The sequence below is a fragment of the Bacteroides intestinalis genome (genome assembly GCF_003464595.1).
Taxonomy (GTDB): Bacteria; Bacteroidota; Bacteroidia; order Bacteroidales; family Bacteroidaceae; genus Bacteroides; species Bacteroides intestinalis_A.
Genome location: NZ_QRZF01000015.1, coordinates 81821 through 139491 on the forward strand (window position 1 = coordinate 81821; position 57671 = coordinate 139491).

The 57671-nt window shown below is 41.9% G+C and carries 45 protein-coding genes and 2 tRNA genes (1 of these 47 cut by a window edge); 6 read left to right on the forward strand and 41 right to left on the reverse strand.

From position 1 onward, the window contains the following. The first annotated feature begins 102 nt into the window (after positions 1–102). Positions 103–1548 (forward strand): retropepsin-like aspartic protease, encoded by a 1446-nt coding sequence (locus tag DWW10_RS18430; RefSeq protein WP_022392324.1) that lies wholly within the window; start codon positions 103–105, stop codon positions 1546–1548. Between the two features lie 68 nt (positions 1549–1616). Here DWW10_RS18430 and porV read toward each other — a convergent pair whose 3' ends face one another. From porV to DWW10_RS18455, 5 genes are all read right to left on the reverse strand, one after another. Then, positions 1617–2792, reverse strand: coding sequence for a type IX secretion system outer membrane channel protein PorV (gene porV, locus DWW10_RS18435; RefSeq protein ID WP_022392325.1), 1176 nt, complete (start codon positions 2790–2792; stop codon positions 1617–1619). Between the two features lie 148 nt (positions 2793–2940). Beyond that, on the reverse strand, positions 2941–6777 hold the full coding sequence (porU, locus tag DWW10_RS18440; RefSeq protein ID WP_022392326.1) for a type IX secretion system sortase PorU: 3837 nt from the start codon (positions 6775–6777) through the stop codon (positions 2941–2943). Between the two features lie 16 nt (positions 6778–6793). Further along, entirely contained in the window at positions 6794–7411 is a 618-nt protein-coding gene (locus DWW10_RS18445; RefSeq protein WP_022392327.1) for a fumarylacetoacetate hydrolase family protein, read from the reverse strand. Further along, on the reverse strand, positions 7411–8073 hold the full coding sequence (locus tag DWW10_RS18450; RefSeq protein ID WP_022392328.1) for a redox-sensing transcriptional repressor Rex: 663 nt from the start codon (positions 8071–8073) through the stop codon (positions 7411–7413). Before DWW10_RS18450 ends, DWW10_RS18445 begins: the two co-directional genes overlap by 1 nt. A gap of 97 nt (positions 8074–8170) precedes the next feature. After that, positions 8171–10660, reverse strand: coding sequence for a DUF5686 family protein (locus DWW10_RS18455; protein WP_118422040.1), 2490 nt, complete (start codon positions 10658–10660; stop codon positions 8171–8173). A 109-nt stretch (positions 10661–10769) separates the two neighbouring features. Between DWW10_RS18455 and DWW10_RS18460 the strand changes: the two genes are divergently transcribed. Then, positions 10770–11117: a translation initiation factor gene (locus DWW10_RS18460; RefSeq protein ID WP_022392330.1), complete on the forward strand. Its 348-nt coding sequence runs from the start codon at positions 10770–10772 to the stop codon at positions 11115–11117. Positions 11118–11247: 130 nt separating this feature from the next. Here the strand turns inward: DWW10_RS18460 and tsf are convergent, their stop codons facing one another. From tsf to DWW10_RS18570, 21 genes are all read right to left on the reverse strand, one after another. After that, the gene (tsf, locus tag DWW10_RS18465) at positions 11248–12240 is read right to left on the reverse strand and encodes a translation elongation factor Ts (protein WP_022392331.1); all 993 of its coding nucleotides are present in this window, start codon (positions 12238–12240) and stop codon (positions 11248–11250) included. A gap of 111 nt (positions 12241–12351) precedes the next feature. Then, complete coding sequence (rpsB, locus tag DWW10_RS18470; protein WP_022392332.1) at positions 12352–13188, reverse strand: 30S ribosomal protein S2; 837 nt, start codon at positions 13186–13188, stop codon at positions 12352–12354. A gap of 174 nt (positions 13189–13362) precedes the next feature. Next, positions 13363–13749: a 30S ribosomal protein S9 gene (gene rpsI, locus DWW10_RS18475; RefSeq protein WP_007210470.1), complete on the reverse strand. Its 387-nt coding sequence runs from the start codon at positions 13747–13749 to the stop codon at positions 13363–13365. Between the two features lie 5 nt (positions 13750–13754). Then, complete coding sequence (gene rplM, locus DWW10_RS18480; RefSeq protein ID WP_007659593.1) at positions 13755–14216, reverse strand: 50S ribosomal protein L13; 462 nt, start codon at positions 14214–14216, stop codon at positions 13755–13757. A gap of 290 nt (positions 14217–14506) precedes the next feature. Further along, complete coding sequence (locus tag DWW10_RS18485; protein WP_118422041.1) at positions 14507–14998, reverse strand: DUF4488 domain-containing protein; 492 nt, start codon at positions 14996–14998, stop codon at positions 14507–14509. 141 nt (positions 14999–15139) lie between these two features. Further along, complete coding sequence (gene asnS / locus DWW10_RS18490; protein ID WP_022392334.1) at positions 15140–16543, reverse strand: asparagine--tRNA ligase; 1404 nt, start codon at positions 16541–16543, stop codon at positions 15140–15142. Positions 16544–16571: 28 nt separating this feature from the next. Continuing rightward, complete coding sequence (locus DWW10_RS18495; protein WP_022392335.1) at positions 16572–18044, reverse strand: pseudouridine synthase; 1473 nt, start codon at positions 18042–18044, stop codon at positions 16572–16574. Between the two features lie 144 nt (positions 18045–18188). Continuing rightward, positions 18189–19535, reverse strand: coding sequence for an adenylosuccinate lyase (purB, locus tag DWW10_RS18500; RefSeq protein ID WP_022392336.1), 1347 nt, complete (start codon positions 19533–19535; stop codon positions 18189–18191). A 151-nt stretch (positions 19536–19686) separates the two neighbouring features. Next, positions 19687–19761 (reverse strand) — tRNA-Val (locus DWW10_RS18505). Between the two features lie 27 nt (positions 19762–19788). After that, positions 19789–19863, reverse strand: a tRNA-Val gene (locus DWW10_RS18510). Positions 19864–20048: 185 nt separating this feature from the next. Next, complete coding sequence (locus tag DWW10_RS18515; RefSeq protein ID WP_022392337.1) at positions 20049–22250, reverse strand: alpha-L-rhamnosidase-related protein; 2202 nt, start codon at positions 22248–22250, stop codon at positions 20049–20051. Between the two features lie 130 nt (positions 22251–22380). After that, positions 22381–25599 carry a carbamoyl-phosphate synthase (glutamine-hydrolyzing) large subunit gene (carB, locus tag DWW10_RS18520; RefSeq protein ID WP_022392338.1) on the reverse strand — a complete coding sequence of 1073 codons (3219 nt, stop codon included), beginning with the start codon at positions 25597–25599 and terminating at the stop codon, positions 22381–22383. A 485-nt stretch (positions 25600–26084) separates the two neighbouring features. Beyond that, on the reverse strand, positions 26085–26519 hold the full coding sequence (locus DWW10_RS18530) for a DUF6078 family protein (protein WP_022392339.1): 435 nt from the start codon (positions 26517–26519) through the stop codon (positions 26085–26087). Positions 26520–26563: 44 nt separating this feature from the next. Next, on the reverse strand, positions 26564–28231 hold the full coding sequence (locus tag DWW10_RS18535) for an O-antigen ligase family protein (protein WP_022392340.1): 1668 nt from the start codon (positions 28229–28231) through the stop codon (positions 26564–26566). Positions 28232–28432: 201 nt separating this feature from the next. Continuing rightward, positions 28433–29014 (reverse strand): hypothetical protein, encoded by a 582-nt coding sequence (locus tag DWW10_RS18540; RefSeq protein WP_022392341.1) that lies wholly within the window; start codon positions 29012–29014, stop codon positions 28433–28435. A gap of 284 nt (positions 29015–29298) precedes the next feature. Beyond that, entirely contained in the window at positions 29299–29889 is a 591-nt protein-coding gene (locus DWW10_RS18545) for a DUF6705 family protein (protein WP_310592502.1), read from the reverse strand. Positions 29890–30161: 272 nt separating this feature from the next. Then, positions 30162–30728: a hypothetical protein gene (locus DWW10_RS18550; protein WP_022392344.1), complete on the reverse strand. Its 567-nt coding sequence runs from the start codon at positions 30726–30728 to the stop codon at positions 30162–30164. Between the two features lie 12 nt (positions 30729–30740). Then, positions 30741–32276, reverse strand: a complete 1536-nt coding sequence (locus DWW10_RS18555) for a hypothetical protein (protein WP_118422043.1) — start codon at positions 32274–32276, stop codon at positions 30741–30743. A 57-nt stretch (positions 32277–32333) separates the two neighbouring features. Then, the gene (locus DWW10_RS18560; protein WP_022392345.1) at positions 32334–32804 is read right to left on the reverse strand and encodes a hypothetical protein; all 471 of its coding nucleotides are present in this window, start codon (positions 32802–32804) and stop codon (positions 32334–32336) included. Between the two features lie 58 nt (positions 32805–32862). Continuing rightward, positions 32863–34194, reverse strand: a complete 1332-nt coding sequence (locus DWW10_RS18565) for a hypothetical protein (RefSeq protein ID WP_147350477.1) — start codon at positions 34192–34194, stop codon at positions 32863–32865. Positions 34195–34440: 246 nt separating this feature from the next. After that, positions 34441–34893 (reverse strand): hypothetical protein, encoded by a 453-nt coding sequence (locus tag DWW10_RS18570; protein ID WP_118487237.1) that lies wholly within the window; start codon positions 34891–34893, stop codon positions 34441–34443. A 347-nt stretch (positions 34894–35240) separates the two neighbouring features. Between DWW10_RS18570 and trpS the strand changes: the two genes are divergently transcribed. Continuing rightward, the gene (gene trpS / locus DWW10_RS18580) at positions 35241–36335 is read left to right on the forward strand and encodes a tryptophan--tRNA ligase (RefSeq protein ID WP_118422045.1); all 1095 of its coding nucleotides are present in this window, start codon (positions 35241–35243) and stop codon (positions 36333–36335) included. 87 nt (positions 36336–36422) lie between these two features. Here trpS and DWW10_RS18585 read toward each other — a convergent pair whose 3' ends face one another. The 12 genes from DWW10_RS18585 to tig all read right to left on the reverse strand — a co-directional run bounded on the left by DWW10_RS18585 (position 36423) and on the right by tig (position 53115). Further along, on the reverse strand, positions 36423–37616 hold the full coding sequence (locus tag DWW10_RS18585) for an OmpA family protein (RefSeq protein ID WP_022392350.1): 1194 nt from the start codon (positions 37614–37616) through the stop codon (positions 36423–36425). Between the two features lie 113 nt (positions 37617–37729). After that, complete coding sequence (mutL, locus tag DWW10_RS18590; protein ID WP_022392351.1) at positions 37730–39658, reverse strand: DNA mismatch repair endonuclease MutL; 1929 nt, start codon at positions 39656–39658, stop codon at positions 37730–37732. Positions 39659–39712: 54 nt separating this feature from the next. Continuing rightward, positions 39713–40003 carry a hypothetical protein gene (locus DWW10_RS18595; RefSeq protein ID WP_118223486.1) on the reverse strand — a complete coding sequence of 97 codons (291 nt, stop codon included), beginning with the start codon at positions 40001–40003 and terminating at the stop codon, positions 39713–39715. Between the two features lie 5 nt (positions 40004–40008). Next, the gene (locus tag DWW10_RS18600; protein WP_022392353.1) at positions 40009–41670 is read right to left on the reverse strand and encodes an OstA-like protein; all 1662 of its coding nucleotides are present in this window, start codon (positions 41668–41670) and stop codon (positions 40009–40011) included. A gap of 28 nt (positions 41671–41698) precedes the next feature. Next, positions 41699–43063: a peptidylprolyl isomerase gene (locus DWW10_RS18605; protein WP_118223484.1), complete on the reverse strand. Its 1365-nt coding sequence runs from the start codon at positions 43061–43063 to the stop codon at positions 41699–41701. 14 nt (positions 43064–43077) lie between these two features. Then, the gene (locus DWW10_RS18610; RefSeq protein WP_022392355.1) at positions 43078–43920 is read right to left on the reverse strand and encodes a peptidylprolyl isomerase; all 843 of its coding nucleotides are present in this window, start codon (positions 43918–43920) and stop codon (positions 43078–43080) included. Positions 43921–43977: 57 nt separating this feature from the next. Further along, the gene (locus DWW10_RS18615) at positions 43978–45519 is read right to left on the reverse strand and encodes a peptidylprolyl isomerase (protein ID WP_022392356.1); all 1542 of its coding nucleotides are present in this window, start codon (positions 45517–45519) and stop codon (positions 43978–43980) included. A gap of 251 nt (positions 45520–45770) precedes the next feature. After that, positions 45771–47246, reverse strand: coding sequence for an IMP dehydrogenase (guaB, locus tag DWW10_RS18620; protein ID WP_022392357.1), 1476 nt, complete (start codon positions 47244–47246; stop codon positions 45771–45773). Positions 47247–47351: 105 nt separating this feature from the next. Beyond that, on the reverse strand, positions 47352–49535 hold the full coding sequence (gene recQ, locus DWW10_RS18625) for a DNA helicase RecQ (protein WP_022392358.1): 2184 nt from the start codon (positions 49533–49535) through the stop codon (positions 47352–47354). Between the two features lie 171 nt (positions 49536–49706). Next, entirely contained in the window at positions 49707–50954 is a 1248-nt protein-coding gene (gene clpX / locus DWW10_RS18630; RefSeq protein ID WP_022392359.1) for an ATP-dependent Clp protease ATP-binding subunit ClpX, read from the reverse strand. A 2-nt stretch (positions 50955–50956) separates the two neighbouring features. Then, positions 50957–51619: an ATP-dependent Clp endopeptidase proteolytic subunit ClpP gene (gene clpP / locus DWW10_RS18635; RefSeq protein ID WP_007659551.1), complete on the reverse strand. Its 663-nt coding sequence runs from the start codon at positions 51617–51619 to the stop codon at positions 50957–50959. Between the two features lie 140 nt (positions 51620–51759). Continuing rightward, complete coding sequence (gene tig / locus DWW10_RS18640; protein WP_022392360.1) at positions 51760–53115, reverse strand: trigger factor; 1356 nt, start codon at positions 53113–53115, stop codon at positions 51760–51762. 443 nt (positions 53116–53558) lie between these two features. Between tig and DWW10_RS18645 the strand changes: the two genes are divergently transcribed. Then, positions 53559–53807 carry an RNA recognition motif domain-containing protein gene (locus tag DWW10_RS18645; RefSeq protein ID WP_007210212.1) on the forward strand — a complete coding sequence of 83 codons (249 nt, stop codon included), beginning with the start codon at positions 53559–53561 and terminating at the stop codon, positions 53805–53807. Positions 53808–53884: 77 nt separating this feature from the next. Here DWW10_RS18645 and lptB read toward each other — a convergent pair whose 3' ends face one another. Then, positions 53885–54640 carry an LPS export ABC transporter ATP-binding protein gene (gene lptB, locus DWW10_RS18650; protein ID WP_007218708.1) on the reverse strand — a complete coding sequence of 252 codons (756 nt, stop codon included), beginning with the start codon at positions 54638–54640 and terminating at the stop codon, positions 53885–53887. Positions 54641–54718: 78 nt separating this feature from the next. On the opposite strand from lptB, the gene DWW10_RS18655 reads away from it, so the two are divergent. After that, complete coding sequence (locus tag DWW10_RS18655) at positions 54719–55462, forward strand: MlaE family ABC transporter permease (protein WP_007659548.1); 744 nt, start codon at positions 54719–54721, stop codon at positions 55460–55462. Then, the gene (locus tag DWW10_RS18660; protein WP_022392361.1) at positions 55459–56229 is read left to right on the forward strand and encodes an ABC transporter ATP-binding protein; all 771 of its coding nucleotides are present in this window, start codon (positions 55459–55461) and stop codon (positions 56227–56229) included. The genes DWW10_RS18655 and DWW10_RS18660 overlap by 4 nt, the downstream gene beginning before the upstream one ends. 233 nt (positions 56230–56462) lie before the next feature. Here the strand turns inward: DWW10_RS18660 and DWW10_RS18665 are convergent, their stop codons facing one another. Both DWW10_RS18665 and DWW10_RS18670 read right to left on the reverse strand, forming a co-directional pair. Beyond that, positions 56463–57116, reverse strand: coding sequence for a response regulator (locus DWW10_RS18665; protein WP_022392362.1), 654 nt, complete (start codon positions 57114–57116; stop codon positions 56463–56465). A gap of 7 nt (positions 57117–57123) precedes the next feature. Next, positions 57124–57671: the 3' end of a tetratricopeptide repeat-containing sensor histidine kinase gene (locus DWW10_RS18670; protein ID WP_022392363.1), read on the reverse strand. Its footprint extends 1654 nt past the window's final position; only the last 548 of its 2202 coding nucleotides appear in the window; the start codon falls outside the window, past its right edge; the stop codon is at positions 57124–57126.

Consider the following 57671-nt stretch of genomic DNA (forward strand, 5'->3'; position numbering starts at 1 on the left):
CACGAGCTAATTTATTGTTTTTTAGACAGAAGAACAATAAATTTCGTATATTTGAAGAATGAATCATCAAGAAGATTGGCTAACTCTAAACAATCTGTAGTTATGAAGACAATATTACTATTTTTATTTCTCTGTATGAGCCTCAGCACATCTGCACAAACAGCTGATGAACGAGCCGGAACTTATATGAATCAGGAAAACTGGTTCAGTCTGCAACGCGAATTCGCCGTCAACAAAGACTCTTTACATCCTTTCCTGCAAGAATTCGGTCAAGCACTACTGGATAATTTCTTCAACCGTCCCCAAGCTGCCTACGAATCTATAGGCAAATTGCTGAACGAGCAACAAAGTAATATGGGCTTTGAGAATACTGCTTCCATGATTTACCTATTATCCGAAAACCTGAGCAAGCTGGGTGCTAACGACCAAGCTGCCGAAACACTGAAAAATTTCTGTGACCAGTTGGAAGGCCAGGTGGACAGTACTTTCCTTGCCGGATACCGGAGAAAAGAAAAAGAATATCGCGCTTTGTCCCAATATGCCCTATACCAATGGGAGAAGCCAGATACGGATTTAGCGCTTCCCATTCGCATAGACAGTGTAGGTCCAAAAGGTTCGGGAGCCACTGCCATAGCTATGGAAGGCAGTGTCAATGGAAAAGAACGGAACTTCATATTGGATACAGGTGCAAGTGTCAATGTTGTCACCCCCGAAGTAGCAAAAGCCTGCGGCATGAAAATACTGGACGTAGAAATCACAGCAAATGGGATAGGTACGGGAAGTGGACAATTTGCCATTGCCGAAGAGATAAAAACAGGTCCGCTCGTGATGCGAAACGTACCTTTCTACGTGTTGGATATGAAAACCGGAGAAGAAAAGGCTGACCGCTACATGAAATATCTGGAAGTCATCATCGGACTGCCTTTCCTCAATCAACTTCAGGAAATACAACTGGATTTACGCAACAACCGGATGATTATTCCCAAAGAACTGACTCCCACGCCCGGCTTTGCCCCGAACATTTGTTTTACGGGAAAGAACCTCCTGAACCTGGAAATCGTATACGACCATGAACTATTGCAAATGAACTTCGACAGCGGTTCCTGTCTCAGCCATCTCAATTATGATTACTTTGAGCAGCATAAAGACCGTATTGAACGAATAGCGGAAAGGGACTCGATGGGACTTGGCGGTTTCGGTGGCACAGCATGGGTATGCATTTACAAACTACCGGGCGCATGCTTCCAGATAGGTGAGTATACGGGCTGTACAGACAGTCTTAACGTAGTGGCAACACCCGAACAAGATGCTCTTCATTTTGCCGGAGATGGAATAGTAGGAATGGACATGTTCCGGAGTTTCAGCACAATTACAATTAATCTGAAGGATATGTTTGTGAAAACCACCCCGAAGATGCAAGGAAAAAATGCAATGATCTACGATAGCAAAAAGCTACGCTTAAAACTACCGGAAGACCAATTGAATATAACAGATATATTATTGGGGATAGCAGATATATATCTGAACTACTGGAACGATCATCGCTGAATGCTCTACACATAGCTCTCTCCGCTCTTCTGCCGAAAGGCACTTGTAGCCCGCAACTCGTAGCTATTTCATCTTCTGCGACGTCCGAACAAGTCCTTTATTCCGTCAAGGTCGAAACCTAACGTGAAGCGAAGTGTCTGGTCGAGCGGGTTGCTCTGTGCCGTAGATACCAGGTAAGCAGCATCCAGTGAGAACACGCTCATCTTGAAGCCTGCTCCGAAAGAGAAATACTTGCGGTTTCCTTTGTTCTCATGTTCCCAATGATAACCACCACGAATGGAAAACTGTTCGTGATAGGTATATTCCAATCCCAACGACCATTGTATCTCCTGCAGTTCTTCCTTGAAACCACCGGGAGCATCACTGAAAGATTTGAAAATACCCTTAATGGGTGAAATGTCATTATAATCACGGTCCAGACGTTCTTCATATTCTTCCTGTGACTCGTCTTCTCCACGGATAGGGCGGGTGGGAACCATATATTTATTGGCGTCGAAACTAACTCCAATTGTATTGTAATCATCTATCGGGAACAATAAAGAAGCACCCAAACGCAAGTTAGTAGGCAGGAACTGACTGGTATTACCGCTATCATAAGAAATCTTCGTACCGATATTAGAAGCATTCAGTCCGAAAGAAAGCATGCACTCACGCTGGGCAAGTATGACGTAATTTGTATAATAGAAGGCAATGTCGGCAGCAAAAGCAGAACCGGCAGAAACTTCTTCGTCTTCCCTGTATGCCAGGTCGGAGTAAATATATCGTAATGCAACCGCTGCAGAGAAACGTTCGGAAAGCATACGTGAGTAAGCTATATCCACTGCCATCTCATAAGGTTTAATCGTATATCCCGGAGAATTCTCATCACCGGTATATCCCACGGGTACTTCCCCTAAAGAGAAATAGCGCAAAGAACCGCTGACTGCCTGATAATCTCCGATGCGATAGTACCCTGCCAGATATGCCAAGTCAATATCATTCACCAGTTTACGCAACCAGGGAGTATATGAAACCGCTACTCCGGCACGGCTGATAGTAAACGGATACTTTGCCGGGTTCCAGAATTGGGAGTTCACGTCCGGATCTGTAGCCGCACCCACATCTCCCATACCACCACCACGGGAGTCAGGGGCAATACCCAGAGAGTTAACACCGGTATTAACAGGGTTAAACTGATTCTTGTCTTGAGCAAGAAGGTGTACGGACAAGAAAGCTATGATTAACAGTAAGATGTATTTCTTCATACGATATTATTTATAATACGATCTCAAATATAAAAAACAAAATCTAACTTAATTCCCCTCCTCTTGGGAGGAGAATTAAGTTACTCCTTTCAATTGAGATACTTATGATTTCTAATAACAATACTAATAAAACAGAGAATCCCCCTGTTTATTGTGACAAGATAATGATTTTCTGTGATTTCGTACTTTCACGACTGCCATCAGAGACAATAGACGCACGATACAGATAAACACCCGGTGCCAGGCGTTGCCCGCCATTACTACACAAATCCCATTCTACATAGTAGGTTTGTCCTTCAGATATTCCTTTCTCTATATGTGTCCACATTTCCCGCCCGGCAAAATCGTATACGGACATACGGACCGCAAGTGTGGAACCGGGGCGATTGTGAGAAAGAATAAATGTAGTACTTTCACGGGCAGGGCTCTGTGTACAAGTTACCGAGAAGAGACCGGGACGCAGCCCTCGAACCACCTCAAACTCTAAAGTCTTTGTAGAAGAATTATTCAGTAAATCCCAGGCACGGAATGCCAGCGTATGTCTGCCCTCCGTAAGTTCGGGCACTGAAAAATGCACTGTACCCCGGGTATAATCTCCCGCTACCGGAGTATAATAATCATTCAGATTGTAAGTCGACACCGCACTGCCGTCTATACTAAGCGAAAGGTCATGCCCGATACCATTGCCAACCGTATTGATACCATCAGCATCTTCCAACTCAGCTACGAACAAGGGAGTAGTATTGGTCTGTCCACCGGAACTGAAGTCCGGCGTATTCAGATAAATGGTTATCTTAGGGCCTAACGTATCTGCCAAAGAAACATCATCATCCGTACCGCCTACCAGGAAACGGTCGAAAGCTCCGCCCGCTTCATTAGAGTGAACAGCATCCAGAGCGTAAAGGCTCAATAAACCTTCTTCATCAGAGTAATTGATATCCAACGGTACAGGGAAAGTAAACTCAAACCGTCCCTGACGAACCGAATCACTGCCTGAGAAGAGAGTTTTATTGCGCTCCGTATAAGTATAAGCACCCTCACCACGATTATCAAGAGTGGTTACTTCTTCCTTACTATCCAGTACTGTAGGATGCACTGTACCGGTAAAGTCTTCTGCTAAAGTACCTTCGGGAGTCAGGATACGTCCTTTTACGGTAATCTTGCTACCGGCTTTCACCTGCGGATAGGTATTTGTTTCTTCTGCTACATTCACTCCGGCAAATTCATCTACCTGTATTTGATAATCAGGATATGCCAAGGTCAAGGCAGGATCGCCGATCAGAGAGAAATTCAACTTATTCTTGTCAGCAGCCAAAGATGCATCGCACTTTGAAAGCCGCATGACATCTCCCAGTCGCAAGCGTTTACCTTCAGGGCGGGAAAAGATATGACGAAGGAAAGCCTGGTTTAAAGTAGAATTCTGCGCAGCATATACCACCCGGGAAGTAGTGAGCAAAGCAATAGCCCCGCCTTTGGCATTCAGGAATGCCTGCTCGCCGGCGGAAGTCTGGATATCATCAAAACGGGTAAAGTCACAAGTAGCTGTTATCCATAGAGGGAGACGTGGGGAGGTCATTTGGGTAATATCTCCCATGTTCAGCAGATTCTCCTCTGCCCAGGCGGAAGTACTTCCGTGCCCTGTATAGTTGACTACCAACATGCCTTTGTCGAATAATTGCAATAGGCGTTTTGTTGCATCGGGATAAGTTTCGCCGGTAGCAGAAGATTCGCGGCGGAAAGCATCGGCATAGATTCTTTCAACAAGGAAGGAAGGATAATTCCGTTCTGTATAACTTGCCAGGATTTCAGATTGGGACATGTGCAGACTGCCATCCCCGTCATCGCCCACATAGCAGACGGTATGTTTCCACGGTCCTGCATGCTTATTTTCCATATAAGCGATGGTCTTATCGACAGTAGCTTTTGCCTCAGCAGCCGTGCGCACCGGGAAACGTCCAATACCTATATCCAGCATGGCATCCGACAGATTTTCGCCTTCTCCATCATCGAGAAAGCCGAAATAATCGTCCGTTACATAGGAAGAGGTTTCCTCGAGAGAGGTTTCCGATTGATAAGATAGCAAAAAGTTTTCAGGCCGGTAATTCTTCCAAGAGGAAGTCAGCATACGATTATCATAACTGCAATCTCCGAAGAATAACAAATATTTAGGGCTTTCAGCCTTATTCGGAAAACGATCATACAACATCTTCATCAAACGACGGTAAGCTGTTCCATCCGGTGTACCGGAAGAGAATTCATTGTAGATTTGTGGAGCAGCAAGAACAAGAACAGACAGGCCATCTTTTTCACGATGTGCTTGTGCCAACCGTTCGGCCTGTGTCATCAGGTCTTTCCGGTCGGGAGAAATGATAATCATATCCGTAGCTCCCAGAGAGTGCAGATTTTGATTTGCAATATTCCCTACCGTTTCTACCGTATCAAAGCCGGAAGCTTCCGGAGTGATGGCTACGAACTCACGCAATTTTCCTGCAGGAATGGTAAACGTATATGTGCCGCCTGCAAAGCTGCCTTCCATCCTGCAAATATTTGCGGGATCGGTGACATCCCACACAACAGTAGAAGCTGTGGCACCGGAAAGTACAAATGTCGTCTCTTTATTGATGGAGGCCAAAGAACGGAAAGTAAGGTAAGGAGCATTCAGCGTAAGCGAGCGGATATAGTTCAAAGCAATATAATCCAGACGCCCCGATGTCCCGGAAGGGCGGGTATGGGTAACGGTCACTACAGTATTCTCCGACTCTGTGCCCAGCCAGGAAGTACTTATGGAGGCAGAAGTAGCTCTTGTGTAATATTGATTGTCGGAAGAGATGGATGCCAGTGTAGCATTTCCTCTCGCCTTACCATTCACTGCAACCGAGTAATGGGTAGATGCTCCAATGGAACGGGCGGCAAAAACAGTGGTCAACCCTACAGCACTTTCCGGAACGATACCCGGTAAGTTCAACGTATAACTCTTGGTGTTACCCGCTGCATAATCATAATCTTCATAAAGTTGTCTGCCGGTACTTGCCCAACTATATACTTCTTTCTCATGCAGAGCATAAGAATTAAAGGTTGTCAACCTGTTGGCAGAAGGTTCTTTCAAAGAAGAAAGAACTTCGGCTTCCATTTCCGGAATATCCTCCCGGTCAGTCAGGAAATAATAGCCTTCATCGGAATAGAAGTTACGTTCGCGAACAAAGTAAGTGTTATCGGAGCTCAGTTTCCAGGATACAGTGCCACGACCATAAAACAATACACCATCTGACAAACGCAGCAAGGGGACTTCGGGCAAATCTGCTGCCGGATGTTCATTGAAACGCTGGGATAACAAATAACCACCATAACCAAATACGCGGACTTTCTCGGGTCTTGAGAATCCCATCTTCTTTAATTCGGCATTCGTGATTTTAAAGACTCCGGTATTTCTCACACCTATCTTGGTCCAACGTCCTGAAGCGAGAAGCGAAGTTGTGCAATCTTTTAAAGAAACTCCGGTTAAAGTTGTCCCCGAGCCTCGAGTAGCTGTTCCCTCCCCTATTCCATCTTTCTTTGAATAGGATTTCACGGATAGTTTGAACGAATTCAGCCGTTGGTAGCTTCCTTCACGAAAAATGACAGGGACAAAACTTATGGAGAGAAAGCCATGATGTGCGGAGATTTTAGTGAAGGAGTTTATCTGTGGAGATGCCGGTAAGCCCTTCCGGAAAGCAACATCTTCATTGGGTAACTGACGCAAACTGTCGAGTCGCATCTCTAATGCTGCCACCTCACTCCGGCTTAGTTTCTGGTATTCCGGAAATTCAATTTCTACCTGATAAGTAAAGGAACGGAAATCGTTCCCTAATGGAAGTTCGCGCGTCACTACGGGAAGCGTCTGTGCAGAAGACAATTCCTGCCAGTTCAGCGTAATGAATTCCTGCGCTGAAACCGGAAGAAGAAGAGCAATAAAACAACAAAGCAACCAGCAACGTTTGATAAACATATCGTAATAAATTGACTCAACGAATATAAAAGTCGAGCAACTTATCTTCTCCGAGGTATCCTTGTAAATGCTGTCCTATCTGTACCGGACCTACGCCTGCGGGAGTTCCCGTAAACAACAGGTCGCCTATTTTCAGCGTCATAAAGCGGCTGACGTATGCAATAATCTCATCCACTTTGAAAAGCATATCCGAGGTATTGCCGTGCTGCACTTCCTTTCCGTCTATTTCCAGGCGGAAATCAAGCTGCTGCAAATCGCCTCCTGCCTGCTCCAAAGGAACAAAAGTTCCGATAGCTGCCGAATGATCGAACCCTTTGCAAAGTTCCCAGGGATTACCCGCTTCACGGAACTTACGTTGTAAGTCGCGTGCCGTAAAGTCGATGCCTACAGTCACTGCGTCATAATAACGGTTGGCAAAGCGCGGCGCAATGTTTTTTCCCAAACGGCAGATACGTACCACCACCTCAGTTTCGTAATGAACCTCATCCGAAAAATCGGGAATAAAGAAAGGCTTTCCGTCTTTCAATATAGCCGAGTCGGGCTTCATGAAGATAACCGGCTCTTTATTAACTAACGTATGCCCCAGCTCTTTATTGTGCAGTGCATAGTTCATTCCGACAGCAATAATCTTCATTATTTGATTTCGTTAAAATTCAGGCGGTTAAACATCACCGCCAAATGAGCATATAGAGAAGTATTCTGAACAACGATATTTTCCGGCACACGGATACGGAACGGCGTAAAGTTCCACACTGCTTTGATGCCACCGGCTATCATGGTGTCCGTAATGCATTGGGCTATCTCGATAGGTACAGTCAGCACACCGATGTTCACATCATATTCGCGCATCTTCTGCTCGAATTCACTGGAATGGAAGATTGGAATTCCGTTCAATGTAGTGCCTACTAATTCCGGGTTCACATCAAATGCGGCTACAATTTCCAGCCCGAAGTGCTTCAAACCGGAGTCGCGCAACAATGCACCACCCAAGCTACCTACTCCAAACAGAAATGCTTTATGCATATCGGTAAATCCGAGGAAGTCTTCCAGTACGGCTATCAGAGTATCGACTTCGTAGCCCACACGCGTACGCCCGGAGATGTTGACATAGGACAAGTCCTTGGCTATCTGGGAAGCATCTATATTGATTTCTTTGGATATCTGTGTAGAAGAGACGTACCGTTCGCCCCGCTGCTTGAGCAGCTTAACATTCGACAAGTACCACGGCAACCTGCGCAAAGTAGGCTCCGGCACTTTCATGCTATCCTTATATTGAATTGCCTGGTTCGTGGTCATTTTCTTCATTTCTTTAGGTTACGGGTGGACAAAAATACGTTTTTTTCTGAAAAGAATAGTCCTATAGAAGAAAGTTAACATAATTTCTACAAAAGTTTTACTTATCACCAAAGAGGGATAACGGCAAACTAAGAGAAACTCCCACCGAATGGAACTTCAGGCAATCGAATCCGGCAAAGACACCTATCCGTGCCATATCGGAAAACCCGATAGAATATCCAATCTCCGTATAGGGGCGCCGACCATATATCACGATGGAACGGAGATGCAAGGCTTCATCAAATGCTTTTCTTGACAGAAAAGGAAGATGTTTCAAAAGCAGATACGGAGTATACCAGGAGACATTAGCCTGTGCCCAGCGGGTATGGGTGGACAAAGCATAGTTATCCAGTAAACTAAATCCGGTATCGAAAGAACGTTCCGTAACCAGTATGCGGGTAGAAGCAAAATGCTTGAAGTCAGGGAACTGGAGGTTCTTTGCATCAAAGAATGAGCCTGCATTCACTGACCAATACAGACGATTGAACATACCGAACTCGATTTTCTGTTTAGCAGAGAATTGCATCAGGTGGTACGAGGTAAGATAACGGCTTCCGCTCATAGGGAAAGCTCTGTCATATTTCAGGGCAAATGTAGGATAACGGGAAGCTTCATACACTTTCTTACCTTGCGACATGTGATAGTAGTGAGCCGGAGTATACTCCAATTCAAAAGAAGCTTTCAGGATATCATTCTCCGGCATCGGTCGGAAAGCAGTGTTTTCCGGAATATTCGGCTCGGCATCCCTCTTGAACCAACTTTTACGGATATGATTATCCAGCATCTTCCTGCGTTGCCAGGAAAGTGAGGAAGAAAAAAGTAATCCGTTAGCTGGCTCTATCGCATGGTCAACTGTGAAGAAGGTATTCTCATAAAGCTTCAGATGGTTATGGCCGAACAACGAGCTGGACATACTATTAATCAAACGGGATTCTCCGCTTTCCGAATTATAATCGGCAGACAGAAGACCTCCGGAAAGGGATAAATAGCCACGGTTCCGTGGAGCATAATCCAACGTCAATTCTCCTTGTCCAATCCAGTTTTTGCGGGCTGTGGTATAATAGAAAGAAGGTACAAAACGAAGTGTAGAAGATTCTGATAACTTCACTCCTGTCTTTAGTTTAACTCCTAACCAGAAACCATCCACAAAATTATATTCGGGAATATAAGCGGAAAGACCGGGTAAAGTCAGCCAGGCATTTTTATTGGAAGTTCTGAAAGTCTTTCCCCACATAATGGTATTCAGTACTTGCCCGAAAGCTGTTTTCTTCTCGGACTTTTCTCCGGGTGACAAATCTTTCAAAGCTATCTTTTCTTCTTTATATTGATAACTCTGCACCTCTTCCAATCGCAACGGCACGCTACGGATAGTGGTCCAATAAAGAGAATCCCGTTTATCGGCAAGCGAATCAACCTGAGTATCTTTGCGTCCGATCCGTGCCGGACGTTCAAATTTATGTTTCTTTGGCTGCACTACTGCAGTGGCAGTTACAGGTTTTACCGTTTTATCCGTATTGGTCTCCGGCTGGATATCCGTTTTTACCTCTCTATAGTGTATTGCCGCCAGATAGGAAGCTTCTGCCTTGAAACCCATTATGTCGATGGTAGAAGAGGTGGTGATAGAAACCGGCAGAAAGACAGAAGACTGCACCTCCTTACAAGTGATCTTAATCTTTGCTTTCAGTCCGGTACCACGAACATTGACATCAGCAGCCGAAATGCACCACAAATCTTCTACAATGAACAGGTCTCCTTCCAGCAAACGGTTATCGTCTTTCTTGGGAATCACACGGATCTTATTTATCATTTGTCCTTCTTCCACAAAGCAAGCGTCAAGTCTGAAACGATAGTATGAAAAGGCACTTTTATTTAAAGGAGAGACTTTGCCGAAAAGCTCAGGAGTATAGAGATTAATCGTTGTTATTCCCATATCCACCTGTATTTCCTCGGGAAAAGAGTTCTTGTTGGCCAATACCTTATTATTCCAGATATTGGGGGCAGTAAAATTCACGATCTGCTGTTGCTCCAGCACAAACAGCTTTCCAAGCCATTCTTTTGCATCTTTCCGCACCTCTTTGGATAGTTTCAGGACAGCAGGAATAGAGGTTCCTTTACCGGTTCCCTTCAGATACGTACCGGCAGTGTAGCTTTTTATCTGAGTGCGATAATAAGGAGCACGCGCTATCGCTTTGCGCATCACTGCATAGGCGGGATCTTCATTTCCCTTGGTGATGCTTACTTCCGGCAGGCTATAAGTACGTTCGGCAAGCACTATATCCTTCTCATAATCACGATTCAGCATTTGAAAAGTAAAGGTTTGGGATATGAATCCTAAAGAAGAGACCTCACAGGTATATTGTCCGGCAGATAATTTCGTTTGAAACCGCCCGTGCTCATCAGTAGTTAAACCTGATTTCATTTCTCTTAGATAGAGGGCGGCATAAGGAACCGGCTTTCCGTCAGTATCCGTAACAGTACCCTTGAAAGATTGCGAAAAAGATAGTATAGTAACCAAAGACAATAGAAATAGCCAGATGATTCTTTTCATATTTTGTATATTTGAAGCTTAATAGCGTTTTCTATTAGACGACAAAAGTCTCAAAAGATTGCAAAGTTCCACGCAAAATATTACTTTTGATTCTTAAAACAGAACGAATATGAAGAATAATGATTGGAAAGAACGGTTGAATGTGGTTTATTCTACCAATCCGGACTATAGTTATGAAAAGGAAGATGAAGAAGCGCAAATCACTCCGGCAGCTTCCCAACAGAAGTTGCGTGTTCAGTTGGATCGCAAGAATCGGGGAGGAAAAGTAGTCACACTTGTCACGGGTTTCGTCGGTACGGAGAATGACTTGAAGGAGTTAGGTAAATTGCTGAAGTCTAAATGTGGCGTAGGCGGAAGTGCCAAAGACGGAGAAATCATCGTACAGGGAGATTTCAAGCAGAAAGTACTGGAACTACTTAAAAAAGAGGGATATACGCAGACTAAGCCGGTCGGATAATCCGGTTCACCAAAACAGACTATCTGTTTTCAGTAAGTACATCACTTCTTCCAAAAGAGGCAAATATGCATAAAAAAACGACCGCTACGGAAACTCCGTGCGGTCGTTTTTTTATATATATTGAGTTGAATTATTCAGCTTTCAAAGTGAAACGCTTGAAGTCTACAATCTTCAATTCAGGGTCAGCTGCTGCCAACACTTCTCTTACGGTCTTCTTAGAGTCCATGATATTTTCTTGGTTCAGCAAGCAAACTTCTTTCAAGAACTTAGCCAGACGACCTTTAGCGATGTTCTGGATCATTTGTTCAGGCAGGTGTGCAGCCTTTTCAACAGAAACAGTAGCAATGATTTCTTTTGCTTTTGCAATATCTTCAGCCGTAATCCAACCTTTAGCCATATTACTTTCCATGTGGTCTTCGCTGTCTACGTGAGCCGGATTGATACCTGCTTTCTTCAAAGCAGCCTCAACAGCTTTTTGTACCTGTTCTGCTTTGGTCTTCTCGATAGCAACTTCAATTTCTTTCTGCTTCACTTCTTCAGAAACACCATCCTCATCAATTGCAATCGGGTTCATGGCAGCAATCTGCATAGCCACTTCCTTAGCCAACTGCTCGTCAACTTCTTTATTGAAAGCAACGATAGTGCAGAGACCATTTCTATTCATATGATTGTAAACAACAGTACTTGCACCCTCTACAGTCAGGTAGCCATCAAGCTCCATCTTCTCACCTGTAATACCGCTACGGTCAGTCACTGCATCCTGTACAGTACCGTTACCCATCGGCAATGCTTTCACTTCGTCCAAAGTCTTGCAGTTGTTAGCTACAGCAAGATCCAGAATATCTTGAGTCAATTTTATAAAGTCAGCATTTTGAGCTACGAAGTCAGTTTCGCACTTCAAAGCAATGATAACAGCAAAGTTACCGGTAGTCTTAGCCAGAACACAACCTTCAGAAGCTTCGCGGTCTGAACGCTTAGCGGCAACAGCCTGTCCCTTCTTACGGATTATTTCCATTGCCTTGTCGAAATCGCCTTCAGCTTCCGTCAACGCATTCTTGCAGTCCATCATACCTGCTCCGGTCATTTTACGGAGTTTGGTAATATCAGCCATTGTTACAGCCATAATATATTTTCTTTTTATAATTAATATTCAAAATGATAAAATGGTAAGATGATAGGATGGTAAGACGACATTATCATCTTATCATTTTACCATCTTACCATTCAAGTATGATTAAGCCTCTTCGTCTTCCTTCAGGAAAGCAGCAGCTTTAGCTGCATTGATTGCTTCCTCGTCAGATTTGTCGAGTCTTGCTTTTGTAGCTTTCTTCTTGCCTTTATTGGCAGGAGCTTCACCAGCTGCTTCCATGTCTACTTTTTCAGCTTTTCTTTCTTCCAAACCTTCCTGCATAGCAGCGCAGCAAGCATCCAGAATTACTTCTATTGATTTAGTAGCATCATCATTAGCCGGGATAACGAAATCAATGTTAGAAGGATCAGAGTTCGTATCAACGATACCGAATACGGGGATACCCAAACGGTTAGCTTCGCGAACTGCGATGTTTTCTTTCATAACATCGATAACGAACAGTGCAGACGGCAGACGAGTCAGGTCAGCAATAGAACCCAAAGTCTTGTCCAGCTTAGCACGTTGACGTGAAATCTGCAGGATTTCTCTCTTAGACAGATTAGAGTACGTACCGTCATTTGTCAATTTGTCGATGGTAGCCATCTTCTTAACAGCCTTGCGGATAGTGGGGAAGTTAGTCAACATACCGCCCGGCCAACGCTCGATTACATAAGGCATATTTACAGCGGCAGCTTTATCAGCAACCACTTGTTTAGCTTGTTTTTTAGTAGCAACGAACAGGACTTTCTTTCCTGATTTAGCAATTTGCTTCAAAGCTTCAGCAGCTTCATCTACTTTAGCAACTGTCTTGTGGAGGTCAATGATATGGATACCATTGCGTTCCATGAAAATATAAGGAGCCATTGCAGGATTCCACTTTCTTTTGAGGTGACCAAAGTGGCAACCGGCTTCCAATAATGTATCAAAATTTGTTCTTGACATCTTGTTTTTTCTTTAAATCGTTTACTTTCTTTTTTGTTTTTCCTAAACCAACCGCCGGGTAGTCTATCAATCCAGAGTCCCGGTAGTTTAGATACTAAACGCTCTTTCAGTTGAGAGTTGAGAGATAAAAGTTGAGAATTAAGCAACTTGTCCGCCCCAACGTTTCTGCAACTCTTAACGTTTACTGAACTGGAATCTTCTACGAGCTTTCGGTTGTCCCGGTTTCTTACGTTCAACAGAACGCGGGTCACGAGTCATGAAGCCTTCAGCACGAAGAGCAGCTTTGTCTTCAGCATTCATCTTCACCAATGCGCGGGCAATAGCCAAACGCAAAGCCTGAGACTGACCGGTGAAACCACCACCGCAAAGATTTACTTTAATATCATATTTTTCAGCAACACCCAGCTTGCTCAGCGGTTGTTTTACTACATACTGAAGAATAGTTGATGGAAAGTACTCTGCAAGGTCTCTCTTGTTAATAGTAATCTTTCCTGTACCTTCGGTTACGAAAATGCGTGCAATTGCACTTTTACGTCTGCCTAATGCATTTACTACTTCCATATCTATTATTTAAGTAAGTTTATATCAATTGATTTCGGGTTCTGAGCGTCATGTTTGTGCTCGCTGCCGGCATATACGTACATATTGCTCAGCAATTTAGCGCCCAATTTGTTCTTAGGCAACATACCCTTTACTACTTTTCTCAACAGTCTGTCATCACCGTTCGGTTTAGCCTGCAGACGAGCAGGAGTCATTTCTCTCTGACCACCGGGATAACCTGTGTATGACAAATACACTTTGTCAGTCCACTTATTACCTGTCATTTTAACTTTGTCGGCATTGATAATGATTACATTATCACCGCAATCTACGTGAGGAGTAAAGTTTGGTTTATACTTTCCTCTCAACAGTTTCGCAACTTTTGCGCCCAGACGACCCAATACTTGGTCTGTAGCGTCAACAATAACCCATTCTTTGGTTACCGTAGCTTTGTTTGCAGAAATGGTCTTGTAACTTAAAGTATCCACTCTTGATTTGTTTTTTAAATGTTACTACTAAAAAAATTCTTCATTACGGATTAGCTACCCCGGACAAAGGTAGATTAACTCGCTCTGAATTAATTGCTTATCCTTATTAGATAATAATCGGCTTGCAAAGGTACGGATTTTCCCAAAACTGGCAAACGTTTTCTTCTTTTTTTTAAAGAGGCTAACTATCAATCACAAGCAATGTTATGGTATAAAACAAGCAATGTTACGATGCATAAGATTACTTGTTCTGCATCGTAACATTGCTTGTTATATCAGGATAGTCTGCTTTAACGGACAATATCTTCGGGGAATGCAGGTGGCATCATTACCCGTTTCCAGGTTTCATGATACCAGCAGTTCAGTTCATTGCCGTTCAAATCTTTAGAAATAAAATACTTCAGATGCATAAGTCCGCCCTCTCCCATCTCAAACTCCAGAATATTATCTTTATTATCCAGCATGGGCAGGTGAATGTTTTTCTCAATACTTTCCCGATAACTATTATCCGTCAGTTGGGTATAGGTACCATATCCGGTGATTATGGCATCTTTACCGGGAATAAGAGTAAAATTGACGATACGCCCGTCGTCACTCAACACCTTAAACGTGTTACTGGGCTTCAAAGCCCCGGGAACATCCGGAATTTCGGATACATAGTGGCACAGCTGCCAGATACCTTTCAAATCCGCAGGTTTGAAACTCGCCTTTTTTTGTGCCATCGCTCCTGTTACCGCCAGCAGCACCGCTGCCAACATGGTAATGAAATACTTCTTCTTCATGTTCGTATATATTTGGTTAACGTATAGGCATCTGACTGTCACAAATATAAGTATTTATTTTGATATTATAACAAATTATCAGTAAAAAAAGAGCCCGCACAACCAAGATTGTGCGGGCTACTTCATCTATGTATTTACAAGTTAAAACTCTGCATTACGCGGTGTACGCGGGAAAGGTATCACATCACGAATATTCGCCATACCCGTCACGAACAGAAGCAAGCGCTCAAAGCCCAGACCGAAACCTGAGTGAGGGCACGTACCGAACTTACGAGTATCGAGATACCACCACATATCCTTCATCGGAATATGCATTTCGTCAATACGCGTCATCAACTTGTTGTAATCCGCTTCACGCTCGGAACCACCGATAATCTCACCAATCTTCGGGAACAATACATCCATTGCACGTACCGTTTTACCATCTTCGTTCTGCTTCATGTAGAACGCTTTGATTTCCTTCGGATAGTCAGTCAGGATAACCGGACGCTTGAAGTGTTCTTCCACGAGATAACGTTCGTGCTCAGAAGCCAGGTCCACACCCCAGTATACCGGGAATTCGAACTTATGGCCTTTAGCAACAGCCTCTTCCAGTATCTTGATACCGTCCGTATAAGGCAAACGTACGAAAGATTCTTTCAATACACTTTGCAGGCGTTCAATCAAACCTTTGTCGAACATATCATTGAGGAACTTCACATCATCAGCGCAGTGATCCAAAGCCCACTTCACGCAGAATTTGATAAACTCTTCTGCCAGATCCATGTTGTCCGTAATATCATTGAACGCAACTTCCGGTTCTACCATCCAGAACTCAGCCAAATGGCGCGGAGTATTGGAGTTTTCTGCACGGAATGTAGGACCAAACGTATAGATAGCTCCCAATGCCGTAGCAGCAAGTTCACCTTCCAACTGTCCGGAAACCGTCAGACTGGCCTGCTTACCAAAGAAGTCGTCATCATAAATGATAGAACCGGCTTCATCCTTCTTCAAATCATAGAGGTTCTTCGTTGTTACCTGGAACATTTGTCCGGCACCTTCACAGTCGGAAGCCGTGATGATAGGTGTATGGAAATAAACGAAACCTTTCTGATGGAAGAAAGTATGGATAGCTATCGCCATGTTATGACGAATGCGGAACACTGCACCAAAAGTATTCGTGCGGGGACGCAAGTGAGCAATCTCGCGCAGAAACTCCAGTGTATGGCCTTTCTTTTGCAAAGGATATGTGTTATCACAAGTTCCCAGAACTTCAATCTCACGAGCTTGAATCTCAGCTTTCTGACCGGAACCTACAGATTCCGTCAGTTCACCGTTCACACTCAGACAAGCACCGGTGGTAATATCTTTCAGCATCTCTTCATCGAAGCTTGCCAAATCTACTACAACCTGCACATTATTTATTGTAGAACCGTCATTCAGGGCGATAAAATTAACTTGTTTACTACCTCTGCGGGTACGAACCCAGCCTTTCACGTTGACCATAGCGCCAAAATCTTCGCGCTTCAATACGTCAACAATCTTTGTTCTACTAATCTTTTCCATAAATTTGTGTTAAACCTATATTATATAATTACTCAAAAGAGCCCATGCGCAGGTAGTTTACTTCCTGTTCGCTCAAATAGCGCCATTCGCCACGACGCAAGCCTTTCTTAGTCAGTCCGGCAAAGAATACGCGGTCGAGTTTCACTACCTTGTAGCCCAGTGACTCAAATATACGACGAACAATACGGTTCTTACCTGAGTGGATTTCAATGCCCACTTCATCCCGTCTAACATCATCCGTATAATTGATAGCATCTGCATGGATTTCACCGTCATCCAATTGGATACCGGCTGCAATCTGATCCATATCAGCTTTTGTCACATTCTTATCTGTATGTACGTGATAAATCTTCTTCTTCAGGAACTTCGGGTGAGTCAACTTAGAAGCCAAGTCACCGTCATTCGTCAACAGCAATACACCTGTAGTGTTGCGGTCCAGACGACCTACCGGATAAATACGCTCATCACAAGCACCTTTCACCAAATCCATTACCGTGCGTCGTGCCTGCGGATCATCCGAAGTAGTCACAGTATCTTTCGGCTTATTCAGCAAGATGTAAATCTTACGTTCGATGCTTACCGTCTGATCGTGGAATTTCACTTCGTCACCGCGTTTAATCTTGGTTCCGAGTTCTGTAACCACTGCTCCGTTTACTGAAACCACACCTGCTGTGATGAATTCATCTGCCTCACGACGAGAGCAAACGCCTGCATTAGCCAGGAACTTATTCAAGCGAATCGGTTCATTAGGATCAGTAAACTGCTCCTTATATTCTATCTGCTTCTTACGGCTGTACTTTGCATTCGGATCATAATCCGGCGTACGGCGTTGTTGCGGACGGCCATATCCACCCGGTCTTCCACCACCATTGGGGTTAAAACGCGGACGTTGAGGACGATCGCCATAAGAAGAGCCACCATAAGAAGAACCACCATAAGAGGAACTTCCATAAGGACGCTGAGGACGGTCGCCACCATCACCACTATTGTAGCGTGGACGGTAAGGACGATCATTGTTATAGGAACGCTGTCCACCATCACCACTGTTAAAACGGGGGCGTTGAGGACGGTCACCATAAGAAGGGCGCTGAGGACGGTCACCACCTTCACCACTATTGTAGCGCGGACGGTAAGGACGGTCACCACCACTGTTATTTCCATAGGATGGGCGTTGCGGACGATCGCCACCTTCGCTGTTATAGCGCGGACGATAAGGACGGTCTCCACCTTCACGGTTGTAAGACGGACGGTCACCATATGAACGTTGTGGACGTTCACCACCTTCGGCATTAGGATTAAAGCGCGGGCGATACGGGCGATCACTGCTGTAAGCACGCTGTGGACGATCACCACTCTCGCTGTTAAAACGCGGACGATAAGGTCGGTCACCACCTTCACGGTTGTAAGACGGACGGCTGTAATTGTTTTCTCTGTCAAATCTGTTGCCTGAATTCTCCTCATTGGAAGAATCGTCACGCCAAGTTTCGTTTTCTGTACTCATTGTTTTATTCGAATAAAATTAAACGTTGGCCTCACGGCCATTCTATTATCACTCTTATACCTTATATTATATATGTATACTATATTAACAATCACCGGATTTAAAATGTTGGCTTCATTATCCGGCTATTTTTTCCTACTCTTTTTAAATACCTGTATATGTATGGGGAGTAATGACGCGCAATTCTTTCTTAATTTCTTCGCTTACATTCAACCCCTCGATAAATTCTTTTATGGAAGCTTCCGTAATAGCCTGGTTGGTACGGGTCAATGCTTTTAATGCCTCATACGGATGCGGATATGCTTCACGACGCAGAATAGTCTGAATAGCCTCAGCTACCACGCTCCAGCAATTATCCAAATCACGATAAATAGCAGTTTCATTCAGCAACAACTTACGCAAACCCTTCAACGAACTTTGAATGGCAATTACAATATGTCCGAACGGAACACCTACATTACGCAATACAGTAGAATCTGTCAGGTCGCGTTGCAAACGAGATACCGGCAGTTTCACAGCCAGATGTTCCAGAATTGCAGTAGCTATACCCAAGTTGCCTTCCGCATTTTCAAAGTCAATCGGATTCACCTTGTGCGGCATAGCACTGGAACCCACTTCACCGGCTTTGATCTTCTGCTTGAAATATTCCATGGAAATATATTGCCAGAAGTCACGGTTCATATCGATCATCACTGTATTAATGCGTTTCATTGCATCAAAGATAGCGGAAAGATTATCATAATTGGAGATCTGCGTAGTATACTCTTCGCGTTCCAACCCCAGCTTTTCAGCTACGAATTTGTTACCGAATGCTTTCCAGTCAAACTCCGGATAAGCAACATGATGTGCGTTGTAATTTCCGGTAGCACCACCAAACTTAGCAGTAATGGGGCAAGCCTTTAATGTAGTCAATTGGCGTTCAAGACGATAGACGAACACCATTACTTCCTTCCCTAAACGGGTAGGAGAAGCCGGCTGACCATGTGTTTTAGCAAGCATAGGGATAGCAGCCCAGTCTTCCGCATACGTGCGAAGCTGTGCTATCAATTCCTCTATCTGCGGATAGTATACCTGCTCCAGAGCTTCCTTGATAGACAGAGGCACAGAAGTATTATTGATATCCTGTGAAGTCAGTCCGAAATGAATAAACTCTTTATAGTCATCCATTCCACCCATCTTATCAAACTCTTCTTTTAGGAAATACTCCACGGCTTTCACATCGTGGTTTGTCACACTCTCAATATCCTTGATACGCTGTGCATCAGCTTCTGAGAAGTTACGATAGATATTTCTTAAAGTTTCGAATACACTTTTGTCTACGCCTTTCAACTGCGGCAAAGGCAGCTCGCACAAGGTGATGAAGTATTCCACTTCCACTTGCACGCGGTATTTCACTAAGGCAAACTCCGAGAAATAAGCCGCCAAGGCATCCGTTTTTCCTCTATATCGACCATCAATCGGAGAGATAGCTGTAAGTAAATCAAGTTCCATACGTCGTATTTTGATAATTATCGAGCCGCAAAATTAGCGTTTTTTTCTGAGTAACAAGCCATAAAGGGATAAGAAAGTTAAGAAAGGACGTTAACAGATAAAAAAATAGCCCTGCAAAAACTTGCAAGGCTATTTAATAATTTTACATCTGTGGGCGTTGACGGATTCGAACCGCCGACCCTCTGCTTGTAAGGCAGATGCTCTGAACCAGCTGAGCTAAACGCCCTTTTGGACCGAAAGTGCTTTTTTTTAGTGGGCGTTGACGGATTCGAACCGCCGACCCTCTGCTTGTAAGGCAGATGCTCTGAACCAGCTGAGCTAAACGCCCGTACACTTTCGTTTCAAAAGCGATGCAAAGGTACAGCTTATTTTGATATTACCAAAACAATTGCGAACTATTTTCTAAGAAATTTATACAGAAAGATATATACTTATTGAATTTCAGCATTTTAAATAAGCAACTTTTTTCAGAGGCATTTCACCAACATAATCGCTATAAACCAATTCTTCGCCTTACGGAAGAATATGAGTACCCGGTGAAAGCACTTTTTCTTTACTGCCAGGCAATGCCACTACTGCCGTGGTACCTTGCGGAACAACCACTTGAATACCGAGTTTATGATCTTGCTGCCTTATATCAACCCTGATGTCACCATAAAGAGTAGGCACCACTGCCGAAGCTTTATTCAACGAACCAAGTTGCGGAGCAACACGGAATTGCTTAAATCCGGGAGCAAGCGGCTCTATTCCACACAGTTTTTGGCTCAATATAGTCAGCGGACCACCACTCCATGCATGATTTATAGTGCCTCCACCAAAACCTTCGGCACCTATCCCCCACCCTTCAAATAAGGTGGTATAAGGATATGACATCATTTTAGCATAACGGTCGCGCATACGTTTCAATGCAAACTCCGGTTCGCCCATCATAAACAAGGCTTCCATTACATACTTTTCCATATAAGGACTGGCATGATATTCCTTCTTGAAAACCTTTAGCAAAGCTTTATATCTACCGGCCGGCGCCAATCCACTCACTACAGCCATTGCCTGCGCACGGTCATCCGTCTCCCCATTATGCAATTTGGAACGATAAGCCTTACCATTCCAATAGCGGGCGTCAAAAGCCGCAGAGATACGTTTCATCATTTCACCGATCTGATTGGCATCATACAGTTTACGCAGATGAAGGGCAAACTCTTTTTCAGCCTTAAGAGCCAGATAATACCAACAAGTAGTAAGAACCTCCATATCGACATCCGTTCCCCAATCGCCCCAATTCCAATCACCCGGACGAACCACAGGCATACCTTGGTCATCAACCTGCCAGACTTCATGCAAATATTTCTTCAGGCCATCGTAAATATGCGGAACAAAAGAATAATCGTCACTATAGAACGCTTGCGTATAGAATCCATACCAACCTACAGACGCAAGCATCTGCAAAGGAAGTTCCTTACACCAGTTCAACGACGGAACAGGAGAAGCAATAACGCCGTCCGGACGTTGCCAGTTCATCAGTTCATAGATACCTTTTGTGGCCAACTGCCAGCCGCGCGGATCAAGTACATAGAAAGCTTCACCCAACTCATTTACTTCATCTCCCCACCATTGCGCACGCTCACGGTCAGGACAGTCCATGTAATTATCGCGCATGGTAATATATAAAGTACGTGCACTTCGCTTCCACAATTCATTATAGAAATCATCATCGCATGCGAAAGAACCTTTCATATCCGCATTATAACCCGTTTCCCGGTATTTAACGCCCAGCACTTCCACGCCGGCAGGAACAACATAAAGCACCTCATGACCATTCATCCAGCCGAAACTTTCATATTCCTGCTCACCCTCACGAGTAATATATTCAGCTCTCACATTATTAGCACTTCCTCCTGTATAGTTATCGGTCAGCATGCCAACCGCCAATCCGGCCGAAGCCTTTACATGCAAATAAGGAGTTATCTGACAATTATAGGGCAAACGGCACCGAATAGTATCCCCTTTTTCATTTTTGACTACTTCCGGATAATCCGTTAGACCACCATCCTTCCACATCGGGATGGGACGGGCCACCAATTTCCCGAACGGCATTTCGTTCGGAGCCACAATTTCGATAGATGCTCCCAGCTTTCCACTGAAATCCGGCATGTTCCAACCTGCCAATTCCTTGCGGGCATCAAAGCGGATATTACTTTCGGATAAACGATAATTGGGAAATGGGGCTTCTGTATTCTGATAAGCCCGATACACACTACATTGCCAGCTCTTATCACTGACAATGGATAAATTTGCCCCTTGGGCACAAAACAACAAAGCCGCCGTTCCACTATTCACATGGCTGAATCCGTTTTTCCCGAAATGCCACACCAGCAGAGCAATGGTATTCTCACCTTTCTCCAGATAAGGGGCAATATCCACCTGATCGTAATAAGTCGCTCCGGGAGCAGGTCCCCGCTTCAATCCACCTTCAAACACCACCATCTTGCCGTTAATCCATAGCCAATACTTGGAATCTACAGCGATATTTGCAATCATCTCACCCGGAACGCCGGGCAGATGCACCGTTTTACGAAAACAAAGCCAGGTATTCGGAATACTTTGACACTGTTCACTGCCAATCCATTTGGATTGAGGGAGGAAACCATCTGCTGCTTTTAATTGTGCAGCCAACATACAAACCAAAACAATAAAGAAAAGGGGGATTTTTTTCATGGTTTAAGAACGTATTTTGATTGGACAAATAACAGATACCTTTAAAAGGTACTATCTATCCACAAAGATAGGCATAAAAAAAAGAGATGCCAATTTAGCATCTCTTTTTTAACTTCAGGTAAATACCTGATTATTTATATTCTTGCCAACTCTTGATAGCAATATCTTCCAGCTTCAATTCGCAGAATGCTTCGATAAAGGCGCTTGCCAGACGAGCATTCGTAATCAACGGAATGTTATGGTCGATAGCACCACGACGAATACGGTAACCGTTCGTCAATTCACGCTTCGTATGGTTCTTCGGAATGTTGACGATCAAGTCGAACTTGTGTTCAGCTATCATCTTCATTACGTTGTTCTCAGCATCAGGGCGTTCATCCGGCCAGTAAACAGCTTCGGTAGATACACCATGAGCATTCAAGAACGCAGCCGTACCTGCCGTTGCATAAATCTTGTAGCCTTTATCGAAAAGTACACGACTGGACTCCAACAAATCTACTTTTGATTTCATTGCACCGGAAGAGAACATAACACCTTTTTGAGGTATCTGGAAACCTGTAGCAATCATTGCACTCAGCAATGCTTCTGAGAAGTCATCACCGATACAACCAACTTCACCCGTAGAAGACATATCCACACCCAGTACCGGGTCTGCCTTGTGTAAACGAGAGAAGGAGAACTGAGAAGCTTTCACACCGATCCAATCAATATCGAATGCTGATTTATCAGGACGTGAATAAGGAGCATCCAGCATGATGCGGGTAGCCGTTTCTATAAAGTTACGTTTCAGTACTTTAGAAACAAACGGGAAACTACGAGAAGCACGAAGATTACACTCGATTACCTTCACTTCATTGTTACGAGCCAGGAACTGGATGTTGAACGGGCCGGAGATATTGAGTTCCTTCGCAATCTGACGGCTGATCTTCTTAATGCGACGTGCCGTAGCAAAGTAAATCTTCTGTGCCGGGAATACCAATGTAGCATCACCAGAGTGCACACCCGCAAATTCCACGTGCTCGGAAATAGCATATTCCACCACTTCACCATTCTGTGCTACAGCATCGAATTCGATTTCTTTTGTATTCTGCAAGAATTGAGAGATTACTACCGGATATTCTTTTGATACCTCAGCAGCCATCTTCAGGAAGTTTTCCAATTCTTCTTCATCATAGCATACGTTCATCGCAGCACCCGAAAGCACATAAGACGGACGAACCAATACCGGATAACCTACCTTTTCTACGAAACCTTTCACATCTTCCAGACTGGTAAGTTCCTGCCAAGCCGGCTGGTCAATACCCAGTTGGTCGAGCATTGCAGAGAACTTGTTACGGTTTTCAGCACGGTCGATAGAGATAGGAGAAGTTCCCAGGATGGGCACTGACTGACGGTGCAGTTTCATTGCCAGATTGTTCGGGATCTGTCCGCCTACTGATACAATTACACCACGAGGCTGTTCCAAGTCGATAACATCGAGTACACGTTCGAAAGAAAGTTCGTCGAAGTAAAGACGATCGCACATATCGTAGTCAGTAGACACTGTTTCGGGGTTGTAATTGATCATAATAGACTTATAACCCAACTTGCGTGCTGTCTGCACTGCATTTACCGAACACCAGTCGAACTCTACGGAAGAACCGATACGGTAAGCACCGGAACCCAGTACAACTACTGATTTTTCATTCTTATAATAGTTCACATCATACCCTTCAACAGCGTATGTCATGTACAGATAGTTGGTCAGTTCAGGATGCTCGGAAGCTATCGTATTGATACGCTTCACAGCCGGCAGAATACCCAATTCTTTACGACGGTCACGTACCATCAGGTTTTCTTTCTCCATATTGCCTTGCGGATCGAGTACGAAACGTGCAATCTGGAAGTCAGAGAAGCCCAGCACTTTTGCTTGACGCAATACATCTGCCGGAATATCTTCCACCTTATTATATTGAGAAAGTTTCAACTTATAGTCAACAATGTTCTTCAGTTTGCCAAGGAACCAGGGATCAATCTTCGTCAGGTCGAAGATGCGATCTATTGTATAACCGTTTTCCAAAGCTTCAGCGATAGCGAACACACGCAGGTCCGTAGGACGTGAAAGCTCGCGGTCCAGATCATCAAAGTGCAGGTCATTACCTACAAATCCATGCATACCTTGACCAATCATGCGCAAACCCTTCTGGATAATTTCTTCAAAAGAGCGTCCGATAGACATGATTTCACCAACAGACTTCATGCTGGAACCAATTTCGCGAGATACACCAACAAACTTCGTCAAGTCCCAACGAGGGATTTTACAAATCAAGTAATCCAGCTGCGGAGCCACATATGCAGAGTTCGGAGTTCCCATTTCACCAATCTGATCGAGCGTATACCCCAATGCAATCTTAGCGGCAACGAATGCCAACGGATATCCTGTAGCCTTAGAAGCCAAAGCTGAAGAACGTGACAGACGAGCATTTACCTCGATCACACGGTAGTCGTTTGTTTCAGCATTGAATGCATACTGAATGTTACATTCGCCCACGATACCCAAGTGACGGATACACTTTGTTGAGAGGTCTTGCAACATCTTCACCTGTTCGTCAGTCAGCGAGCAAGTCGGAGCTACTACGATAGACTCTCCCGTATGGATACCCAGCGGGTCGAAGTTTTCCATGCTTGCCACTGTAAAGCAGTGGTCGTTTGCATCACGGATTACCTCGAACTCAATTTCTTTCCAACCTTTCAGAGACTCTTCTACAAGAATTTGTTTAGAGAAAGCGAAGGAGCTTTCAGCCAGTTTCAGGAATTCTTCCTTATCCTGACAGATACCGCTACCCAAACCGCCCAGTGCGTAAGCGGAGCGAACCATAACCGGGAAACCAATGCGTTCAGCAGCCGCAATTGCATCTTCCATGCTCTCTACAGCCTGGCTGACAGGAGTCTTCATCTCGATCTCGTCCAGTTTCTTCACGAAGAGGTCACGGTCTTCCGTATACATGATAGCTTCTACCGAAGTACCCAATACGCGTACACCATATTTGTTCAAAATACCGCTTGTGCACAACTCAGCACCGCAATTCAAAGCAGTCTGACCACCGAAAGCCAACAGGATACCATCAGGTTGTTCCTTCTTGATGATTTCTTCTACGAAATAAGTAGTTACAGGCAGGAAATAAACCTTATCTGCGATACCTTCCGAAGTCTGGATAGTAGCAATGTTCGGGTTTACCAATACTGAACTGATACCTTCTTCACGCAAAGCTTTCAATGCTTGCGAACCGGAATAGTCGAACTCCCCGGCCTGACCGATCTTGAGTGCACCTGAGCCCAAGACCAACACTTTCTTCAAATTCTTTTCCATATATTCTCTTGTTGTCTATTAAGTTTCTTTCTATACATTCGGGCACAAAAAAAATGCGTTACCCAACAAAGGATTAACGCATTACCAAAGAACTAACAATATCTTCTCAGAGAAAGAGAAATCATCGACTAACGAATGAAATTCATTCGAATGCAGCTTATATGTATCTCTTTTCCCGTGTTGTTGCATCGTTGCTTTAAAATTTGTGCAAAGTAACGACTTATTTCAATAATAAACAAAAAAGAGAAGAGTTTTTTCTTTCACCCTTCTCTCTTTTCAATTCTGATTTATACTGAATAGAGTGATAAGCTCACTTATACAAACATACGCTGATGCACTTATCTGCCTACCATTTATTTCAGGTAATGAAACCATTTGTTCCTCGGCGTGAAACCATTTGTTTCGCGGCATGAAACAGTCTGTTTCCCGGCATGAAACAATTTGTTTCACACCGAGAAACAATATATTTCATGCTGGGAAACAAATTACCACTTATAGACTTCTGAATATGAATCAAAAATGGGCGTCTCAGCAATACCATTATTAGCGAATATACGAGCTATAACTTGCTGGTCTTCAGGAGAGATAAAACGTTCTTTCCGATAGATTCGGTAATAGTGCGTACGGCCAAAGTAAGCAATAATCTGATTACGGACATCGGAGGCTTTATTGTAAGGAAGGTTACCAAAGAGGTTTTTCACACCCCATGCCACACGCATTTTCCGAATAGGAGCGAAATAAGCACATCCGACAGAAGTGGCAGGAAAACAAGCCGGACTTAGAATTGTAATGAGAGGAACATTGGCAGTACAATGCTGTGCGACCCAATGACGCAGACAGCTACTGGCTTTAGAGCAGTTGTCGTTGAAGCAATGAGCATAGCCATGAGGGACTATTTCATAATCAAAATCTGTATTCATAATACACTTTTATTAAATTATCCCGCAAAGGTAAATGCTTTTCTTCAGGAAAAACAATGAAAGCAATAATCTTTCAAGAAGTCATCCACCTCTTTATATATTTCATTGAGATGGGGAGCATATACCTTAACTGGCATATTCCTAATTTGCAAGGCTTCTCTATAGGCTTTCTCTATATCGGTTTTCTGATACAATTTAAATAAACGGAAATGAGGTACGACTCTATAAGGAATCATATCAGATGCCATCCGCCAATAATATTCAGCAGAATCACTCCTTTGTAGTTCATCATAAACTTCCCCTATCAACATAGCCGTATTGTAATCGGGAAAATATATAAAAGAACATTTCAATGCATCTTTAGCTCCAGTATAGTTTCGTGCCGCGTATAAGTTTTTTCCCTGATTAAACAGCATCTGCGTTTTCTTGCCATACAGAACACCTCCCCCAAGCATTATCCCTACCCAAACAAGCAATCCGAATCTATAGACATTTCGTATAAAGCCATTCTTATGTAGTACATATATTATATCCCCACCGCCTATACCAGCCACAATAAATAACAGAATAACAACAAACTGCCACATAAAGAATGGATAAGAAAAGAAGGCAACAATCCCCCAGCTCAACAATAGTATTTTTGAAAGAGCGACCTTTGGTTCTTTATTATTAGTCCGTTTCAACAAAACATACAAGCATAAAGAAAAGAAGAGAAAACCAGCTATAGTACCATGTTCTACAATAAACCTTATATATTCATTAAAGGTAAAACTACTATCATCTGCCAGCATCCGCCACTTATGCATAGGATGCTTTTTAAAAAATGAAGCTTGATAGTACATATAGTTCTGACGAAATCCATTTACCCCATGTCCAAGTAAAGGAGCATCTTTCACCATTTCATAGGATACACGCCATACAAGTAGTCTGCCATCACCAGAATCTTTCTTATATAAATAAAAGGTGTAACATAGTACCGATATAAATAATGAAAGAGACAATATTGTTAAAAGCAGATGCACTTTTTTCAGCCGTATCCTTCCTTTAGACAGATACATCCAATATGCTCCCCCTGTCAATCCTATCAACACCGCTAACCAACCTGTACGCGAATCACTTTGCAACAATAAAAGACCAAGTGATATACATAGAAGCAACAATAATAATAGATACTGCTTTTTCACCCACACTATTAATCCTAAAGACATCATCAACAACAAAGCTAAATAGTTACCCCATACCGAAGTATTTAGAAAAGAACCATATATCCGACTCCATTTCTCTGATAACAAGAAGTAATCAGCTTGCGTATATAAAGAATAAATAACCTGAATTCCTCCAGCTACCCAAAAAGCGACTACATACCACACAAAATGATTCTTAGGGATATTTCTAAAACAATAATAACCAAGTATAGCAACTCCTAATTGCAATATGATAAAACCATTTTCTTTAAAGTTCACACAAGCGCAAACAAACAAGTACAACATCAGCAATACAAAAAAAGAATCCATCCATCTCCATGAAGTAACTTTTTCTTGCCCTACATCTAAATTCCTTTTAAATATTAAGCAGAACCAGATCATAAAATAACAACCTGAATAAAGGAGATATTCATACTGCACTAGAAAATATGAATAAAAGGAAACTGAACGTGGATAGAAAACGAATAAAAGTCCCAAAAATCCCCAAAGTAACTCTAATTTTTTCATTACTTCTCAGTTATATTAAAATCATTCTTTACTCATTTAATTAATTATTCTTATTCACATCCCCTTTACTCTACTCCCCGTCCAAAACCTTAGTAAGAATAGCATAAGCAGGTAAAGGATAAACAAAAGAGGGAGGATTTCTCTGAGTGGCTGATGGTGGTAAGTGATATTTTTAGTTCTTTTTCATTTATTAAGGTCGTACTAATTGACCTTTTGAGGCCTCTCGTGAAAAGAAGACATATTTTGGAAAGAAAGAACATTCCAATACAATTCACTACAAATCCATCTTCCATTGATATACGCCCTATGATACCTATCTTTATTCAACAAGCGCACATCACTATTTTTTAATTTCGTACAAAATTCATCGACATCTTTTAAACGTATTATATCTTTCAATATCGCCGATCTATACGAAAAAACAACCTCTTCCAATGTACCCTCCATAGTAAAATAAAGGCTAAAATGGAAAAGTATAACATTTTCAGTTTGAGGATCCAAATGTCGTTTAAGTCTTGGATATAGAACATCATGAAAAATTTTCCTATAACTATCATAGTTGCAAAATTCAACATTCATATCGTGACTTATATAATCCCACTCATAATTGCAATCAAGTAAACGTAAAGAATCGTTCTGATTATAAATAGTAGTAAATACTTCTCCAACTTCTATTAAATAAGTATTTTTTCCAACACTCTTTACAATACTACAAGTCTGAGCTTTAATTGTAGTACCTATGACAATAGATAGAATGGCTATCAGTAAAACTTGGTTTTTCATGGTATATTCTTTTTATTTACATTCAGAATTTGCTAAACTAAAAATTTGATATAATGCATTAGGAGAATATGTATTTACATTACAATTATACCCCTTAACTTTTCCATAATTTCTATTTTCATTCCAATAAAGATTTAGAAAAGCCCTATATTCAGTCAAAGCTATTTCATTCGGATATATTTGTCCATTATATCTCCTCTAACCTCTACATAGGTACATATATCATCAAAAAAAATCGTTTCATAACTATCCATTTATAACCAATCCTCACTCCAAAACCTTAGTCAAAATAGCATAAGCAAAGGATAAACAAAAGAAAGGGGATCTCCCTGAGCATCTGATGGAGATAAATAAAAATTCGGATCTGAACTCAAAACGACTTTCCACTCTAATTTATCAGGCGATATGAGCTTTAAAGTATTTTCAGAAAAAACATATTTACCATGCATTTTTCCATTGTACATTCGAGGAAGCCAAATGCGAAAATCCATATAACTAAAATCTATTTCCATATCTTTTGTTCGATGATTTCTTGCCACTATCCGAAAAAGACGTTCTAATTCTCTTGAATCATATGAGGTTGATAAAAATTTCGACTCTAAAGGCATAGTGCTATCAATTTCTTTTCCCCCAATGGAAATAGAATATAAACCACCCAAGAAGTGGTGCCATTTCATTTTGGGAGATGCACATTTTATCAATCGTAATTTAAAAATAGTATCATTAGACTGGTATATCCATAAGCCTTCGTAGTCTTCAGTGCCCGTTATATCATTCTCAAAATTCCATTTACTTTGAGCAAAAACAAATCCTCCTAAATAGAGAGGAATAAAAAAACAAATACTAAACGTTTCATATCTTTCAATATCACCGATTTATACAAAAACTTTCTTATAGTTTACCCTCCATAGTGAAATAAAGACTAAAATGAAAAAGTAGACCAACATTTTCATCAAAAGAGTCCAAACCATTTTATGACTGTATGCTACACAAGTAGTATAGATTGTGAATCCAGACAGAAAAAACATTTCTGAAATTACCATCCTCACTCACCATTTATCATCTGCATCTAGTCTTAGTTCCAATACATTTCAATTTCTACATCGATATTTATCAACAATAACAGAAGATCTATCAACTACATTTTTTAAGTCTCAGGCTCGTATTGCTGCAAAGTCTCAAGCCACTGACTGTCTACAATAGTAAATATACATCTTACCCAACGTCCTTTGGCAAAAGCAGGATTTTTACGATCAACATATATCCGGCAGTTAAGTAAACGCATCATGACTCTATCAAAATCAACCACAGAAAAATACGGATGTAATTTCGCAGGAATACCGGGCACTATTTCCTTTATATTACCCTCCATGTCGGCATAAAGAAAAAAGTTCAAAATAAAACGACCAATTTCATTACATACCTGTTTGGTTATTCTATAACGAAGTTCTTTAACTATCATTTCTACCATTTCATCATAGTTGGAAGGATAAACAGGATAATTATCTCCCAAATAGCGCCAATCTACATTATCGGGCAAATGACGAAGAGAATCACGGGTATTCTCATATATATATAAACCATCATTTACACTAACTTTATACACACGTCCTGAAACACGGACTGTATCAATAATTTGCCATCCGGTTTCTTGACTAAAAGATACAGTACAAAGGCTCATAAACACTACAATCAAACAAAAAAATCGTTTCATAATTTACCTCCTCTATTTACAATTTACATACATTACTCCCAATATATAATTCACACAATCCGGTTCAAAATTTGAAGCATTACATTCATATCCGGCTTTAATCCCAGATGCAATATTATACTGAGAATAATAAGACAAACATTTTTGATAGCCAACAACATCCACTTCAGCAGGAAATTCTGTTCCGCCATTCGTTATTTCACATAACCAGTCCTGATATGCCTCACACTCTCTATAAGGGAATCCATTATATCCCCATGTATAATCCTCTTTAGATTCAAAACGTCCTTTTTTTTCTATATATAGAGTTATATCTCCAAAGACTTGTCGTTCAAATTCTCTTGCTGTACGATTAGCTACATCGGTGCAATACTCAGGCCCTCCATACGCATACTGATACATATGAAAAAACTCATGTTCGACAGTAGTGCTTTTTAAGGCTGATTCATCACGAAACTCTAAATATGCTCCAGAAGTAACCCCACCATTTACTCCCATAGGCAAATCTCCATTATATCTAACGCCATGCATTTTAAACTCATTTTCCCTCATATAGGCACCCATTTGAGAATATCTGCACTTATCCAACATATCTTTAAACAGTTCATCCAATTTTGATATGCCTTTCCCTATCTCATTCTTTTCAAAGAAACTCGCCAGCCTGTCCGGAACACCATACTTTTTGGTATCAACAGGTGGTTTATAGCCACCATCAGATTCATTAACCTCTACCGTTCTACATTCCCATTTCGAAGTCACATATTCCCAGTAAGTATAACAGTAGTCTTCTTCACAAACCTCTATAAACTCATTCTTATAACACCACAATTTACATTCTTCAACTAATTGATAATAATCCACCAAACCACACTCTTCTTTAGTTGCACGAGTTTGCGCTTTATACCGATCAATTTCTTCTTTTGAAAAAGTAGTGCCTTCTATAGAATGAGTAATCCTACCATCTGAATACCGCCATCCATTTGCAAAATAGCCATCCAGTTCATGAAAAAGTATAACTCCACTAAAATCCTTATCTTTTTGCACATAAGTATTATAGAAAGGCTTGAAGTTTGTCTTTTCAAGATAATCCAAATCAGGCATTATAGTCATTGTAAAAGCTTGTTGCTCCCCTGTACCCAAATCAGTTGTTACTACCAGACGAGTCATAGACTGTTTATAACGCGAGTCTTTGGTTTGCTTATATTTTTCACGGACTTCAGGCAGCATAAACACAACCCGTTTACTTCCGTCCATAACAGCTTCTACTGTACGAATTTTCTTATTTTTCCTACGATAAGCAAACTGCTTTCCCCATAAAGGTTCCATATTCGCAATCATGCCGGATTCTGTTTTAAAATCCGCATCCACACCACGCGTTTTAGAATCTCTCATTGACTCATAAAACTCACGTGCAGCTGTCACTTCCTCTTCATAGGTCATAAAAACATTTTCTTTAGACCGTTCTGTATCCAACTCCTCATAGCAAGCAACCAACAAGATTGTCACCCCGATAATAAAGGATATAAAAGTAAGAACATTCTTTTTCATTATAAACATTTTTAGTTAATAAATGCATTCCCTATTTTAACATACATATTCACTTCCTCACCAAAAGAATACTTGGCCATCTTTATATGTAAAAATACGATGCTCGGTTCCTCGGGTCTTATCTTTCAGTAAATACAAGCCTTCAGCTGGAACCTGTTCAAACGTCAGTGACGAAGTCAAAGCTTTTTGTTCAGCTAGTGATTGGAAAGTAAAGTTCTGATAAAAAAATAATTCATATACATCACCTGCCATGATGTGATTGCTATCTGTACGAGGAAGGTATTTAATCTTTCGTATTTTAACAGGATGCATAAAATCGATACCAAGCCAATTCTTTATCTCTACGTAATCTGTAATATCCCTATTGTACAAATCATATGTTTTGCCCGCAAGTAGATGAGATTCCGGTAAAAATAACTTTCCATAATAACATCTCGTTGTATCTACATCATAAGTTTCCAACTCGGATAGTTGTAAGGAATTAGCAGGATGATGGATACGAAAATATCTATAGGGAGGAATACTCATATCCGTATATATTGAATCGTATTGGGTGTTGGCATCACGAGAAATAATTCCAAGTGTATCAACTTTTTCGGAAGTCCGGATAATCAGAAGCCTCTATTGCAGTTCCGATAAGATGACGGCTGTAATTAGCAAATCGATGAAGCAAAGGATATTTACGCACAATAGTTAGTGCTATCTTTTCTGTTTCAACAGGTGATATATAAGTGACCGTTCCATCTAAGTTCACATGAAAAGGCAATGAAGCCGGCACTATCTTATCATCTATATAATACCCAGCTATGAACATCGTCTGCGGTCCTACATGTGTAAAGGTGACCTTACTTTTATTAATCCGTCCATAATGAACAGGTGTCCAATGCTCATTATTGAACACACATAAATAAGCATATTCACGCTTCTCCTCCGGAAGACATCGCAAATCTACAGTGATGTCATAACACGTCATATACTCATGCGTCACATCTTTCACAAAGCGGTCTTCAAAGAAAGCCGGGATTGGTTCATCAGGATATTGACGAATAAGTGTCTGATTATTGGCAGCATAAGTCCTACGATATACTTTATTCATCTTATAATCCTGATTCAAACCACGGGGACGGGAATCGAAACCAGTAAAAGGATATCTCAGACCGGTAAAATGATAAACAGCATTCCAATAATGTCTCCCTCGTCGACTTGACCATTGCTCTATCATCTCGAATGATACAGGGATCCCTAATGAACGCATAATCAATACCGCAGTAGGAACATATTCTAAACACCTCATCCCAACTACAGTTTTTGTACCAATCAAAGAATGTGTAAAACATACAGAATCGGAACGAGCTTGATTCATCTCCTCTATTAATTTATCATTCAATCGCATACAAGCCTGATAAGGCGATTCGAAGAGTTCATCAACACCTCGCATTTTTTGCAATACAGAACAATAAACACCCTCTAATGAATCACGCCAATTGTTCAATGGTTCATTGCCTATACGATAAGGCAATAAATATTCGCAGAAATCATCAAAACCTAAATGTTGTGCCCAAGGATATTTCCAGCACTCGAAGGCCTTTTCTATATTCGAAATCAAATAAGAAGCCGTGATACACTTCACATCCTCCACGCGCTTGACATCCATTAATGAGTAAACATCCTGATAAGGATACAGATAGAATATGTTACGAATGCTCCAGGGAAGCCGTTTTAATACACTTGATGAGTCTACAGCATTTTTATAAGCATCCAAAGAAGAGCCATAATAAGAATAATGTCCAGGCATATTAGATATGAGATACTTTGCAGCTTTCAACTTCAAAGAATCAGCTGAATTGTGAGAAAAATGAGACAACACCTGTTCCAGTTCGGTACGATTCTCTCCACTCAGGATTAAAGCATACTCCAAATCCGAATTCTTTTTGCCGCAAGAGGACAAGATAATTATTACGAACAGTAGCGATGTGAGTCTCATAGTATATATTAAACAGTTTTCTTTGTTTGCAATATAGGGAAAATTAATATCATGTATAAATTATAAAAAGAAAAGTGATTGGACACGAGCAGCCTATCTATAAATGCAACAACCTATAAATCAAGGCATAAAAACAATATAAAAATTTATCATATGGACATTACAGACCTGAATAGAAAATTACCAAATTTGAAACAAGAATTCATCTAAAGTTAATCCAACTTTATCAAAATGAACTTTTTTCTTTACTCGGAGTTTCTTCTTATAAATTGTATCCATTTCTTTGGACATTAGAAGAGATATACACGATATGGGAATCCGCATTCGTATGAAGCAGCAAAGAAGCAAGTCATCAGAAGATAATTGAGGATAGTCAGTTAATAATTGATTCACTTTGCCTTCAAAACGATTGTTACATGCCACAATCAAAGCTTCTGACTCTTCTTTCGACAAAGGATGAACAAGACGCAAAAATTTATTTTCTCCTTGTTCTAATAAAGCTAATATGTATTGAACTATCGGAGTTGTTTTCCAAATAATATATTTTAGTTCGTTCTGAGAAGAAATTAGTAATTCATTTTCTTGCTGTAAATCAGCAACTTTCCTAAACATCTTTTGATTATTTCTCTGCATACATATCAAACGATATATACTCATAAATAGCATAATAGTAGAAACCACCCCCCATATGGTAAGGAATAAATAGCTCATCATATTTCATTTTGTGACAAAATTCGCTCTTTTCTAAAAAAACGATTTGCAATATCATACCAATCTCTATAAATTTTATCTCAAAGCTTTTATAATAAAACTTCTTTCCACTTATTATAGTGCTTTTCAACCATACGCTTCATTAAGTATATACCTTATATATAGTATCCTTTTGCCGAAGAAAAAAATTATCGGTATCTTTGCAACTAATTTGTTGCCAGCCAGCAACAAACCCAAAGAAAAAGATTACTAAGAAATTTAATATAGATATGACTAAAGAGAAAATCATCCTCACGGGCGACCGCCCAACAGGACGCCTGCACATAGGACACTATGTAGGCTCATTGAGAAGAAGAGTGGAGTTACAGAACTCCGGCTTGTATGACAAGATATTTGTCTTCATTGCTGATGCACAAGCATTAACAGACAATGTGGACAATCCGGAAAAGGTACGCCAGAACGTTATCGAAGTGGCCCTTGACTATCTGGCTTGCGGACTGGATCCGGAGAAAAGCACTATCTTCATCCAATCACAAATTGCCGAGTTATGCGAACTGAGCTTTTACTTCATGAATATGGTAACTGTGAGCCGCCTGCAACGCAATCCTACTGTGAAGGCCGAGATCCAACTACGCAACTTCGATGCCAGCATTCCCGTGGGATTCTTCACATACCCCATCAGTCAGGCAGCAGATATCACAGCTTTCAAGGCAACGACTGTCCCTGTAGGTGAAGACCAGGAGCCAATGCTGGAGCAAGCCCGCGAAATCGTTCGTCGCTTCAACTATATCTATGGCGAAACACTGGTTGAACCGGAAATCCTTCTGCCCGAAAATGCCGCTTGTCTGCGCCTTCCCGGAACAGACGGAAAAGCCAAAATGAGCAAGAGCCTGGGTAACTGTATCTACCTTTCCGACTCTGCCGACGAAATACAAAAGAAAGTAAAGGGCATGTACACCGATCCCGATCACTTGCGCGTACAAGACCCGGGTAAAGTAGAGGGCAATCCTGTCTTCACTTATCTGGATGCCTTCTGCCGTCCCGAACACTTCGGTCTTTACCTGCCCGACTATCCGAATCTCGATGAACTGAAAGCGCATTATCAGCGTGGCGGTCTGGGTGATATGAAGGTGAAAGGATTCCTGAACTCCATCATGCAGGAGACACTGGAACCGATTCGCAACCGTCGTAAAGAGTTTGAGAAAGATATACCTGCCATCTATGAGATGCTGAAGAAAGGCTGTGATGAAGCCCGCGAAGTTGCTGCTGCCACACTGGACGATGTACGCAAAGCGATGAAGATAAACTACTTCGACGATGCAGAATTGATAGCTGAACAAGTGAAGAAATTCAGTGCAGAATAATTTCCGCACTATTATCAAATAGAGAAACGCCCTGCCTCCCGTAGATTAACGAGAAGACAGGGCGTTTCCTTGCTTATGAAAGAACTATTAATTGGCAGATTTTACTAATACCACACGGTTCAGAATTGGCTGACCAAATTTGTCTACACCACCACCGGCTTCAATATTCAAGCGGTCGGCAGCAATACCGTAATTCTTAACCAGTGCATCTTTAACAGCTTGTGCACGTTTCAAGCTCAATTCTTTATTGAATGCCGGAGTACCGGTTGCAGAGTCTGCATAACCATTCACGGTGTAAGTTGCATTCGGGAACTGCTTCATCTGTTCTGCCAGATAAGACAGGTTCATGATTTCACGCGGAGACAGTTCAGCAGAACCGATTGTGAAGAATACAGTACGCGGTGCGATATCCGGATCCGGAACAATAACTTCTGTTTCTGTAACTTCGGCTACCGGTTGGTTTTGAGCCTGTATCAAAGCATTCTTCAACTGTGCATTCTGCGCACCCATTGCGGCCAACTTATCCCGCATAGCAGCCAACTCGATTTGAGAAATCAACTGCGGCATCGGACGACGGAAACCACGGGCAGGGAAACGGTAAGTCAAACCGACTGTAGCACTCAGTACGCCATCATATCCATGATCGCCACCAACTTCACCATCGAATTTATCTTCAACGCCCATTGCACTTAATTCCAGATTAATATCGAACGCATTCGAAATACGGAATTTATTGATGATACCTGCATTCACAGACAATGCTTCGCGATGAGGTTTTGAATAGTTGTGGGTAAAACCGGCACCGACATAAGGAATAATTTCATAAACACGATGCTGATTGTAACCACCGAAAAGCGCATTCAGATTAAACATCACATCAGCATGGAGGTTCATATAATCAAAACGCTGTTTATAATAACCGTCTTTCATTTGAGTACCTTTTACATAATCTGCCCCTGCATCATATGTAAAACCTCTCGCTTGAAGACCGCTATATTGCAAACGCAATCCTAAACCGGGGGTAAACCATTTGCCAACGGAAACATTCAGCGTCGGACTAATACGTTTGCCAAAACTTCCGGCTGAATCATTGTCACCAAATGTAGCTTCGGCACCACCGCCAATAGAGAAGAACCAATTGCTCCAGAAAGGATTCGTTATCACCTGATACTTATCCTGTACCTGGATTACTTCATACTCTACAACTTCACTTGTACTGTTCTGCGCCCAGGCGGCAGAAGTCAGGCCGGCCAGAGCCAGCAACATTAGAATCTTTTTCATATACCTAAATAGTTAAGTGGTTAATTTAAATTCATTATTATAACTGACTAAATAACACCATCCCCACTAAAAGGTTTTTGAAAGAGATTATTTTTTGTTATTACCTTTAATCTTTATCGCGAGAATAATTTCTCAATATCCTCTTCTTTTATAGTTGACAATACAGTACGTCCATCCGGCGTATAGTTTGGAGTAGGGCAAGCAAACAGGCTATCTACCAAATTAGCCATTTCTTCATTACTCAGTACTTGTCCATATACGATTGCCGCAGCCTTTGCCAGCGTTAAAGCCAACATGGTTTGCACTTCTTCTTTTACATCACTTCCCTTTTCCATGGCTGTATGTACCATATTACGTACCAGTTCCACAGGATTCAGCCCCTCAATGCCAGACGGAATACCATTGATAGCATAACTGCCACCGCCCAACGGGGTTAATTCAAAGCCAACTGCCGAGAAGTCTTCCATAATGCTTTCCAACACAGCAGCTTCCGAAGCCGGTAACTGTACGATTTCCGGAAACAGAACGCCCTGAGACACTCCCTGCTTCTGACTGATCTGATTCATATAGCGTTCAAACAATACCCGGATATGTGCCCGGTGTTGGTCTATCAGCATCAAGCCGGACTTCACCGAAGTCAGAATAAAACGTCCCTTGAACTGGAAATGCTGCGCCCCCTTTTCCACTGCCGGCTCATTAGCATACAACGGTGCAGATAAGGAAGAAGAAGCCTGCGTTTCCGGTACATACGGTGTACGTTCTTCGGACATATCAGTCGATACCGGCGCAGAAGCCCAATCTGTTTCATCTACAAAGGGTTCTTCTTCCATAGGAGCATTCATTTTGCTGGCTTTTTCCAGCCCATCGTACAATCCTTCCCAGTCTACTTTCGGACGGGAATAGTTGCCACCGCTATAAGAAGAGGCAGAAGAAGTTTTAAACGGATTGAAGTCTGAATTATAATGCACTTTCGGCGGTTCTATCGGGCGTGTCTGGTCGAATGCCGGAATATCAGGCATACCTTCGGTGTCAAAATCGATAGATGGTACAGCATTAAATTTGCCCAATGATTCTTTAACAGATGCAGAAAGTATCTGCCAAATCGCTTGTTCATTTTCAAATTTGATTTCCGTCTTTGTGGGATGTATATTCACATCTATATTTGCCGGATCTACCTCAAAATAAATAAAGTAAGAGATCTGCTCACCAGCCGGAATCAGCTGTTCATAAGCATCCATCACTGCTTTATGGAAATATGGATGACGCATATAACGGCCATTCACAAAGAAATACTGATGAGCACCTTTTTTTCGTGCCGTCTCCGGCTTGGCTACAAAACCCGATACCTTCACCATGGTGGTATCCACATCCACCGATAGCAAATACTGGTTCAGCTTTTTGCCAAACACAGCAAGAATACGTTGCCGAAGCGGCATAGCCGGCAGATTAAACAGTTCTGTGTCATTACTATATAAATAGAAAGCCACTTCGGGATGTACCAAAGCGATGCGTTCAAATTCGGTAAGGATATTGCTAAGTTCCGTAGAATTCGCTTTCAGGAATTTACGACGGGCAGGAATATTAAAGAATAAGTTTTTAATGGAGAAATTACTTCCCTTAGGGCAAGATACCGCTTCCTGGCTTTCTACTTTAGAACCGGCTATCACAATCCGTGTTCCCAGTTCTTCATTTGCCGTACGGGTTTTCAATTCTACTTCTGCTACCGCAGCAACAGAGGCCAATGCCTCGCCACGAAATCCCATCGTACGCAAAGCAAACAAATCGGCTGCTTCTTTTATCTTAGAAGTGGCATGGCGTTCAAAGGCAAGGCGTGCATCCGTTTCGGACATACCTTTTCCATCATCAATCACCTGAATACAGGTTTTTCCTGCATCCGTCACTAATACATGTATTTCTTGTGCTTCGGCATCAATCGCATTTTCTACCAATTCCTTTATCACAGATGCCGGACGCTGAATCACCTCTCCGGCAGCAATCTGGTTGGCAACCGAATCGGGCAGCAAATGAATAATGTCGCTCATAAGAACAATAAATTGTTTTTTAAATTAGTTAAGTTAGGAAAGCAACTACCAGAATCAAATGATTCCGGTACTTATTGCATACCACAAGTATATCAGCAAGGCAATAACAACCAGTATCACCCCCAGATGTACCGGTTTACGCCCGCTATCCTTGCGTCGCTTCAGGTGAGTAGTTCCTTCTACAAACTTCCCCCGGATATCTTCCGGTGAGAACTCTTTTTCAGGTAACATCCCCAAATCACGCTTGGCGCTCTCTTCCATCTTCGCCAACTTCTCTTTCCGCTCATCCACATATATGTATGGATGGTTAAAGCCGCGCGGCTTTCTCATAGTGAACATTCCCATAGCGTTTATTTATTTCGTTTAATATTCATATTCCTTGGTGAAGTTAAAGGTTTCCGGTCTGATTTCTGCAATTGCTGACCGGCCTTCTTTCCTCTCCATTCAAATATATCTTCCTTATTTCGCGGACGAATATAATCGAACCACGCAAAGGTAGGCAATTTGTATTTCTCCGCAGGAATCTGATCCATCGGATACATCGTACCGTTAGCTTTACCAATAAAAGCTCCTTTCTCCATACGTCTATCTTTCAGCAACATACGCAAGAAGCTACCTTCGGCATAATTCAGTCCTATCAGGCTACTATCTTTTTCTTCCACCGGATAAAAGATAACCAGCACATTGCCGTTCACATCAGCCTGACGCATGTCTCCTTCTACAAAGAAGCCCTTCATCTCTTTACCCGATACCTGATTATAATGGATAGAGTCTTTCTGTTCTATGGTAAAAGCCTGGTTAATGATATGTACCCAGTCTATAGTACTGTCATTCATATATGCCTTGATCTCCTCACCTAATATCTGTTGCGAACCGTGCCACAAAATAGGATCAGTATACATCGTCATGCAAGAATCTTTTGAATTATAAACCAAAGAATCGCACACAGCCTGTACATCGGTACGGTAAGCACGGACTTTATGATAAACACGCATTTCACGATACATGGAATCCGTATTTATATTATAAGTAATCAACCGCAACGTATCACCATGCATAAACAAACTGTCACCTTGTGAATAATCAATGGCGACAGCACGCTGAGTAGCAAGAGCGCTTCCCGTTATTTCATTATAGAAACAATAGTTACCTGTCAACATGTTTTTGTTGATGGTATCATTCATCTGCACATTCTCAAATGCTTCGCCATATCCTAATACACGATCGTAGAAAATGCTGTCACCTGTCAACTTCTTACCTTCGTTAGTCAACACGGAGCGATCCAGAAGTTCAGCTTGTTCAGTAGTAGTATTATAAAATCCTCGTTCAGAGTAGATGTGATTATTATCACTCACGATATCCGAAGGCCCCAGAATCGTGGCTATCTTAGTTGCAGTGCTATATTTCAAGGTATCCGAAGTCAATATGAATTTCGGATTCACCAACTTCACATCATGGTTGAATACAGAAATTTTCGTTGCCGGACTATATTCCCCCCACTCAGACGTCAGTACATTCTCTTCATCAGTCAATGTACCGCCCTCAAAGTAGTAACCCAGATTATACAAACGGTCGTAGTTCAAACTATCAGTAGTCAAGGTAGTATTTCGGTTGATCATACGGACATTTTCACGAATCATGGCCAACTGTGCCATACCGTCATAATACAGATAATCTCCATAGATAAAAAGCGTATCTCCCTGCTCCATACGAACATTACCAAACGCTTCTACCGAATTTGTCTTTTCGTAGATCAACGCACTGTCACAATACATATACATGCTGTCGTGACGCAACTTCACCGACCGGATCAGTATCTGGATATCCGGATGTAACACTTTGTCCGCCTGTGCCTCTTCAGCATAAAGCAAATCGACCCGGGTTTTCTTCTTTTCCGGTTCTTTTTTCTTATCTTGAGCGCTCAGTAAACAGACACCAAACAGGCATAGAAGGCCTGCGAGAAGGAATCTATGCCTGTTCAGAAAATTAGTTCTTGTATTTTTTTTCTGCATACAAAAAGAATCAATGTATCATCCGGAATCAGTCTTTAACCCAACCCGGATACTTGAATGTACAGTTCTTCCAGTTATCGTTGATACGTACGTACGTATGTTTCTGCTTTTCACGAATCCACTTATCCAGCATTTCATCACGACGTTTTTCCAAAACGATTTCTTTCAGATTCTGATAGTCTTCTGAAATTGTAGCTTTGTGGCCGTTGATGCGGCTTTTCAGTTTCACAATCACACACTCTTCTTTACCGGTCTTTTGCGGAATCATAGTAAATGCTGTGGAGATTTCTCCTACTTTCATATTATCTACCACTTTGGCAATCTCGGGCGGAAGTTCCTGCATCTCGAACTTGGAAGTATTATTGTTAGGATTAGGCAACAAACCATGGTTGTTGCGTGTATCTTTATCTTGCGAAAGTACAGAAGCAGCTTCCTCAAAAGAGAACTTACCATTACGGATATCATCTGCAATAGAATCCAGACGGGCAGTACCTGCCATCAATGCTTCTTCCGGCACATGAGGCTTCAGTAAGATATGACGCACCTTGATTCGGTCACCACGTTTTTCCATCAGCTGGATAATGTGGAAACCGTACTCAGACTCTACAATCTTGGAAACCTTATTCGGGTCTTGCAAGTTGAAAGCCACATTTGCAAATGCGGGGTCCAAGTATCCACGTCCTGTAAATGGCATTTCACCACCATTGATAGCCGTACCGCGGTCATCAGAATACAAACGTGCCAACATAGAGAAACTTTCTCCCTTATTCACACGCTCGGTATACTCACGCAGTTTTCTTTTCACATCTTCAATCTCATCCAAAGGGATCTTTGGCTGCTGTGTGATGATCTGCACCTCTACCTGGGTAGGGATATAAGGGATACTATCCTGTGGCAGGTCTTTGAAGTAACGACGTACTTCTGCCGGAGTAATCTTAATCTCGCCCACCAGTTTTTGCTGCATCTTCTGCACCTTCAGACCTTCGCGTGCATTTTCACGTAAAGTCTCACGAATCTGGCTGGATGTCTTATTGAAGTATTCTTCCATTTTTTCACGCGAACCGATATTGGCGATATACATATTCGTCATATAGTCCACACGCTGGATAACTTCACTTTCAGGTACTTCGATACTATCGAGAGCAGCCTGATGCAAAAACAGCTTCTGCACAGCTATTTCTTCCGGAATCACGCAGTAAGGATCGCCGTCAAACTTGCGTCCTTCGTAAGCAGCACTCATACGTGCTTCTTCCACTTCAGACTTCAATATAGCCTCGTCGCCCACTACCCAAACTACCTCGTCAATCACGTTGTCTTGTCCATAAACGGCAGAACCGGTCATCAGCGCCAAGGCACATAAAACTACAAACTTAAAGTTCATAAAATTCTTCATTCTGTGTATCTAAACTAATTATATTTAATCTTATCTCTTTTCACAGTCTGCTGATACAAGTCATCTTTCACAGCTCTCATAAATTCTACTTGTTTCAGATTCAACATCATATCTTTTACTTTAGGACGGGCAAACTCATATGGTTCCTGTTGGCCCACCGTGCGGAAATCGCTCACATTCAGAAAATAATGAAACGCCGTATCTTTCAGTTCGATATGACGGTTCTTATTCACATAATCCTCTACCTCCGGAACTTTCAGCGGTATCAGATCTAACACATCCGCCATCGGTACCCATTTGTCATAAAAGTATTCATACTTTACAGCATTCTGCAAACTATACTTCTCCAAATGCTCCACTGCATCTTGCGTAGGAGTCTTATACCAACGACGTACTTTGTTTAGTTCCGGTGCAGTGAGGGGTACTTTAATGAACAACCCTTGCATAAGCGGGCGTTCCAATCTGAATAGTTCTTTATTCTTTTCATAATAATCCGTCAACTCCCCTTCTGATATCTCATTCGAGAGCCTTTGATGAATCAACGCTTGTTGATAAGTGTGCATTATCAATGCCTTGCGATAGTTCTCCACTAATTTTTCTATTTCCCCATTATCAGGGATATTGCTTTGAGCTTTCTCGTACAGCAAGATATCTTCCACCCAGTTGCGGATATAATGTTCAGCAAACAGCAAACTATCATCTTTCGACAATCTTGCCGGAAGTGCAGATTGCAAATCTTCCTGGTAAAGGAAATTGCCGTCCAGCTCCACCAATGGCGTCTTACCTTTATGGTCGTGCTGCTCGCTACAAGCCACACAGAAAAGGATGGATAGGATTCCCAGAAAGATTATTCGCATTACCGATTGATATTTACTTTATTTCAAGCTACGAAGATAGCGGTTTAATCGGTTGCATCAGTGCTTATTAACGGTTTTTAAAACCTCTTGGTTTATTTCAACCTTAGAAGCTGCCCGTAATCGTGCTACCCAACGCTCCTCCAGGTAATTCTGATAATCACCGGCAAGCAGTCCACGCACCTCCTGATAACCCTCAGGACCCTTTATTTTCTCACCCAGAAAAGTGGTAAAAGGAAATGACGGTATAGGTTCAGCCTTCTCTTTTTTGAATATTTCATCATCTACATAGATATTGTCTCCAAGGGCAAATAATCCTTGTTCGGCCTGTACTTGCTGTTTTTTGGCATTAAATGTCAACCGGATGGCATCCTGCCACTCTTCTTCCGGCAAAGATTTTAAAAGCTTACGAACTTGCTTCCCTATTCGTTTTGTTGCAGAATGTATCACAATCCCTTTATAATGAGGACTTTTCCAATGGTAATCTGAACGATGCTTATCAAAGTAAGCAGCCATTCCCACCTCATCCGAAGGTACGCGTTCCCATATTTCCCGGTTACTGATTTCAAACAACAACATACCATCACGATACTCTTGCATAAGCATACGAAACTCCGGATACTTCTGTTCCAAACGACCGTATTCATAGTCGAGCACGGATTTCATGATAAACCCTTTCAACTGACGTTGTATCCCCTGAGAATGGGCAATAGCAAAATTTGCAAACATTTGCCCCGTATATTCTCTGCCACCAAGAGTAAAAAGTTTCTTTTCAGTCTGCCCTTTTGCCAGCAATTCATCCATTCCCGCTTTATCCGGTGTGTATTGATACTCTTTTTTCAACTTCTCCACCAAAGATTCTGTTCCCTTATCCATTCCATGACGGCGGGTCTGGCGACGGATAATTTCATCTTTCACATCCTCGAAAGGCAAAATATCTTTTCGTTCAAGCACCTTGACAATATGAATACCCTGCGGAGTGAAGAAAGGACGGGATATTTCACTCGGTTTCATTTCAAAGACCGTATCTTCAAATTCAGCCGGCATCTGTAGCCAACCTACCCAGAAAGACTTCTTTTCGTCAGAAAAGTTACGTACGCAAGCATCAAAATCCGCTTGTCCGTTCTGCAATGCAGTATAAAGAGAATCCATGCGGGCTTCAGTAGTACGGAGCAAATGACTGGTAGCTGTCTGAGGCAGGGATTTAAAGATATGACTAACCCGTACTTGTCCTGCACGCTGATTGGCTCTCATCTTGTCATATACCTGGCGCGCAGCAAGTTCTGATACGGTTTCATCTGTTAAGTAAGTCTTTGCCAACTGACGGCGATACCCTTCCAGCTCTTCACGGAAAGCACGGGTCGTATCCAATCCTATAGCCTCGGCTGCAGCAACCTTCAACTTAAAGTTTACAAACAAATCAACATATTCGTTCAATGTTTTCTGCTCTATACCGGAAAGAGCATTATTTTTATTATAGATATATTCAAACTCTGAACGGAGAATATCTTTCCCGTTAATACGCATCAGCACAGGATCTTGCTGAGCAAAAACTGTCCATCCCAGACAAAGGAGAATTATTGTCAATCCACTTCTTATCATAACTATCTTCTTTTGAAAAAGAACAATGTAATAACGGGAAAACATCTTTTATATTGTTTGCCTTCAACGGCTTTCTTTAAACACATCATCTGTCTGCCTCAAACAGATGGTCTATTTACCTTGAACAAACGGTCTGTTTACCTCAAACAGACCATCTGTTTATGCCGGACAGACCATGTATTTTCAGAAACTAAAATACCCGGAAAGAAACTGCTCCTTTCCGGGTATTCTTATCTAACTTGCCTATACTTTTATTCGGGACGACTGTAATTCGGAGCCTCGCTTGTAATCGCTACATCATGCGGATGACTTTCGAGTACACCTGCATTGGTAATACGAGTAAACTTAGCATCGTGCAACTGCTCAATATTGCCTGCACCACAGTAGCCCATACCAGCACGCAGACCACCTACCAACTGGAAGATTACTTCATACAAAGTTCCTTTATAAGGAACACGAGCAGCAATGCCTTCGGGTACCAACTTCTTTACGTCATTGGTTCCACTCTGGAAATAACGGTCCTTTGAACCATTTTCCATTGCCTCCAATGAACCCATACCACGATAAGACTTGAATTTACGTCCATTAAAGATAATCGTATCACCCGGAGATTCTTCCGTTCCGGCAACCAGCGAACCGATCATTACGCTACAACCTCCGGCAGCCAAAGCCTTCACAACATCTCCTGAGTAACGCAACCCACCGTCAGCAATCAAAGGAATACCTGTTCCTTTCAATGCTTTGGCAACATCATATACAGCAGACAACTGAGGAACCCCTACACCTGCTACAACGCGAGTAGTACAGATAGAACCCGGACCGATACCTACTTTCACACCATCAGCACCAGCTTCTACCAATGCTTTTGCAGCCGCTCCGGTAGCAATGTTACCTACCACAATATCAATATTCGGGAAACGCTTCTTTGCTTCTTTCAATTTCTCTATCACATAGATGGAATGTCCGTGAGCAGTATCGATAACAATAGCATCGGCACCGGCATCCACCAAAGCTTGCATACGATCAAGGGTATCAGCAGTAACTCCTACTCCGGCAGCTACACGCAAACGGCCTTTAGAGTCTTTGCAGGCCATCGGTTTATCTTTAGCTTTCGTAATATCTTTATAAGTAATCAATCCTACCAGCTTACCTTCTTTATCCACAACCGGCAATTTCTCAATTCTGTGTTCCTGCAAAATCTGAGAAACAGCTTCCATATCAGTAGTCGGATTCGTAGTGATGATATTTTCTTTTGTCATCACTTCATCGATATGCTTATTCATATCTCTTACGAAGCGAAGGTCACGGTTAGTAACAATTCCTACCAAATATCTTTCATCATCTACTACTGGAATACCACCGATTCTATATTCTGCCATCAATGTTAATGCATCTCCTACAGTAGAACCTCTCTTAATGGTTACCGGATCATAAATCATACCATTTTCAGCGCGCTTCACAATGGCAACCTGACGTGCCTGTTCCTCAATGGACATATTCTTATGAATAACACCGATACCACCTTCACGTGCAATGGCAATAGCCATTTTCGCTTCAGTAACCGTGTCCATAGCGGCCGTTACAAACGGAATTTTCAACTCAATGTTTTTTGAAAACTTTGTCGAGAGTTCGACAGTTTTAGGGAGTACTTCAGAGTAAGCGGGGATTAACAAAACGTCGTCATAAGTTAATCCATCCATTACAATCTTATCAGCAATAAATGACATAGGGCTATGCGTTTAAAATTTATTGCGTGCAAATATACGGTTTTTATTCCATTCCGTATATCTGCACGCAATATTTTTTTCTTTTTTTAAACCAACAGTCAAGGGTTAATTCGCCATTTCAGAAATGAACTTGATGCGAACCAAACGTACTTCTTCTTCCGTGAAATCATCCCCCAACTCATCAAGGGCATCATCTACTTTGTCTGTGGTGGATTCTTTATAATAATCATAGATATCCAGCATATGGTCTTCGTCCATAATCTCATCCAGGAAGTAGTCGATATTCAACTTCGTACCGGAATAAACAATAGCTTCTATTTCGTCCAGCAAATCACTGAACTCGATACCTTTGGAAAGAGCGATATCATCCAATGCCACTTTCCGGTCTATAGACTGAATAATAGAAACCTTCAGTTTTGACTTATTGGCAACCGTACGAACACGTAAATCTTCCGGGCGTTCAATCTCATTCTCTTCACAATGACGCTTAATGAGTTTACAGAACTCTTCACCATAACGTTTCGCCTTACCGGCTCCTACACCAGGAATATTCTGCAGTTCGTCCAATGTCACCGGATAGATAGTAGCCATGGCTTCCAACGAAGGATCCTGGAATATAACGTAAGGCGGTACTTCCAACTTTTTAGAGAGCTTCTTACGCAAGTCCTTCAGCATGGAATAAAGAGCCGGATCGACAGCACAAGAACCACCTCCTCGTGTTGGAGCTTCTTCTTCCACTTCTTCGAAATCATTATCTTCGGTTATCTTAAATGACTTAGGATGTTTCAGGAATTTCTTTCCGTCATCCGTCACTTTCAGCAAACCGTAATTTTCCACATCTTTACTCAGGTAACCGGCAATCAACGCCTGACGAATGACAGCATTCCATGTCTTGTCCTCTTCGCCCATGCCAGAACCGAAAGCTTCCAGATCTTCATGCAGGTGCGCTTGTACTTCGGTAGTTTCGCGTCCTTGTATAATGTCGATAATATAATCTGCTTTAAAATTCTCTTTCACCGCGAGAATAGCCTCTATCACGGTACATAATAATTCTTGAGCCTCCACTTGTTTTTTCGGGTTTAAACAGTTGTCACAATTTCCACAGTTCTCTTCCAAATACTCTTCGCCGAAGTAATGCAAGAGCGTCTTTCGGCGGCATACAGAAGATTCGGCATAAGCAGCAGTTTCCAACAGAAGCTGTTTGCCAATTTCCTGTTCTGCTACAGGTTTTCCTTGCATGAACTTTTCCAGTTTCTGCAAGTCTTTATTGGTATAAAAGGTAATACACTGTCCTTCACCTCCGTCTCTTCCGGCACGTCCTGTTTCCTGATAATATCCTTCCAGACTTTTCGGAATATCATAGTGAATAACATAACGTACATCAGGCTTATCAATACCCATACCAAAAGCAATGGTTGCTACAATCACATCTATTTTCTCCATCAAGAAGTCATCTTGATTTTGCGTACGTGTTGCAGAATCCATGCCTGCATGGTAAGCGCGGGCATTAATGCCGTTTGCCTGCAGAATCTCAGCAAGTTCCTCTACTTTCTTTCGGCTCAGGCAATAAATAATACCTGATTTCTCCGAGTTATTCTTGATAAACTTGATGATATCTCTATCTATATTATTAGTTTTGGGACGTACCTCATAATAGAGGTTCGGACGATTGAACGAAGACTTGAACACCTCAGCGTCCACCATACCCAGATTTTTCTGAATATCGTGCTGTACTTTAGGAGTAGCAGTCGCCGTCAAAGCAATCACCGGAGCTTTTCCGATTTCATTGATAATAGGACGGATACGTCGGTATTCCGGACGGAAATCATGTCCCCACTCGGAGATACAATGTGCTTCGTCTACAGCATAGAAGGATATCTTCACTGTCTTCAGAAACTCCACGTTTTCCTCTTTCGTCAGCGATTCGGGAGCCACATACAGCAACTTCGTCTTACCGCTGAGGATATCAGACTTTACCTGATCTATCGCACCTTTATTAAGGGAAGAGTTTATAAAATGGGCAATACCATCTTCTTCACTGAAGTTACGCATCGCATCGACCTGGTTCTTCATTAGAGCAATCAGAGGAGAAATCACAATACCCGTGCCTTCCATCATTAATGAAGGTAACTGGTAACATAATGATTTGCCACCGCCTGTAGGCATCAGCACGAATGTATCGTTGCCTGCCAACAGATTCTGTATGATAGCTTCCTGATTCCCTTTAAACGTGTCAAATCCGAAGTACTTCTTCAGCTGGTCTGTCAAATTAATCTTCTTCCCTGCCATGATTCATTAGGTTGTTTTTTTGAATGATTGTTTAACATCTCGTATAGCCATTCTTTTTAATAAGAACTCTAACAAAGTTATAAACAACTTCTTAATTTTCAAGCATAATCCAATGAATATTTTTCAATAAAAAACAAAAAAGTCAGTTTTGTGCATCCTTATCGTTTGATTTTAAGCAGTTTGCAGTCTTGCAATGTTTGCTTTTTCAAGTTGTTGTTTAGCGTAATCCAACGTCACAACAAAGCTATCTTTGTGTTCAGAAGGGATTTCGAACATAGCATCCATCATTATGGTCTCCACAATAGATCGCAATCCACGGGCTCCCAATTTATATTCCACAGCCTTATCGACTATGTATTCAAAAACCTCATCTTCGAACTTCAATTCCACTTTATCCATCTCGAACAGCTTTACATACTGTTTGATAATAGAGTTCTTGGGTTCAGTCAGGATGGAACGCAAAGCAGCACGGTCCAACGGATTAAGATAAGTCAGCACCGGCAGACGACCAATAATTTCAGGTATTAAACCGAATGACTTCAAATCCTGCGGAGCGATATATTGCATCATATTGCTCTTATCGATCACCGCAGTATTACGCACTGCACTATAACCCACCACATGAGTATTCAGGCGTTGAGCTATTTTCTTCTCAATACCATCGAATGCACCGCCGCAAATGAAAAGGATATTCTTCGTGTTCACCGGAATCATCTTCTGGTCGGGGTGTTTACGTCCACCCTGAGGCGGTACGTTCACCACTGAACCTTCCAACAATTTCAGTAACCCTTGCTGTACACCTTCTCCACTCACATCACGGGTGATGGAAGGGTTATCACCCTTACGGGCAATCTTATCAATTTCATCAATGAACACAATGCCTTGTTCTGCTTCGGGAACATTGTAATCTGCCACCTGTAGCAGGCGGGTCAGAATACTTTCAATATCCTCACCTACATATCCCGCCTCAGTAAGCACCGTGGCATCTACAATCGTAAAAGGAACATGAAGCAGTTTGGCAATAGTACGCGCCAGCAAGGTCTTTCCCGTACCAGTACTTCCTACCATAATAATGTTGGACTTTTCAATTTCCACATCATCACCGCCATCCTTTTGCAGCAAGCGCTTGTAGTGATTGTATACCGACACGGAAAGGAAGCGCTTGGCATCGTCCTGTCCAATGACATATTGATCAAGGAATTCTTTTATTTCTAAAGGTTTCGGAAGTTCTCTCAGATTCAGTTTTGTTGCAGCGCCATCTCTTTTTGCTCCACCCAATGCCTCCTGAGTAATTTCATAGGCCTGGGTAGCACAACTATCGCAAATGTAGCCGTTCATTCCTGTAATCAGGAATCCGACTTCATCTTCCATACGCCCACAAAAGCTACACCTGTTTTTGTTTCTTTTTGAGTCTGCCATATTTATTTTTTAATCAACACTTCATCTACCATACCATACTCTTTGGCTTCCTGTGCCGTCATCCAGTAGTCACGGTCAGAATCTGCCCAAACTTTATCAAAAGGAGTATGAGAGTGATCAGCAATGATAGTATACAGTTCTTTCTTCAGTTTTTGTATTTCACGGGCTGTGATTTCAATATCTGAAGCCTGTCCCTGTGCACCGCCCATCGGCTGATGTATCATTACACGTGAATGAGTCAGCGCCGAACGCTTACCCTCAGCACCTGCCACCAGCAACACTGCAGCCATACTTGCCGCCATACCGGTACAGATAGTTGCTACATCACTTGTAATAAACTGCATTGTATCATAAATACCTAATCCTGCATATACAGAACCACCCGGTGAATTGATATAAATAGAGATATCTTTACCCGGATCTACCGAGTCCAGATAAAGTAACTGCGCCTGTAAAGTATTGGCGGTATAATCGTCAACTTGCGTACCGAGGAAAATGATGCGGTCCATCATCAAGCGGGAGAAAACGTCCAACTGTGTTACATTAAGCTGACGTTCTTCCAGGATATAAGGATTTAAATACCCGGCTTGTGATTTAATCACATCGTCCAACACCAAACTATTCATACCTAAATGCTTGGTAGCGTATTTTCTAAAATCATCCATATTACTTTCTTTATTTAGGTTTAGTAAATTGAAATGCAAAGAAACAAAAAAGAACACAGAGACACAAAAAAACACAGAGTTATATACTATAAAACTCTGTGTTTCTTAATGTTTTTAAACTGTTTTCAGAATAAAAAAGCTTATTCAAACATCTTGTTGAATTCTTCTGCAGAAATTGTTTTGTTATTCAGCTTCACCTGAGACTTCAAAGCAGAAGCCAATTTGGTTTCAACAACGCGGTTCACCAAACCTTCTACACTTTCTTTCTTCTTCAGCATTTCCTTTGCATAGTTTTCCAGAAGATCTTCGGGAACGCTCATCATACCGTATTGTGCAAACTGAGCACGAGTAGCTTCCTTAGCCATATTGACTACATCTTCCTGTTCAACTTTAATATCATTTGCTTTCACCAACTGTTCCTTAATCAGGTGCCATGTCAGTTCTTCAATGCTCTTATCATAGTTGTCATCAACAAACTTATCGTCTTTATCCTGGTTGTTCATACGCATGATGCGTTTCAGCAATGCATCCGGGAATTCCAGTTTGCCAACCTTTTCCATCAACATCTTACGAGCATCGATCAAGAATTTATAATCGCTGTCTGCTACGAACTGATTAGCAATTACTTCTTTTACTTTAGCGCGGAATTCTTCTTCAGACTTCACTACGTCTTTACCACATACCTGGTCAAAGATTTCCTGAGTCAGTTCTCCTTCTACGAAACGAGTAACCTCTTCTACCTGATAACTGAAGTTAGATTTCATTTCAGCAGCCTCTTCCTTGTCGATCTTCAACAGAGAAGACAGTTCGGCAGCATTACCTTCCCATGCAGTGTGAGGATTGAATACAAGTACATCGTTTACCTTTGCATTGGCGAAAATAGCCTTTTGCTCATCGTTCTTCATATAAGACGGCATCATTACAGCACCTTCTACCTGGATACCACCTTCTTTGGTATTGCCGTTTTCGTCCAGCTCAGCCAACAGACCTTTCAGCATATCCTTATCTTCGTAAACGTCTACTTTCTCGTACTTACCATTACGTTGTGTATAAGCTTTCACCTGATTGTTTACCATATCTTCGGTAACATCAATCAAATAGTAGTCTACTTTATCTTTAGCGTCTACTTCAGCCTTGAATTCAGGTGCCAAAGCAATATCAAACAGGAATTCGAATTCTTCCATAGTGTCGAAGTCGATCTCCGGTTGCTTGTCTTCGTTTGGCAACGGTTCGCCAAGGATAGATACATTATTATCTTGAATATACTTATATACAGCTTCTGAAAGTGCCTTGTTCACTTCTTCGGCAATAACAGATTTACCATACATTTTCTTCACCAAACTCATCGGAACCATACCCGGACGGAAACCCGGAACTTGAGCTTTCTGACGAAGACTTTTCAATGATTTATCAACTTTTTCCTGATAATCGGCTTTCTCAAGCTTTACAGTAAGCAGAGCGCTTACTTTGTCAATGTTTTGTAATGAAACGTTCATTCTGACAATTATTTATTTGATTTATACTTTGTTCCAATCTCAAATGAGGGTGCAAAATTAGCGTTATTCTTTCAATTATCAAAAAAACATAGCTGAATTATTTCTTTATAACAAAAGGAGAGAATACTTACCATTGAATGCTACCTCTATCATTAAAAAGAAAAGTCTGCGCCCCATAAACAACAAATTGTTATTTCATAAGGCTTTTATCTATAGATTCGAAAGAAAAAGCAAAAAAAAACAGAAGAGAAATATTGTTAATTCGAAATATTTCAGTTTCTTTGTTGCGGAATGGTAATGCGTTAGTTTTTAGATTTTCAGTACATGGTTTTTACTTCCGTTTTTATTAAAACGCTTTTGTAAACTCTCTGTTGTTGTGATCCTTTTATTATAGTTACTGTTCCAAGAGAGTTTTATTCATTTATTTATTTTACATTTTCATTATGAACATTTACGTAGGAAACCTTAACTACAAAGTTAGGGAATCAGACCTGCAAAAGGTCATGGAAGATTACGGTGCTGTAACCGCAGTCAAATTTATCAAAGATCGTGAAACCGGTCGTTTCAGAGGCATTGCATTTGTAGAAATGGAAGATGCAGCAGCTGCAGCTAAAGCGATTGAAGAACTCGACGGAGCTGAATATTTCGGCCGCAACATGGTAGTTAAAGAAGCAAGACCTCCGAAATACTAATATAAAGGAGAAAGAAAACAAGACCGCCTGCTCACTCTTGGAAAAGAGAGCAGGCGGTCTTTGTTTTACCACTATCATTATTTCATAAAATCCTTGCGACGAAGCACAAAGCTATTACTCAGATACTTTTCACGTACAATTTTGTTTTCCGCCAACTCTTCCGGCGTTCCCTGGAACAAGATTTTCCCTTCGAACAACAGATAAGCACGGTCGGTAATACTTAATGTTTCCTGCACGTTATGGTCAGTAATCAGGATACCGATATTCTTATCCTTTAATTTCCATACGATTTGCTGAATATCTTCTACAGCAATCGGGTCAACTCCTGCAAAAGGTTCGTCGAGCATGATAAACTTAGGGTCGATAGCAAGACAACGGGCAATCTCCGTACGACGGCGCTCACCACCCGAAAGTTGGTTACCTTTATTTTTACGCACTTTCTGCAAACGGAATTCCGCAATCAGGCTTTCCAGTTTTTCCTTCTGATATTCCAGAGGTTTATCCGTCATTTCCAATACGGAAGCAATATTATCTTCCACACTCATCTGGCGGAATACAGATGCTTCCTGCGCCAAATATCCAATACCAGTTTGCGCACGCTTATACACCGGATATTTCGTAATATCCAAGTCATCCAGAAAGATGCGTCCCTCATTCGGCGTAATCAGTCCCACGGTCATATAGAATGAAGTCGTCTTACCAGCACCGTTCGGTCCCAGTAAACCAACAATTTCTCCCTGCTTCACATCTATGGAAACATGGCTTACTACTGTACGTTTACCGTACTTTTTCACCAGGTCCTCGGTGCGAAGCACCATTTTGCTTTCTTCCATACTTGCGTTATTTTGCCGCAAATGTAGCAATTATCAGCTGAAAATGGGCTATATTTGCAGACAAAATAGTTAAGAGTCATGATAAAAGCACTTAAAACTGTCGGAAGATACATCATGTTGATGGGGCGTACTTTTGCCCGCCCGGAGCGTATGCGCATGTTCTTCCGCCAATACCTCAATGAGATGGGGCAACTCGGCGTGAACTCTATCGGCATTGTGTTGCTGATTTCGTTCTTCATCGGCGCTGTTATCACCATACAAATCAAACTGAACATCGAGAGCCCTTTTATGCCACGTTGGACAGTAGGTTATGTGACACGTGAAATTATGTTGCTGGAATTCTCTTCCTCCATCATGTGTCTGATATTAGCAGGAAAAGTAGGTTCCAATATTGCCTCTGAGCTGGGAACCATGCGAGTAACCCAGCAAATCGATGCATTGGAAATCATGGGAGTCAATTCAGCTAATTACCTGATCCTTCCCAAGATTTGCGCCATGGTGACTACCATTCCTTTCTTGGTAACGTTCAGTATCTTTGCCGGCATCATCGGAGCCTTTGCCACGTGTTGGTTCGGTGGCATCATGTCGGCGGTAGACTTGGAATACGGTTTGCAATATATGTTCGTAGAATGGTTTATCTGGTGTGGCATCATCAAATCATTGTTCTTCGCTTTCATCATCGCCAGTGTATCGGCCTTTTTCGGTTATACCGTCGAGGGTGGCTCTATAGAGGTGGGCAAGGCCTCTACAGACTCTGTGGTATGCAGCAGCGTACTTATCTTATTTGCCGACTTAATATTAACTAAACTCTTAATGGGATGATCGAACTGAAAGGACTTTGGAAATCATTTGAAGGCAGAGATGTATTAAAGGATATCAATGCCACTTTTGAAAATGGGAAAACTAATCTCATCATCGGACAGAGTGGTTCGGGAAAAACCGTATTGATGAAGTGTATCGTTGGATTGCTCACACCGGAACGGGGTGAATTATTATACGACAACCGTAATTTCCTTGCCATGGGCAAGAATGAAAAGAAAGCATTGCGCCGCGAAATGGGAATGATATTCCAAAGTGCGGCATTGTTTGACTCCATGACGGTGCTGGACAATGTAATGTTTCCTTTGAACATGTTCAGCAACGATACATTCCGCGACCGTACCCGCCGTGCCATGTTCTGTCTGGATCGCGTAAACCTGGCAGAAGCAAAAGATAAATTTCCGGGTGAAATCAGTGGTGGTATGCAAAAACGTGTTGCCATAGCCCGCGCCATTGCCTTAAATCCGCAATACTTGTTCTGTGACGAACCGAACTCCGGATTAGATCCAAAGACCTCATTGGTAATCGACGAACTGGTACACGATATCACCCATGAATACAATATGACCACCCTCATCAACACCCACGACATGAACTCTGTAATGGGTATCGGTGAAAAAATTATCTATATCTACGACGGATACAAGGAGTGGGAAGGTAGTAAAAATGATATCTTCACTTCCAGCAACAAGAAACTCAACGATTTTATTTTTGCATCCGACCTCTTCCGGAAGGTAAAGGAAGTGGAAGTGCAGAATATAGAAGGATAAGATTAGAAAAAATAGCAATCTCCTATAAATAGGGCGTCCGGAAAAACATCCGGACGCCCTTTTCCTCATAAAACCAGTTAATAGAATTGACATATATCCTCACGATATACTTTGATTGCCCTTATATCTTCATGAGAAAACATGAAGAACAACTTCAATTACGGCAACAAAGATAACCAAAAGATACTAATAAAAAATCACGGAAAACCGTTACACTCTGAATTTTCCGCGAATCATTCCAGCGTAATCCATCCTTGCGCAACAGCCTTGACCACCATATCTATAGCATTCTTTGCTCCAAACTTACTAATAAGCCTTTTACGAAATGTTTCCACAGTATTCTCTGAAATTTTCAATAAATCAGCAATTTCATGGGTATTCATTCCTTTAGCCACAGCCTCCAACACATCACGCTCCCGACGGGTAGGCGCATCCTTAGGCTGCAAGCCTGCCGATGCAGAGTTCAGTTTCTGCGAGATAGCAGCAAACCGTGGACAAGCATACGCTTCTCCCCTCAACACACAACGAATAGCTGCCATTAACTCCGTAGAGGCTGAAGATTTCAGAATAACAGCATTCACTCCGCACTGTACCAACCTGTTAGCCATCCATATTTCTTCGTGCATTGTATTCACAATAATCTTTGCCTGGTCATTCATTTCACGGATTTTAGCTATCAACTCAAATCCGGACATATCAGGAATGCTAACATCCAGAATATATATATCATAATCTCGTCTTTCAATCAATTCTGCAGCTTGTAATCCGGAAGTTACAGCATCCACCACAACTACTTCCGGCATCTTATTCACCACCTTACAAATACCTTCCAGAATCAGATTATGATCATCCACTACCAATAATTCCGCCTTCACATTCTTTTCCATCGTTCGATTAGATTAATACGTTAATTTTCAAACGGGTTCCCTTCCCAGGAGAAGAACCCAGTTCAACTTCAGCACCTATGGTCTCCGCTCGCTGCCAGATAGTCCGTAAGCCGATACCCTTAGTTTTCCTGCTCATATCAAACCCTTTTCCGTCGTCTGCTACAAGTATGGAAAGGTCATTATTTTCCAGAGCTAACTCTACCTGTATACAGGCTGAGCCGGCATATTTCACAGCATTGCTCACTGCTTCCTGAACAATGCGATAACATTCAAAACTGATTGATTTAGGCACTACATTCCAATCTACACCTACCGTAGAATGATATTCCGCATGCGTACCTTCTGGCAATGATAAGTGCAAAACATAGTCAGCAAGCAGTTCATCGAGTGTAGCATACTGAAAAACCGGCGGCATCAGTTCATGGGAAAGTTTTCTCAACCTTTCCCTGATATTATTCAATAATCCCAGTTGCTCGTCCAAATCAGAACCTTCCTCAGCAGGAATAGTACGAATATTCATTTCAAGTGCAAGCAAATTATTACATACATCATCAT

What these genes read in the sequence shown, in the direction of transcription:
- tsf (WP_022392331.1), bottom strand. Translation starts at nt 12,240, where the DNA reads ATGGCTGTAACAATGGCTGATATTACCAAACTCCGTAAAATGACCGGA.
- DWW10_RS18495 (WP_022392335.1), bottom strand. Translation starts at nt 18,044, where the DNA reads ATGAGTACAGAAAACGAAACTTGGCGTGACGATTCTTCCAATGAGGAG.
- DWW10_RS18655 (WP_007659548.1), top strand. Translation starts at nt 54,719, where the DNA reads ATGATAAAAGCACTTAAAACTGTCGGAAGATACATCATGTTGATGGGG.
- guaB (WP_022392357.1), bottom strand. Translation starts at nt 47,246, where the DNA reads ATGTCATTTATTGCTGATAAGATTGTAATGGATGGATTAACTTATGAC.
- DWW10_RS18610 (WP_022392355.1), bottom strand. Translation starts at nt 43,920, where the DNA reads ATGCGAATAATCTTTCTGGGAATCCTATCCATCCTTTTCTGTGTGGCT.
- lptB (WP_007218708.1), bottom strand. Translation starts at nt 54,640, where the DNA reads ATGGAAGAAAGCAAAATGGTGCTTCGCACCGAGGACCTGGTGAAAAAG.
- DWW10_RS18570 (WP_118487237.1), bottom strand. Translation starts at nt 34,893, where the DNA reads ATGCAGAGAAATAATCAAAAGATGTTTAGGAAAGTTGCTGATTTACAG.
- DWW10_RS18585 (WP_022392350.1), bottom strand. Translation starts at nt 37,616, where the DNA reads ATGAAAAAGATTCTAATGTTGCTGGCTCTGGCCGGCCTGACTTCTGCC.
- DWW10_RS18560 (WP_022392345.1), bottom strand. Translation starts at nt 32,804, where the DNA reads ATGAGTATTCCTCCCTATAGATATTTTCGTATCCATCATCCTGCTAAT.
- trpS (WP_118422045.1), top strand. Translation starts at nt 35,241, where the DNA reads ATGACTAAAGAGAAAATCATCCTCACGGGCGACCGCCCAACAGGACGC.
- DWW10_RS18615 (WP_022392356.1), bottom strand. Translation starts at nt 45,519, where the DNA reads ATGATAAGAAGTGGATTGACAATAATTCTCCTTTGTCTGGGATGGACA.
- porV (WP_022392325.1), bottom strand. Translation starts at nt 2,792, where the DNA reads ATGAAGAAATACATCTTACTGTTAATCATAGCTTTCTTGTCCGTACAC.
- DWW10_RS18600 (WP_022392353.1), bottom strand. Translation starts at nt 41,670, where the DNA reads ATGCAGAAAAAAAATACAAGAACTAATTTTCTGAACAGGCATAGATTC.
- clpX (WP_022392359.1), bottom strand. Translation starts at nt 50,954, where the DNA reads ATGGCAGACTCAAAAAGAAACAAAAACAGGTGTAGCTTTTGTGGGCGT.
- DWW10_RS18660 (WP_022392361.1), top strand. Translation starts at nt 55,459, where the DNA reads ATGATCGAACTGAAAGGACTTTGGAAATCATTTGAAGGCAGAGATGTA.
- porU (WP_022392326.1), bottom strand. Translation starts at nt 6,777, where the DNA reads ATGTTTATCAAACGTTGCTGGTTGCTTTGTTGTTTTATTGCTCTTCTT.
- DWW10_RS18665 (WP_022392362.1), bottom strand. Translation starts at nt 57,116, where the DNA reads ATGGAAAAGAATGTGAAGGCGGAATTATTGGTAGTGGATGATCATAAT.
- carB (WP_022392338.1), bottom strand. Translation starts at nt 25,599, where the DNA reads ATGGAAAAGAATTTGAAGAAAGTGTTGGTCTTGGGCTCAGGTGCACTC.
- DWW10_RS18530 (WP_022392339.1), bottom strand. Translation starts at nt 26,519, where the DNA reads ATGAATACAGATTTTGATTATGAAATAGTCCCTCATGGCTATGCTCAT.
- purB (WP_022392336.1), bottom strand. Translation starts at nt 19,535, where the DNA reads ATGGAACTTGATTTACTTACAGCTATCTCTCCGATTGATGGTCGATAT.
- rpsI (WP_007210470.1), bottom strand. Translation starts at nt 13,749, where the DNA reads ATGGAAGTAGTAAATGCATTAGGCAGACGTAAAAGTGCAATTGCACGC.
- DWW10_RS18460 (WP_022392330.1), top strand. Translation starts at nt 10,770, where the DNA reads ATGAAGAATAATGATTGGAAAGAACGGTTGAATGTGGTTTATTCTACC.
- DWW10_RS18540 (WP_022392341.1), bottom strand. Translation starts at nt 29,014, where the DNA reads ATGAAAAACCAAGTTTTACTGATAGCCATTCTATCTATTGTCATAGGT.
- DWW10_RS18485 (WP_118422041.1), bottom strand. Translation starts at nt 14,998, where the DNA reads ATGAAGAAGAAGTATTTCATTACCATGTTGGCAGCGGTGCTGCTGGCG.
- rpsB (WP_022392332.1), bottom strand. Translation starts at nt 13,188, where the DNA reads ATGTCAAGAACAAATTTTGATACATTATTGGAAGCCGGTTGCCACTTT.
- clpP (WP_007659551.1), bottom strand. Translation starts at nt 51,619, where the DNA reads ATGGATGATTTTAGAAAATACGCTACCAAGCATTTAGGTATGAATAGT.
- DWW10_RS18515 (WP_022392337.1), bottom strand. Translation starts at nt 22,250, where the DNA reads ATGAAAAAAATCCCCCTTTTCTTTATTGTTTTGGTTTGTATGTTGGCT.
- DWW10_RS18595 (WP_118223486.1), bottom strand. Translation starts at nt 40,003, where the DNA reads ATGGGAATGTTCACTATGAGAAAGCCGCGCGGCTTTAACCATCCATAC.
- DWW10_RS18430 (WP_022392324.1), top strand. Translation starts at nt 103, where the DNA reads ATGAAGACAATATTACTATTTTTATTTCTCTGTATGAGCCTCAGCACA.
- mutL (WP_022392351.1), bottom strand. Translation starts at nt 39,658, where the DNA reads ATGAGCGACATTATTCATTTGCTGCCCGATTCGGTTGCCAACCAGATT.
- DWW10_RS18645 (WP_007210212.1), top strand. Translation starts at nt 53,559, where the DNA reads ATGAACATTTACGTAGGAAACCTTAACTACAAAGTTAGGGAATCAGAC.
- tig (WP_022392360.1), bottom strand. Translation starts at nt 53,115, where the DNA reads ATGAACGTTTCATTACAAAACATTGACAAAGTAAGCGCTCTGCTTACT.
- DWW10_RS18605 (WP_118223484.1), bottom strand. Translation starts at nt 43,063, where the DNA reads ATGAAGAATTTTATGAACTTTAAGTTTGTAGTTTTATGTGCCTTGGCG.
- DWW10_RS18450 (WP_022392328.1), bottom strand. Translation starts at nt 8,073, where the DNA reads ATGACCACGAACCAGGCAATTCAATATAAGGATAGCATGAAAGTGCCG.
- asnS (WP_022392334.1), bottom strand. Translation starts at nt 16,543, where the DNA reads ATGGAAAAGATTAGTAGAACAAAGATTGTTGACGTATTGAAGCGCGAA.
- DWW10_RS18455 (WP_118422040.1), bottom strand. Translation starts at nt 10,660, where the DNA reads ATGAAAAGAATCATCTGGCTATTTCTATTGTCTTTGGTTACTATACTA.
- recQ (WP_022392358.1), bottom strand. Translation starts at nt 49,535, where the DNA reads ATGGCAGGGAAGAAGATTAATTTGACAGACCAGCTGAAGAAGTACTTC.
- DWW10_RS18550 (WP_022392344.1), bottom strand. Translation starts at nt 30,728, where the DNA reads ATGAAACGATTTTTTTGTTTGATTGTAGTGTTTATGAGCCTTTGTACT.
- DWW10_RS18535 (WP_022392340.1), bottom strand. Translation starts at nt 28,231, where the DNA reads ATGAAAAAATTAGAGTTACTTTGGGGATTTTTGGGACTTTTATTCGTT.
- DWW10_RS18445 (WP_022392327.1), bottom strand. Translation starts at nt 7,411, where the DNA reads ATGAAGATTATTGCTGTCGGAATGAACTATGCACTGCACAATAAAGAG.
- DWW10_RS18555 (WP_118422043.1), bottom strand. Translation starts at nt 32,276, where the DNA reads ATGAAAAAGAATGTTCTTACTTTTATATCCTTTATTATCGGGGTGACA.